The sequence below is a fragment of the Pseudofrankia saprophytica genome (genome assembly GCF_000235425.2).
Lineage (GTDB): Bacteria > Actinomycetota > Actinomycetes > Frankiales > Frankiaceae > Pseudofrankia > Pseudofrankia saprophytica.
Window position 1 is genome coordinate 4,334,985 of record NZ_KI912266.1, and the last position, 57,671, is coordinate 4,392,655.

45 protein-coding genes, 1 tRNA gene, 1 other RNA gene and 1 riboswitch (1 of these 48 only partly in view) are annotated in these 57,671 nt (G+C 71.2%); of the genes, 37 read left to right on the plus strand and 10 right to left on the minus strand.

Features of this window, described 5'->3' with window-relative positions; translation table 11 throughout:
- The 3 genes from FRCN3DRAFT_RS0218105 to rnpB form a co-directional block, all read left to right on the plus strand.
- Positions 1 to 691 (plus strand): 2-oxo acid dehydrogenase subunit E2 (locus tag FRCN3DRAFT_RS0218105; RefSeq protein WP_027140704.1); only part of this gene is annotated, 691 nt, incomplete at its 5' end.
- A 514-nt stretch (positions 692 to 1,205) separates the two neighbouring features.
- Positions 1,206 to 2,114 carry a hypothetical protein gene (locus FRCN3DRAFT_RS0218110; protein WP_007516517.1) on the plus strand — a complete coding sequence of 303 codons (909 nt, stop codon included), beginning with the start codon at positions 1,206 to 1,208 and terminating at the stop codon, positions 2,112 to 2,114.
- 76 nt (positions 2,115 to 2,190) lie between these two features.
- Positions 2,191 to 2,607, plus strand: an RNA gene (gene rnpB, locus FRCN3DRAFT_RS50170) — RNase P RNA component class A.
- A gap of 74 nt (positions 2,608 to 2,681) precedes the next feature.
- Here the strand turns inward: rnpB and FRCN3DRAFT_RS0218115 are convergent.
- Both FRCN3DRAFT_RS0218115 and FRCN3DRAFT_RS0218125 read right to left on the minus strand, forming a co-directional pair.
- Entirely contained in the window at positions 2,682 to 3,152 is a 471-nt protein-coding gene (locus tag FRCN3DRAFT_RS0218115; RefSeq protein ID WP_007516516.1) for a hypothetical protein, read from the minus strand.
- 440 nt (positions 3,153 to 3,592) lie between these two features.
- Complete coding sequence (locus tag FRCN3DRAFT_RS0218125; protein ID WP_007516515.1) at positions 3,593 to 4,081, minus strand: ATP-binding protein; 489 nt, start codon at positions 4,079 to 4,081, stop codon at positions 3,593 to 3,595.
- A 1,381-nt stretch (positions 4,082 to 5,462) separates the two neighbouring features.
- Between FRCN3DRAFT_RS0218125 and FRCN3DRAFT_RS0218130 the strand changes: the two genes are divergently transcribed.
- The 3 genes from FRCN3DRAFT_RS0218130 to FRCN3DRAFT_RS54155 all read left to right on the plus strand — a co-directional run bounded on the left by FRCN3DRAFT_RS0218130 (position 5,463) and on the right by FRCN3DRAFT_RS54155 (position 8,034).
- On the plus strand, positions 5,463 to 6,776 hold the full coding sequence (locus FRCN3DRAFT_RS0218130) for an FAD-dependent oxidoreductase (RefSeq protein WP_007516512.1): 1,314 nt from the start codon (positions 5,463 to 5,465) through the stop codon (positions 6,774 to 6,776).
- Entirely contained in the window at positions 6,773 to 7,420 is a 648-nt protein-coding gene (locus tag FRCN3DRAFT_RS0218135) for a HEAT repeat domain-containing protein (protein ID WP_007516511.1), read from the plus strand. Before FRCN3DRAFT_RS0218130 ends, FRCN3DRAFT_RS0218135 begins: the two co-directional genes overlap by 4 nt.
- A gap of 104 nt (positions 7,421 to 7,524) precedes the next feature.
- Positions 7,525 to 8,034, plus strand: coding sequence for a hypothetical protein (locus FRCN3DRAFT_RS54155; RefSeq protein WP_007516510.1), 510 nt, complete (start codon positions 7,525 to 7,527; stop codon positions 8,032 to 8,034).
- Positions 8,035 to 8,671: 637 nt separating this feature from the next.
- Here FRCN3DRAFT_RS54155 and FRCN3DRAFT_RS0218145 read toward each other — a convergent pair.
- On the minus strand, positions 8,672 to 9,154 hold the full coding sequence (locus tag FRCN3DRAFT_RS0218145; RefSeq protein WP_027140705.1) for an RrF2 family transcriptional regulator: 483 nt from the start codon (positions 9,152 to 9,154) through the stop codon (positions 8,672 to 8,674).
- A 97-nt stretch (positions 9,155 to 9,251) separates the two neighbouring features.
- On the opposite strand from FRCN3DRAFT_RS0218145, the gene FRCN3DRAFT_RS0218150 reads away from it, so the two are divergent.
- The 9 genes from FRCN3DRAFT_RS0218150 to fxsT (FRCN3DRAFT_RS45055) all read left to right on the plus strand — a co-directional run bounded on the left by FRCN3DRAFT_RS0218150 (position 9,252) and on the right by fxsT (FRCN3DRAFT_RS45055) (position 22,041).
- Complete coding sequence (locus tag FRCN3DRAFT_RS0218150) at positions 9,252 to 9,986, plus strand: SDR family oxidoreductase (RefSeq protein WP_007516507.1); 735 nt, start codon at positions 9,252 to 9,254, stop codon at positions 9,984 to 9,986.
- 130 nt (positions 9,987 to 10,116) lie between these two features.
- On the plus strand, positions 10,117 to 11,445 hold the full coding sequence (locus tag FRCN3DRAFT_RS0218155) for an NAD(P)/FAD-dependent oxidoreductase (RefSeq protein ID WP_007516506.1): 1,329 nt from the start codon (positions 10,117 to 10,119) through the stop codon (positions 11,443 to 11,445).
- Positions 11,446 to 11,771: 326 nt separating this feature from the next.
- Complete coding sequence (locus tag FRCN3DRAFT_RS57425; protein ID WP_335341693.1) at positions 11,772 to 12,011, plus strand: lipopolysaccharide assembly protein LapA domain-containing protein; 240 nt, start codon at positions 11,772 to 11,774, stop codon at positions 12,009 to 12,011.
- 157 nt (positions 12,012 to 12,168) lie between these two features.
- Complete coding sequence (locus tag FRCN3DRAFT_RS0218165) at positions 12,169 to 12,744, plus strand: PaaI family thioesterase (RefSeq protein ID WP_035928415.1); 576 nt, start codon at positions 12,169 to 12,171, stop codon at positions 12,742 to 12,744.
- A 308-nt stretch (positions 12,745 to 13,052) separates the two neighbouring features.
- Positions 13,053 to 14,039, plus strand: a complete 987-nt coding sequence (locus FRCN3DRAFT_RS0218170; protein WP_007516500.1) for a ParA family protein — start codon at positions 13,053 to 13,055, stop codon at positions 14,037 to 14,039.
- Between the two features lie 132 nt (positions 14,040 to 14,171).
- A complete protein-coding gene (locus FRCN3DRAFT_RS0218175; protein ID WP_007516499.1) occupies positions 14,172 to 14,861 on the plus strand; it encodes a M50 family metallopeptidase in 690 nt (229 codons plus the stop codon).
- Positions 14,862 to 15,188: 327 nt separating this feature from the next.
- On the plus strand, positions 15,189 to 16,655 hold the full coding sequence (locus FRCN3DRAFT_RS0218180; RefSeq protein WP_007516498.1) for a VMAP-C domain-containing protein: 1,467 nt from the start codon (positions 15,189 to 15,191) through the stop codon (positions 16,653 to 16,655).
- 92 nt (positions 16,656 to 16,747) lie between these two features.
- Positions 16,748 to 17,851, plus strand: coding sequence for an AAA family ATPase (locus FRCN3DRAFT_RS0218185; RefSeq protein ID WP_035924895.1), 1,104 nt, complete (start codon positions 16,748 to 16,750; stop codon positions 17,849 to 17,851).
- Positions 17,848 to 22,041 (plus strand): FxSxx-COOH system tetratricopeptide repeat protein, encoded by a 4,194-nt coding sequence (fxsT, locus tag FRCN3DRAFT_RS45055; protein WP_007516496.1) that lies wholly within the window; start codon positions 17,848 to 17,850, stop codon positions 22,039 to 22,041. The genes FRCN3DRAFT_RS0218185 and fxsT (FRCN3DRAFT_RS45055) overlap by 4 nt, the downstream gene beginning before the upstream one ends.
- Before the next feature lie 30 nt (positions 22,042 to 22,071).
- Here fxsT (FRCN3DRAFT_RS45055) and FRCN3DRAFT_RS51620 read toward each other — a convergent pair whose 3' ends face one another.
- Both FRCN3DRAFT_RS51620 and FRCN3DRAFT_RS55150 read right to left on the minus strand, forming a co-directional pair.
- Positions 22,072 to 23,976, minus strand: a complete 1,905-nt coding sequence (locus FRCN3DRAFT_RS51620; protein WP_084174260.1) for an HEXXH motif domain-containing protein — start codon at positions 23,974 to 23,976, stop codon at positions 22,072 to 22,074.
- Entirely contained in the window at positions 23,969 to 24,142 is a 174-nt protein-coding gene (locus FRCN3DRAFT_RS55150) for a hypothetical protein (RefSeq protein WP_007516494.1), read from the minus strand. The genes FRCN3DRAFT_RS51620 and FRCN3DRAFT_RS55150 overlap by 8 nt, the downstream gene beginning before the upstream one ends.
- Before the next feature lie 457 nt (positions 24,143 to 24,599).
- Here FRCN3DRAFT_RS55150 and FRCN3DRAFT_RS0218205 point away from each other — a divergent pair, with 457 nt between their 5' ends.
- The 3 genes from FRCN3DRAFT_RS0218205 (at position 24,600) to fxsT (FRCN3DRAFT_RS0218215) (ending at position 31,973) form a co-directional block, all read left to right on the plus strand.
- Entirely contained in the window at positions 24,600 to 26,243 is a 1,644-nt protein-coding gene (locus tag FRCN3DRAFT_RS0218205) for a VMAP-C domain-containing protein (protein WP_131803462.1), read from the plus strand.
- Between the two features lie 181 nt (positions 26,244 to 26,424).
- Positions 26,425 to 27,420, plus strand: a complete 996-nt coding sequence (locus FRCN3DRAFT_RS0218210) for an AAA family ATPase (protein ID WP_232794073.1) — start codon at positions 26,425 to 26,427, stop codon at positions 27,418 to 27,420.
- Positions 27,417 to 31,973, plus strand: coding sequence for an FxSxx-COOH system tetratricopeptide repeat protein (fxsT, locus tag FRCN3DRAFT_RS0218215; RefSeq protein ID WP_007516491.1), 4,557 nt, complete (start codon positions 27,417 to 27,419; stop codon positions 31,971 to 31,973). The genes FRCN3DRAFT_RS0218210 and fxsT (FRCN3DRAFT_RS0218215) overlap by 4 nt, the downstream gene beginning before the upstream one ends.
- A gap of 76 nt (positions 31,974 to 32,049) precedes the next feature.
- Here the strand turns inward: fxsT (FRCN3DRAFT_RS0218215) and FRCN3DRAFT_RS45065 are convergent, their stop codons facing one another.
- Complete coding sequence (locus FRCN3DRAFT_RS45065; protein ID WP_007516490.1) at positions 32,050 to 33,897, minus strand: HEXXH motif domain-containing protein; 1,848 nt, start codon at positions 33,895 to 33,897, stop codon at positions 32,050 to 32,052.
- 74 nt (positions 33,898 to 33,971) lie between these two features.
- The gene (locus tag FRCN3DRAFT_RS55155; protein WP_007516489.1) at positions 33,972 to 34,145 is read right to left on the minus strand and encodes a hypothetical protein; all 174 of its coding nucleotides are present in this window, start codon (positions 34,143 to 34,145) and stop codon (positions 33,972 to 33,974) included.
- 421 nt (positions 34,146 to 34,566) lie between these two features.
- On the opposite strand from FRCN3DRAFT_RS55155, the gene FRCN3DRAFT_RS45070 reads away from it, so the two are divergent.
- The 7 genes from FRCN3DRAFT_RS45070 to der all read left to right on the plus strand — a co-directional run bounded on the left by FRCN3DRAFT_RS45070 (position 34,567) and on the right by der (position 41,849).
- Complete coding sequence (locus tag FRCN3DRAFT_RS45070; protein WP_007516488.1) at positions 34,567 to 35,541, plus strand: segregation and condensation protein A; 975 nt, start codon at positions 34,567 to 34,569, stop codon at positions 35,539 to 35,541.
- Positions 35,538 to 36,374: an SMC-Scp complex subunit ScpB gene (scpB, locus tag FRCN3DRAFT_RS53155; protein WP_007516487.1), complete on the plus strand. Its 837-nt coding sequence runs from the start codon at positions 35,538 to 35,540 to the stop codon at positions 36,372 to 36,374. Before FRCN3DRAFT_RS45070 ends, scpB begins: the two co-directional genes overlap by 4 nt.
- A gap of 109 nt (positions 36,375 to 36,483) precedes the next feature.
- Positions 36,484 to 37,257 (plus strand): pseudouridine synthase, encoded by a 774-nt coding sequence (locus FRCN3DRAFT_RS0218240; protein WP_007516486.1) that lies wholly within the window; start codon positions 36,484 to 36,486, stop codon positions 37,255 to 37,257.
- A gap of 38 nt (positions 37,258 to 37,295) precedes the next feature.
- Positions 37,296 to 38,447 (plus strand): prephenate dehydrogenase, encoded by a 1,152-nt coding sequence (locus tag FRCN3DRAFT_RS0218245; protein WP_007516485.1) that lies wholly within the window; start codon positions 37,296 to 37,298, stop codon positions 38,445 to 38,447.
- Between the two features lie 235 nt (positions 38,448 to 38,682).
- Positions 38,683 to 39,465 carry a (d)CMP kinase gene (cmk, locus tag FRCN3DRAFT_RS0218250; RefSeq protein ID WP_007516484.1) on the plus strand — a complete coding sequence of 261 codons (783 nt, stop codon included), beginning with the start codon at positions 38,683 to 38,685 and terminating at the stop codon, positions 39,463 to 39,465.
- The gene (locus FRCN3DRAFT_RS45075; protein ID WP_007516482.1) at positions 39,462 to 40,415 is read left to right on the plus strand and encodes a lysophospholipid acyltransferase family protein; all 954 of its coding nucleotides are present in this window, start codon (positions 39,462 to 39,464) and stop codon (positions 40,413 to 40,415) included. The genes cmk and FRCN3DRAFT_RS45075 overlap by 4 nt, the downstream gene beginning before the upstream one ends.
- A 51-nt stretch (positions 40,416 to 40,466) precedes the next feature.
- Entirely contained in the window at positions 40,467 to 41,849 is a 1,383-nt protein-coding gene (der, locus tag FRCN3DRAFT_RS0218260; protein ID WP_007516480.1) for a ribosome biogenesis GTPase Der, read from the plus strand.
- A gap of 388 nt (positions 41,850 to 42,237) precedes the next feature.
- Here der and FRCN3DRAFT_RS0218265 read toward each other — a convergent pair.
- A tRNA-Pro gene (locus tag FRCN3DRAFT_RS0218265) sits at positions 42,238 to 42,311 on the minus strand.
- Positions 42,312 to 42,640: 329 nt separating this feature from the next.
- On the minus strand, positions 42,641 to 43,123 hold the full coding sequence (locus FRCN3DRAFT_RS0218270; RefSeq protein WP_007516478.1) for a hypothetical protein: 483 nt from the start codon (positions 43,121 to 43,123) through the stop codon (positions 42,641 to 42,643).
- Between the two features lie 413 nt (positions 43,124 to 43,536).
- Here FRCN3DRAFT_RS0218270 and FRCN3DRAFT_RS49635 point away from each other — a divergent pair, with 413 nt between their 5' ends.
- The 12 genes from FRCN3DRAFT_RS49635 (at position 43,537) to FRCN3DRAFT_RS0218335 (ending at position 57,093) form a co-directional block, all read left to right on the plus strand.
- Positions 43,537 to 44,898, plus strand: a complete 1,362-nt coding sequence (locus FRCN3DRAFT_RS49635) for a class F sortase (RefSeq protein ID WP_007516476.1) — start codon at positions 43,537 to 43,539, stop codon at positions 44,896 to 44,898.
- Positions 44,899 to 45,520: 622 nt separating this feature from the next.
- A riboswitch (cyclic di-AMP (ydaO/yuaA leader) is annotated at positions 45,521 to 45,716 on the plus strand.
- A gap of 18 nt (positions 45,717 to 45,734) precedes the next feature.
- Positions 45,735 to 46,802: a C40 family peptidase gene (locus tag FRCN3DRAFT_RS0218280; protein WP_007516474.1), complete on the plus strand. Its 1,068-nt coding sequence runs from the start codon at positions 45,735 to 45,737 to the stop codon at positions 46,800 to 46,802.
- Between the two features lie 299 nt (positions 46,803 to 47,101).
- The gene (clsA, locus tag FRCN3DRAFT_RS0218290; RefSeq protein WP_007516472.1) at positions 47,102 to 47,725 is read left to right on the plus strand and encodes a cardiolipin synthase ClsA; all 624 of its coding nucleotides are present in this window, start codon (positions 47,102 to 47,104) and stop codon (positions 47,723 to 47,725) included.
- A gap of 11 nt (positions 47,726 to 47,736) precedes the next feature.
- Complete coding sequence (locus FRCN3DRAFT_RS0218295) at positions 47,737 to 50,241, plus strand: mannose-1-phosphate guanyltransferase (RefSeq protein ID WP_007516470.1); 2,505 nt, start codon at positions 47,737 to 47,739, stop codon at positions 50,239 to 50,241.
- Between the two features lie 251 nt (positions 50,242 to 50,492).
- Positions 50,493 to 51,455 carry a DUF881 domain-containing protein gene (locus FRCN3DRAFT_RS57145; RefSeq protein ID WP_269799830.1) on the plus strand — a complete coding sequence of 321 codons (963 nt, stop codon included), beginning with the start codon at positions 50,493 to 50,495 and terminating at the stop codon, positions 51,453 to 51,455.
- Positions 51,456 to 51,462: 7 nt separating this feature from the next.
- Positions 51,463 to 51,999, plus strand: coding sequence for a small basic family protein (locus FRCN3DRAFT_RS58190; protein ID WP_007520267.1), 537 nt, complete (start codon positions 51,463 to 51,465; stop codon positions 51,997 to 51,999).
- A gap of 2 nt (positions 52,000 to 52,001) precedes the next feature.
- Positions 52,002 to 52,703, plus strand: a complete 702-nt coding sequence (locus FRCN3DRAFT_RS45090; protein ID WP_232794075.1) for a DUF881 domain-containing protein — start codon at positions 52,002 to 52,004, stop codon at positions 52,701 to 52,703.
- 54 nt (positions 52,704 to 52,757) lie between these two features.
- Complete coding sequence (gcvH, locus tag FRCN3DRAFT_RS0218315) at positions 52,758 to 53,153, plus strand: glycine cleavage system protein GcvH (protein ID WP_007520271.1); 396 nt, start codon at positions 52,758 to 52,760, stop codon at positions 53,151 to 53,153.
- A gap of 596 nt (positions 53,154 to 53,749) precedes the next feature.
- A complete protein-coding gene (locus FRCN3DRAFT_RS0218320) occupies positions 53,750 to 54,298 on the plus strand; it encodes an FHA domain-containing protein (protein ID WP_007520273.1) in 549 nt (182 codons plus the stop codon).
- Positions 54,299 to 54,314: 16 nt separating this feature from the next.
- Positions 54,315 to 55,166, plus strand: coding sequence for a transcriptional regulator FtsR (ftsR, locus tag FRCN3DRAFT_RS0218325; protein WP_007520275.1), 852 nt, complete (start codon positions 54,315 to 54,317; stop codon positions 55,164 to 55,166).
- A 237-nt stretch (positions 55,167 to 55,403) separates the two neighbouring features.
- On the plus strand, positions 55,404 to 55,889 hold the full coding sequence (locus tag FRCN3DRAFT_RS0218330) for a bifunctional nuclease family protein (RefSeq protein ID WP_007520277.1): 486 nt from the start codon (positions 55,404 to 55,406) through the stop codon (positions 55,887 to 55,889).
- A 664-nt stretch (positions 55,890 to 56,553) separates the two neighbouring features.
- Entirely contained in the window at positions 56,554 to 57,093 is a 540-nt protein-coding gene (locus FRCN3DRAFT_RS0218335) for a MerR family transcriptional regulator (RefSeq protein ID WP_051466298.1), read from the plus strand.
- 91 nt (positions 57,094 to 57,184) lie between these two features.
- Here the strand turns inward: FRCN3DRAFT_RS0218335 and FRCN3DRAFT_RS0218340 are convergent, their stop codons facing one another.
- Positions 57,185 to 57,671: the 3' portion of a phosphatase domain-containing protein gene (locus tag FRCN3DRAFT_RS0218340; protein WP_007520281.1), read on the minus strand. It continues 26 nt past the right edge of the window; only the last 487 of its 513 coding nucleotides appear in the window; its start codon lies beyond the right edge, outside the window; the stop codon is at positions 57,185 to 57,187.

The following is a 57,671-nucleotide window of genomic DNA, read 5'->3' on the forward strand; positions in this document are numbered from 1 at the left end:
GATGGCGCTCGCCATGGAACGCAGCGCCTTCACGGTCCCGCAGGCGACGGTGCACCGCGCCGTCGACGTCACCGCGATGCTGGCGCTGGTCGCCCGCTGGCGCGCCCAGAACGAGGCGGCGGCGCGTCCCGGCGCCGCGGCGCCGCCGCGGGTGACGTCGTTGGCGTTCATCGCGCGTGCCGTCGTCGCGGCGCTCGCGGCGCACCCGCTGGCGAACGCGCGCTGGCTGACGTCCGTTGACGGGTCCAGCGAGATCGAGGTGTTCGCGGGCGTCAACCTGGGGGTGGCCGTCGCCGCCGACCGCGGGCTGATCGTGCCGGTCGTCCCGGACGCCGACCGGCTGTCGCTGCCCGCGCTGGCGGGCGAGCTCACCGAGCTCGTCACCCAGGCCCGCGCCGGCCGGACCCCGCCAGCCCGGATGCTCGGCGCCACGATCACCGTGTCCAACGTCGGCGTCTTCGGGGTCGACGCGGCCGCCGGGCTGGTCCGCGAGGGCGAGGCGGCGCTCGTCGTGCTCGGCGCCATCCGGGAGACCCCGGCCGTATGGGAAGGCCAGATCCAGATCCGCCGGGTGATGACCATCTCGGTGTCGTTCGACCACCGGATCCTGGACGGCGAGGCGGCCTCCCGCTACCTCGGAGAGATCGCCGCCGTCCTGGCCGACCCAACGCGCCTCCTGCTGCTCGGCTGACCCTTCGCCGGGCCGACCTGGCCGAGTGACGGAAATCTCGACCCGGCTGGCCCTGCTCGCCCGGCGGGCCAGCCGGGAGACCGGCGGCCGCGGCGATCCCGGCGCGCGAGCCTTCCCGGCGCGGGGCTCGCTGGCCCTTCCGAGGCGGCGCTTCCGCCTGGTGGCTAGGACGTCTGGGCATTTCGCGGGAGCGACGACCACGCAACTCCCGCCCTGGTCGGTGCGTCCGACGTGGCATTGGTAGGCGCCCCGCGCCCCGCGGCCTGGCGGCAGTGACCCAGGCGGCACGCCCCGGAGCGGACCGTGGTCGGGTGGGCTCGTGGTGGGCTGCGATGGTGAACCCCGTGGATCTGCCCAGGTTGGTCCCGCCTAGGATCGCCCCGGGCGAGTCGACCGGAGTCGTCCCCGGCGGCGGGCTGTCCCCGCCCGGCACCGGCCTCGCGGCCGACGCGGGCGCACCGACCGACCGGGCACCGCGCGCGGACACGAGATCTGACAGACGGAGGAACACCAGGTGGACGTGTTGCCGGACATCCTGCTCACGGTCGCGATCTCGCTTGCGGCGGGCGCGCTCGGGGCGCTGGCCATCCGGCTGTGGGAACGGCCCGGCGGCGCGCCCATGTCGAGGCCCCGCCAGTCGACGCTGTTCGGGCTCGCGGCCGACGACGAGATCCTCGTCGCGGTCGCCTCGCTCGCGCCGAACGGGATGATCGCCCGTGACGACGTGCTCGCGGTCTCGGAGATCTCCTCGGTCATCTACGGAGCGGACGCGCGGCCCAGGGTCACCCCAGGCGGAGCGGTGCAGGACAGCATCGGCCGGCGCACCGAGTTCTGCATCGGCGACCCGCGCTCGAACCCGCGGATGGCGGCCCACCTGTCCCGCTACCTGCCCGGGGTGACCTTCTCCCCGCCCACGCCGCCCGCTCCGCCGTCGGCGGCCCCGGCGCTGGCCACCGTCGGCGCCTCCGCCGAGGGCGCCCCCAACGGGGCGGCGCAGGACACGACCAACCTGTCGGGCCCGATGATCGTGCCCGCTCGCCCACCGCGGGAGAGCCGGGTCATCGCGGTCACCGTCCCGAGCGGGCGGGAGGGCCGGCGGCTGCGCGGCGAGAAGGGCGACGGCGCGGACAAGGCGGCCAGGGAGTTCGCCGGCCGGCCGGGCGAGCACGAGTTCGCGCTGCTGGCCCGGGTGGCCGCCGGCCCGGCCCGCCGGCCGCTGTTCATCCTCGCCGGGCAGACCGCGACGGCGAACCTCGCCGCCGCGTACTACCTGCGCAGCCGTGCCGACGAACTCACCGCCGAGTTCTCCAACAGGCCGTCGTTCTGCCTGATCCTGCGGGTCGACGCGGCGACCGTCTACGGCCACGAGCTGGTCGAGCGCGAAGCCGACATCAGCGCCGCCATCGTCCCGCCGACTGTCTGAATCCACCTCGGCCGTCCGCCCCGGGCCGACCGCCCGTTTGAGCAAGATCCGTCCGCCGGGTAGAGTTCAGTACGGACGAGTCGGCCGGGCGGTCGCGTCGGGGCCGGCGTGAGCCGGCACCCGCCGAGGAAAGTCCGGACTCCACAGGGCAGGGTGGTGGGTAACGCCCACCCGGGGTGACCCGCGGGACAGTGCCACAGAAAACAGACCGCCGGTACCGGCGCCGCGAGGCGTCGGGCACCGGTAAGGGTGAAACGGTGCGGTAAGAGCGCACCAGCGCCCGGGGTGACCCGGGCGGCTTGGTAAACCCCACCCGGAGCAAGGTCAAAAGGTGGGTGGCCGCAAGGGCATCCACTGCGCGGACGTTCGAGGGCGGCCCGCCCGAGTCCGCGGGTAGACCGCACGAGGCCGTCGGCAACGGCGGCCCTAGAGAGATGATCGCCGACCGGCCACGCGCCGGTCACAGAATCCGGCTTACAGGCCGACTCGTCCCCAAGACCCCTACAGCGCCCGACCTCATGGGAGGAAGTTGGCAATGTTGGCGTGCGTGGGCCGGGGTGTCCACCATCACTCCGGCAGCAGCTCACCGAGGTGTTCTGCGGCCGACCTGCCGAGCAGCCGTGCGTCGTCCGCGGGCGAGACGTCCGTCTCCAGCTCGGCCAGTAGGCCCGAAACCGCTCTGCGCACCGTTGCCGGATGCGACCAGCTCTCGGCTGTCAGCATCTGCTGACCGAAGCACAGCGCCAGGCGGTCGACGATGTCGCGCAGGCGCGCGGCCGTCTCGGTCGTCTCCTCCTCCGGAAACTCCACCAACTGGTAGGCGGCGTCCTTGCAGACGTCCCACAGCGTATGACGGCCTCCGGTGGCCGAGGCGCGGTCCGCGTCGCGTGCCTGCGCCCACACCTGCGTGAAGTCGCCCGACGCGACGAGGTCGCCAACCGGCCAGCGGCACAGGCACGGCCCCGGGCGCTCCCCCCAGATGCGGGCGCAGTCCTGGAAGGGCCGTCCGCCCCGTGCGGAAAGCCGGGGTGCGACCACGCGAGCACGTCTGGCCAGGTGCGTACCAGCGCGCCCGGCGTCAGCACCGCTGACAGCACGGTCCGCGCGAACTTGCGTCGCACCGCCGGGTCGTCGACGAGACGGCGGGCGGCCGCGCAGGCCACCGGATCGGCCAGGCAGCCCTCGTCGCAGTCACCGGACGCGAGCATCGGCCCCACCCCCTGGACGCGGGCGTGCTCACGTACCTCGGCGTCGGTGGGCCAACTGCCGGAACCGCCCTTGACCTGCGGGATTTGGACCAGTAACGGCGCGTCCTCGCCGTCCGCGAACACCGCGGCTCGACCTGCCGGCAGGCTCGCCATGGCCACGTCCTGACGGGTGGTCATCACCATGGTGTCACCGAGCACGTCACGGTCGTCCCCGGCCACGATGCGGTGGGCCACCTTCAGGTTGGTGTTCTTCAGCACGTCCCGCGCGACCTAGGTGGGTATCTGGTCCACCACGACCACGCCCTGCCCATAGGCGCGGATCTCCGAAAGCAGGCCGGTGAACGTCTCCACGGCCTTGCCCATGGCGTCGGCCTCCGCCTCCGAGCGGTCCTTGCCGGCGCCGGTGTCGGCGAGCAGTCTGTGGGCCTCCTCCACGATAAGGAGATGCCGCAGCTTCTCGATGTCGCCCTCGGTTCGGCGCTGCTCGACCAGCCGGATCATCAGCAGGCCCATCATGAATGCCTTGTCGTCGTCATCGCCCATGCCTTCAAGTTCGAGCACGGTCGGCTGCCCGAGCAGCGTGGACATCGGCAGTGAGCCGCGCGTGTCGAGCATGCGTCCCTTGCCTCCCGTGCGCAGGCCGTCAAGCCGGGTGCGCAGGGCCACGCGCAGGTCGCCGGTCACCTTCTCCTCGTACCCGAGCCCAGGCACGATCTCCTCGAGCAGGGTCCGTTCCCCGGCGCTGTCGTAGCGCTCCACGCGGAAGCTCCAGATCGTTCTCGTACTGGTTCTCGCCGTGGAACTCCGAGCGCACCTGCGCCCCGCGCACTTGACCGTCGACGGCGGTCGTACTGCCCACTGCTGGGGTCACGCCGGCGACGCGCCGGAAGTCAGGGCGATCGAGGCCCGTTGCCGTCGGGGCGCTGAAGGTGCCGCCGCTCCGAGCCTCCGGGCCCCGTGTCTCCGAGGTCGGCCCGCCCTGCCGGTTGCCACGTGGCCGCCAACCGCCGTCGCCTGGGCGAGCACTCCGATCCGAGGGCGGACCCGGCGGCAGGATGTCGTCCCCAGATGCTCCCGAGGGCCAGGACTGCCTTTCGGGGGAGTCTAGAGGCCCCGACCGGACGGACGGTGGCGTCACCGGCGGGGGTGGGGCCGCAGAGAACGGCTGGCCGCAGTGGCCGCACACCCGGTCACCCGCTGCCGGCGCCGCCCCACAACGGACGCATGCTCGGACACCGACCATGTGCCAATTTTATGGCTGCCCCCATTTTTACGCAGGTCGGCGAATCCGGGGCCGAGTATCGCGTCGCCGATGCGTCCGATGATTGCCGGTCAGCGCCGTTCCGTACGCGATGCGACGTGATGACCATTTTCGCAGGTCCTGCCTGACCGCATTTTGACGATCTCGCCTGGTCGGCGTCTGATGAAGCCGAAATTTGTGGAGCGAGTTCGGCGAAGATGTCTCGGTCTCCGACGGATCGAGATTTCGGGTGTCCGTGGGGTGGAGCTGTGGAGGGGAAGTAATGGGTGAGATGCCGAGTGATCGGCGATCGCAGTCCGAGGAGAGGCGATCGGACTCGCCGCGCGCCGGAGCCAGCGATCGAGGTGAGTCCGCTGGCGGACGCGACCGCTCCCACTTCAGCGATCGAGAACGGAAGGAGTACGAGTCCGCAGACAGGACCATCCATGCTCGCACCAACTTCACGAAAAATGACGGTCATGGCGAGAGGTCGGGGAGCGCTGACTCGTACGCGAGCAAGGATCCGGACGGGAGGTCGAGGATCGAGACCGAGGTCAGAAACAAGGAAGGCAACGTCGAAAAGAGATCCGACTCGGTGACCGAACACAAGAACGGAAAGGACTACACGCATACGGATAAATATGGCGGGGCTGGTAGGAAGGCGGTAGCTCCGATTCCGTGACGTCCACTTCGAAGGATGGCAAGACCTCCAAGTCCCACACCGACAAATATGACGGCGACGGAAAGAAGACGGGCAGTTCGGACACCACGACCGCAACCGGGAAGGATGGAAGAAGCAACACTCACATCAACGGCAACGAGGTGGCATAGGAGCCAGCCCGGTATGGGTACCTGACGGACTACTACGAAGGCGCCAACTGGAGAGGAGAAGCCTGTCAAATGATAGATCTCGACGTGCTTGTTATCGGAGGCGGCGCGCAGGGCCTCTGGCTCCTGAACGATCTGAGCAAGCGTCAGTACAGGACGGTGCTCCTCGAGCGTGGCGAACTGGGCGGCGGCCAGACATGTCACTCGCATGGCCTCATACATCGGGGTCATTACTACGACGACACGGACATGATGATAATTCTTAATGCGGCCGCGCAGTTCTGGGAGGCATTTGTAGATGAGAAGGGCATTGCCAAGCTAAACAAGTCCCGGGCGCTTGCCGGTTTCGGGCCGGGAACGGCGGTTCAGCGACACACATATTTTTGGAGCACGGCCGGTCTAAATTTTGACGAATGTCCGGAGTGGCCCGAGGCTCTGCTGGGGGGCAAGGTAAAGCATCTCTTCGAGACGGATGAGTTTTCGCTTGACGCGAGTGAGGTGGTGAAGGGCCTTTCTCGCGATGTCGACCATGCGACATACAAGCTGGATGAGGGCGACGATGCTATCCGATTTATTCACGACGGGAAGTCCATCAGCAGTGTGGAGGCTTCGCTCTCGGGTACGCAGGTCGAGCTCAGGCCGAAGTTCGTGGTCATCGCCGCCGGGATCGGGAACTGCGGCCTGCTGGGAAGAATCGGAGCCAATCGGAACCCGAGCGCAGGAGAAACATTCGTTCAGGCGCAGCGTAAGAACCAGATGATGGTCCTGCGCGGTGACCATCTGCCGCTCATGACCGCGGTTTTTCCAATCCGCGGTGGGCTCCAGGGCGTCTTCCTCTGCTCCCGTGAGGACCCGGAGACCGGGAGGCCTGTCTGGCTCGTTTCCGATCACAACAGTGTGCCGTTTCCCATGGGATCCGACGGGACGCCCCAGACGAGCGCCTTCCCGTCTCAGGAGTGGGTGAAGCGCATGCTGATATCGCTGTCATCGGTCGCTCCGGGACTGTTCGTGGACGACGACTCCAGCAAATTGGAGGTTTCCGTCTACACAGGCCTTACCTCCGAGCGCAGCTTCGGAGTCGGACAGCACATGACTGACATGTACATCGATCCGCTCGGGTTCGACAACGTCCTGACTGTCTGGCCCACCAAACTCACCATGACTCCGTTCGCCAGCAATGTCGTCATGAGGTTCATCCGCCCGAAGGTGCCGGAGCCGGCCGGCGGTTGGCCCAGGGTCGAGCGCGAGATCACCGCGCGGGCGCCCCTTGTCGCGAATGAGATGTGGCAGCGGACACGAGTGAGCACGCCCTACGAGGTGAAGACCCCGTGGCTCCCCTTCCGTCATTTCCTCGAAGAGTGGCGCGCGGAAAAGGAGATCGGATGACGGACGAACTCGGCAGGCTGGCGAGCGAGCTCCGGGAGCAGACGGACAATACGCAGAGGCGCGTTGCGGCCAAGCGCCTGCGAGAGTTGGCGTTCGCGAGGAGAAGAAGCCTCGAAAAAAGGGGGTCACTAGATCACCCGGCTAACGGAGAAATGACCCTGGGTGACCTGGACTCCCTTCGTTCGGCAATTTACGCCACTGACCGCTCGGTTCGGCTTGACGCAATAGTTGCCGCTGGTGACCTCGGCGATGAGACCTTCGTCGCGGACCTTGCCGCCCAATGCGAGAGCGCCGACCAAGAAATACGCCTGGCAGCAATAGACTCACTCGGCGACATCGGCGGTCCTGAAAGCGTCTCCGTTCTCATTCCACTCGCGACCAATCCGGAGGAGGGGGCGGATATCCGTCTGGCGGCGATGACCGAGTTCGAGGAGCTTGCGGCAAAGAACATCACATCGGGCCCCGATCGCCGGATCGGTACAAACCTTCAGGGGACCACCGAGGCTTGGCCGGTGTTCTCGCGTCTCGTCAGGTCGAAGCTCGTCGGCGCGATGCGCGCTACCGAGGCCGACCCCTCGGCGGACGAATTTCTGCGGTTGAAGGCCGCCGATATTCTTATGTATCTTCGCGAGCGTGTCGTCTGACATGAGAATTTACGCAGGACCTCACGTTGTTCCCGCTGACCCGCGAGCATCGTGCAACGTGACCTCGCCATCGGTTTGACTTCTTTTCATGGAGGTCTGACGACATGGGAAAATCACCTGAAGGTGGCTCCGGCGCCGGGCGCGGTCTTAGATTCTGGAGCCTCACACTGGCCACAGGTGCAGTAGTAGCCCTGCTGGGAACCTGGATAGTGGCAGCGATGACCGTCCGGCCGACAATAACCCTGAGCGCGGCGAGCACACTCCTTGAGAACTTTCACCGCGACGCCGCTGATCCGGCGAAGGTGAGAGATGCCTGGAACACGATGACGACGACGAACTACCGTCGATATGTGGGGATTACGTATCCGAAGTTCAGAGAATTTTGGCAGAACGAGACGCCGCCTGATATCGTCCATGTGTCGAAGGACGGAGATCAGACGTTTTCCGTCCTGCTTGTGTATCACCCGAAGGGCGGCGGCAATCTTCAGAATCAATTCGCCGCAGTCCTTGTCTGTGATGACTGGCGAGCGCGATGGACCTTCGGTGACTGTGGTGCCGAGTCGTTGCGACTCGATGACATAAAACACTACGACTATCGAGTCGTGCAGGGATAGGGTGCGCACCCGGTCAACCCCGGCGTAAGTTCCCGGCCTTGTATCTGGGAGATGGCGAGGTGTGTTTGGTATGCCTGCTGCTGCCAGGTCCAATATACGCCGAGCCGGTCGCAGGTGTTCCAGCCTGGGCATTCTGGGTCGTGGGTGCCGATGCCGAAGATATTGACGCGATATGTCCTCGGCCGGGGTCGGCGGCAGGTCGGTCCCGATGTCGCGGTTCGCGTCATATCGCGGCGTCCGGCAGATGGCCGGTCATTCGGTTGCGTACTTACCTGAGGATTGGGAACTGTAATCGGCACCTCTGTTGTCGATGGAGTGGGGATACCGATGCCTTCTCGTTCGATCTCCGGGATCGGCTGGTTCTGTCTGGCTGTATTCCTCCTGCTGGCCGCGGCTGTGGTGCTGGCTCTTGACTCCGTGGAGTTTCCACCCGAAGGCGGGAGGCAGAGTCAGATCGTTGCCAGCTGCTACCAGCTCCCAGACGGGAATGTGGTGTGTGACAGGTAGGGCCCATGATGCGTGACATCCAGGGCGGTCGGGGGCAGGGGCGCCATTGCCGGCGTTGCGCGCCTGCCCACCGCGCCCGCGAGCGACCCTCTGATCCGCCGCTCCACACCGCCGGTCGCCGTCGCGCTGGTCAGTGCTCCGCCGGGGTCAGCCAGGCGCCGATCTGGCCGAGGACGTCGGACTCGTAGTCGTGGGCCACCGAACGGCTCAGGTCGGCGATCGATACCTCGCGCAGGGCCGCGCGCCAGGCGTGGTCGGCGGCGAGCATCGTGCGGGTGATGGCGCAGGGCGCGGTGCACGCCTCCGGCGGGGCGGCCAGTGGGCCCCGCTGCCGGATCTCCGCGCACACGAACGTCGGCTGCGGTCCCTCGACGGCCTCGACCACGTCGAGCGCCGTGATCTCCTCCGGTGGGCGGGTCAGCACGTATCCGCCGGACTTGCCCTGCACCGACCGCACCAGCTCCGCGCGGGACAGCGCCTGCAGGTGCTTGGCCAGGTACGTCGCCGAGACCCCGTGCAGCTGCGCCAAACGGGCCGCGGGGACCGGTTCGCTCGCCGCGGTCAGCACCACGCAGCAGTGCAACGCCGCCTCGACCCCACCGGACAACCGCACGGGTTCAGCGTATAGACGGCGACTTGACTCGGACAACATGTGTCTGGGTAAGGTGTAACTCGGACATGATGAATCCGAGTTATGAAAGGCTGACACCATGAAGATCGCGGTCATCGGCACGGGCCTCATCGGATCCCAGGTCGCGCGCAAGCTCGCGGCGGCCGGCCACGAGGTCGGCGCGCACTCGCGCGCCACCGGCGTCGACCTGCTCACCGGCGCGGGGCTCGACGAGGCGGTACGCGGCGCCCAGGTCGTCGTGGACCTGACCAACTCCCCGACCTTCGACGAGGCGTCGGTGGACTTCTTCCGGACGTCGGTCACCAACCTCCTGGCCGCCGCCTCCGGGGCTGGCGCCAGCCATGTCGTCGCGCTGTCGATCGTCGGCGTAGACCAGGTGCCCGACCTGGTCTACTACCGGGCCAAGACGCTGCAGGAGGACCTGGTCAAGGCCGGTCCCCTCCCGTACTCGATCGTTCGCGCGACCCAGTTCATGGAGTTCGTCCCGGCGGTGCTGGCCTGGACCACCGACGGCGACGTCGTACGCCTGCCGGCCACGCCGATCCAGCCGATCGCCGCCGCGGAGGTCGCCGACGCCGTCGCCGAGGTCGCGGCCGGCGCCCCGCTGGCTGGCACGCGCGAGGTCGGCGGGCCCGAGGTCTTCCCGCTCGACGAGCTGGGCCGCGTCACCCTGGCCGCGACCGGCGACGGGCGCCGGGTCGTCACCGACGAGACGGCGGGCATGTTCGCCGCGGTCAAGGGCGACGTGCTCACCACGTCAGAGGGTGCCCACATCGCGGCCACGCACTACCGCGACTGGCTGCGGTCGCGCTGACCCGGTCGCCCCGCCCCTGTCCCAGATGCCGCCCCTGTCCGCGATACCGCGTACGCCGGGGGTTTTCACATCTGCGAGCGCCGCGCCGTCTAGACAGTGTGGAGACGGAACAGATCGAACAGGGGGCGCCATGCGCAGGATCCTGATCGTCGGCGGCGGCTACGCCGGCTTCTACGCGGCCTGGAAGCTGGAGCGGAAGCTCCGTTCGGGCGAGGCCGAGGTCACCCTCGTCGACCCCCGCCCGTACATGACCTACCAGCCGTTCCTGCCCGAGGTCGTGGCCGGCTCGGTCGAGGCGCGGCACGCCGCGGTGTCGCTGCGCCGTCACCTACGCCGCACCCGGGTCATCGCCGCGACAGTGACCGCGATCGACCATGCCAACCGGGTGGCCACCGTCCAGCCCGCCGACGCGGACACGTTCGAGCTCGGCTACGACCTGATCGTCGTCACCGCCGGCGCGGTCACGCGGAAGATCCCCGTGCCCGGCATCGCCGAGCGGGCGATCGGCCTCAAGCACGTCGAGGAGGCCGTCGCCATCCGGGACCAGCTGCTGACCGCGTTCGACCGGGCCGCCGCGCTCCCGCCCGGTCCGCGGCGGCGCAAGCTGCTCACGGTCACCTTCGTCGGCGGCGGCTTCTCCGGGGTGGAGGGCTTCGGCGAGCTGCTGTCGCTGGCGACCGCGCTGTTCAAGCGCTACCCGGAGCTGCGCCGCGACGAGCTGGGGTTCCACCTGGTCGAGGCCTCGGGCCGCATCCTGCCCGAGGTCACCGACCGGCCGGGACGCTGGGTGGTGCGCTCGCTGGAACGCCGCGGCGCGCACGTCCACCTGAACACCCAGGTGACCTCCGCCGTCGACGGGCACGTGGTGCTCTCCACCGGCGCGGAGTTCGACTCGGAGCTGATCATCTGGACCGTGGGCAACGGCGGGAACCCCGTCATCGGCAGGCACACGGACCTCCCGGTCGACGAACGCGGCCTGGTCGTCGTCCGGCCGGACCTGCGGGTCGGCACCGAGAGCCATCCCGTGCCCGACGCCTGGGCGGCCGGCGACGACGCCGCCGTGCCCGACCTCGCGTCGCCTGTCCCGGGTGCGCGCACCGTGCCCAACGCCCAGCACGCCTATCGGCAGGGAAAGCTGCTGGCCCACAACCTCATCGCCACCCTGCGGGGCCGGGAGCCGAAGAAGTACGTGCACCACAGCCTCGGCGCCGTCGCGACCCTCGGCCTCGGCCACGGCATCTTCCAGTACCGGCGCATCGTCGTCACGGGGCTGCCGGCGTGGCTCATGCACCGTGGCTATCACGTGCTGGCCGTGCCGAGCTGGGAGCGCAAGGCGCGGGTCTTCGTGATCTGGCTGACCGCCGCGCTGTTCGGCCGCGACGCCCTCTCGCTCGCGGCCGTGCAGCACCCTCGGGACGCGTTCGTCAGCGGTGGTGAACCGTCCGCCCTTCCGGAGTAGGCGGAACGATGCCGGATGCCGGAGCCCGCGTCCAGACTTGCTCTGAGCTGCCGGAACGGGGTCGGGTGGATCTACACTTGCGGGAGCTTGGGGTGCCATAGGGGAGAGGGACGCTGATGACCGCGCCAGGGCAGCCGACCGGGAGTTTCAACTACGCGCCACCGGGGTCGACGGGCGGAGCACCGGTTCCACCTCCGTCGGGCCCCGTGGCGCCGACGGCGCCGCGAGGCCCCGTGGCGCCGGGCGCCCCCGTACCACCGACGCAGCCCGGGGGGACCAGACGCCGGCTGCCGGGGAGGCGCCAGCGTGGCGGCGGGGTCAGCTGGGTGGTCTATGCCGTGACCGTCCTCGTGCTCGTCCTCGCGATCATGGTCGTGCTGTTCGTCGCCCAGAACGACCAGAAGGTCACGATCTGGCTGTTCGGCACGCGCAAGTACATGTCGGTGGCCGGAGCGCTGAGCATCGCCGCGGCCGCCGGGCTGGTCGTCGGTCTGTTGATCGGTCTCATCACGCAGATCCCCGTGCGCCGCAAGCTGCGAGCCGCCAAGCGCCGCCTCGAGGGCTGACCGACCCGCTCCGCACGCCTCGCCGGCCAGGCCCGCCCCGCCCGGCGGTCTCGGGCGGCCGCAGGCGGCCTCGGGCGGGCCGGACCGAGGTCGGACCAAATGAGAGCTGGGTCGCGAACGGCCTGATGACGGTGACGGGTTGGATATCGTCCGGCTCGTGACGGCGTCTCGAACCGATCTTCCGGCCGGCGCGGCGGTGCCGGCGCGGCATCCGGACGCGCCGGCGCCGGGAACCGTCCTGCCCGCGCACTACGCGCACTGCTTCGGTTGCGGGCCCGCCGAGGAGCACGGCCTGCACCTGACGATCGTGGCCGGCGAGGGTGTCGAACTGACGGCGACCCTGGAGGTCACCGAGCACCATCAGGGCGCCCCGGGGCTGGCGCACGGCGGCCTGCTGGCGTCGGCTCTCGACGAGATCCTCGGCATGCTCGGCCATCTGACCCGGATGAGCTGTGTCACCGCTCGGCTCGAGACCGACTTCCGGCGGCCGGTGCCGGTCGGCACGACGCTTCACCTGCGGTCTCGGGCCGACGGGGTCGCTGGGCGCAAGCTGTACGCGAGCGCCGAAGGATGCCTCGGCGCCCCCGACGGTCCGGTCGCGGTCCGGGCCCGCGCCCTGTTCGTCCAGGTCGGCCTGGAACACTTCGCCGAGCACGGCCGGGCCGAGGAGCTCGAGGCGATCGTTCGCGACCCGGGCCTGGTCAGCGTCCCGGACTACCCCGTCAACCCGTAGCACGCCCGTGCCCTGGCCTTCGCGGTCACCGTCATCGCGGGCCGATCTGGCGTCGCCCGCCGCCGCCGCGGGCGGCGGCCTGGAAGCGGCGTGGGGACGCCGCGTGCCGAGGCCGGGTCGACGGCCGGCGGGGCAGGTGGTAAGCGGAATTGACGGATGCGTGCGACACGCCGTGACGGGGCCACCCATAGCCGCTTACGGCCCGTCTTGTCGGTACGCTCCAATCGCGGCCAAGGTCTGCTGCTGGACCAGCGGCTGGTGCTGTGCCACCGGCCGTGCCGCCCCTCGCGGAAATGGCAGGTTCATTCGTGGCTGGTTTCTCCGACGCGCCCTCGGCGGGCGGCGCTTCCCGGGTGCCCTTCGGTGAGGTCACCATCGAGAAGCCGCGTATCCCCGAGGAGGGCCGCCTCGAGCTGGCCCCCGCCGACGACAAGGTCGGCCAGACGGGTCCGACGGGACGGCCGATGCCGCTGTTCCCGGTGCCCGAGCCCCTGACGTCGCACGGTCCCGCCTGGGTGCTCGCCATGTGCAACCAGAAGGGCGGCGTCGGCAAGACCACCAGCACCATCAACCTGGGCGCCGCGCTCGCCGAGTACGGCCGCCGCGTGCTGCTCGTCGACTTCGACCCGCAGGGCGCGCTCTCCGTCGGCCTGGGCATCAACCCCAACCAGTTCGAACTGACCGTGCACGACCTGCTGCTGGGCGGCGGTGACACGGACATCGACGATGTGATCATCGAAACCCAGGTCGAGAACCTGGACCTGCTGCCCAGCAACATCGACCTGTCCGCCGGCGAGGTGCTGCTCGTCAGCGAGGTCGGCCGCGAGCACAGCCTGACGCGCACCCTGAAGCCGGTCCTCGACGACTACGACGTCATCCTGGTCGACTGCCAGCCGTCGCTCGGCCTGCTCACGGTGAACGCGCTGACGGCGGCCGACGCCGTGATCATCCCGCTGGAGTGCGAGTACTTCGCGCTGCGGGGTGTCGCGCTGCTGCTGCAGACGATCGACAAGGTCCGGGACCGGCTCAACTCCCGCCTCGACCTGGCCGGGATCCTCGCGACCATGTACGACGCCCGCACCCTGCACGCCCGCGAGGTGCTCGCCCGGGTCGTCGAGCGTTTCCCCGACGAGGTGTTCCACACGGTGATCAACCGGACGGTCCGTTTCCCCGAGACGACCGTCGCCGGCGAGCCGATCACCACCTACGCCCCGACCTCCGTCGGCGCGGCCGGTTACCGCCGCCTCGCCCGCGAGCTCATCACCCGCCGGGGAACGCCGCCGGCCGTCGGGTAGCGCTCCCCGCACGCCTCGCGGGCCCGGGCCGCCCCTGCCGACGGAAGTTCGATTCGACAGTGGGAGAATCGGCGCCTACTGCGGCGTTGTAGGGACGACGGAGACGGACGAACTGGAGGCGGACGACCTCTCGTGCTGTTCCACCTGGCCGAGCCCGCGGCGCTGCTCGGGATCTTCCTTGCCCTGGTCATCGGGGTCTACGCCCATGACACTGCCCAGATCTTCGCCGCGCGGCTGGCGCGTGACCCGACACCGCTGCGGTCGGGGCGGCTGAAGGCTCGACCGCTACCGACCCGGGTCAGCCCCTTCAGCGCGGTCGCGATGCTGATCGCCGGCAACGGCTGGACCGAACCGATCGGGATGAACGAGGTCTGGCGCAAGCGCCGGTTCCACGTCAGCGCGGCCATCCTCGCCGGACCACTCGCCTACCTGTTGCTCGCCTTCGGGGCGGTGGCGGGAGTCGCGGGCCTGTCCGACCCGGCCACGCTGGTCATCGGCGACCGGACCATCGAGTACGACAGCATCGACAGCTTCCCGGCGGAGCTGCTGCTCGCGATGGCCGTCACCTTCGCCGCGATGTTCATCCTGAGCCTGATCCCCATCCCGCCGACCGATGGCGGCCGGGTGCTCTTCCTGCTCGGGCCACAGTCACCCGGCTGGCGCAACGCGAACTACAAGCTCACCGAGACCCACCTCGGCGTCATCCTGCTGCTGGTGATCCTCCTCGTCCCCATCCTGATTCCGAGCCTCCCGTCGATCGTCGGCCAGCTCGCGCCACCGCTCCTGCGGGGACTGGGCAACATCGTCGGGATCAGCCTCTAGCGGTTCGACGGCCATCCGTCCCGGCAGGGCCGCCGCGCTTTCGACGCATCGATCACATGCCTCGTCGCTTCCGGCTGTCTGGCTGAGGGCCAACCGGTACCACCGTGGGTTAGCAGACGAGGCGCGGGCTGGACCGGCTCGGGCTCGTTGCTCCATTCGCCGTTGGCGCACCATCTTTCGCGGCTAGGGTGACTTTGTCACTTTCCGTGCGCTCCGCGAGCGCACAGCGGCGCGCCGGCACGGGGGACCGGATCAGGTGAGCATGGTGGCGACGCGGGGCGGCGCATGACCGTGCCCGCGCGACCTCTCCGGACGGCGGAGGGTGTGGTGCGCCGTAGGCGTGCCTCGGCGGAGATGGCGATCGCCGAGCTGCTGGCCACGGCTCCGGTGCTGCACGGTGAGCAGAGCCGTCGCCTGTTGCTCAGCAGGCTCTCCCAACGGTCCGAAACGCGGCTCGACGTGTCCGACTACCCGACCGGCCGGCAGTGGTTCCTCGGGCTGGTCTCGGTCTGCGACAGCTCCCTCGTCGGGTTGGCCCATCTACCCGCCGCCGCGGGCGACCTCGGCCTCGCCGACGCGACCCTCGCCGAACTGTCCCGCCTGGCCGACCGCTGGGAGGCCAGCGAGGCACTGGCCGACGCGTCCGACGACCTCCTGGCCCGGCTCGAGACCGCGCTGACCACGACGGCGCCCGCCACCGTCGCGCACGCCTACCGCCTGGCTCTCGGCGGGTTGGCGGTCAGCCCGCCGACGCACTGCGACACGGCCTGGGCGGTGCTGCTCCACCTGGCCGGTCGCAATGCCCCACTCGGCGCGCTGCCCCCGTATCTGGCGTTCCTCGACCAGGTGGGTGTTCTGCTCACTCCAGCGATCACGAACCAGGTCGGCCGGTTCCTCCGCAGGCAGGTGAATGGTGCCGGCCTGGCCGACCAGCTCGCGGACGCTCATGGCCGACGCACCGCCCAGGTCGGCCTCGTCCACCTCATCCTGCAGTTCGAGCGCAGCGAACTCGTCGATGGCCAGGTCGAGATGACCTGCTGGCGTCAATGGCCGGGAATCGAGGGATTCGAGCCATGTGGGACGCGGCTCGGCTCCAACGACGACCTGGAGGCGATGGCCGAGGACGCGATCGGGGAGCTGGAGGAGCTGCTCGCCGAGGGCGAGCAGCTGGTGGCGTTGGAGTTCATCCTGCCGCGCCCGCTGCTGGACCTGCCGGTCGAGCACTGGCGTACCGAGAACGACACCACGCTGCCCCGCCCCATCGGGCTGCGCTACCCCGTCGTGCTGCGCAGCCTCGAGCGCCAGCGACGCCGACGCGGGCAGCGGGAGTGGCGGCTGCGCTGGCGGGCGCTGACGAAGGGGGCGACGGGGTTTGCGCACTGTGACGCGTTCGGGGTGGGCGGCGGCGAACATGACCACGACCGTCTACAGACGAGGTTTCTTCGGGAGGACGCCATGGTCGCGCTCGTGCTGAGCGGCCCGCCGAGGGAGGACCTGGCCGCCTCCGAGCTGGACATCGCGCTGAACTGCGGGGTTCCGGTCGTGGTGTGGCATCGAGGTAGCCGAACCGAGGACGCGATCGCCGCCGCCATCCAGGCGTTCCTGGGGTCCGCGACCGGCGGTGCCGGCCTGACGGACCTGCGGGAACGGGCTCGGCGCCTGCGGGTGGACGCCCACCTCGCCAGACCTGATTGGCCGGACCTGGGCCGGCATCTCGCGCTGATGTGGGAGGACCCCGACCGTCAGCCGGAGCAGGGGCCCGAGATCGCCGCGCCGATGGCCAGGAGGCGATGACGGTGACCGAACCTCATGCGCCTGGGCCCGAGCAATCTGGCCCCGAGCACCCCGGCCTCCAGCAACCCGGCGCCGATCTGGCGGACGGGGGTATGCCTGTCCGCGACATGTCCCGACCGGTCTGGTGGCTGTTCCGTGGGACGGGGGAGCCTCTGCTGGTCGAGGAGCGCGACCGCCGCTGGCCGCCGGTGCCGCCCTGGCGGGACTTCGACGGTGGGCCTGACCTGCCGCCCCCGCCGGACGACGAGCACGAAGCCCGTCGCCGGCTCGGTCGCCGGCTCGTCGGGGGCGCCACCCGTCAGCTGAGCCACCGGCAGCTGTCGGTGATCAACACGGCGATCTACCTGCGCCGTCCGCTGCTCGTGACCGGAGGGCCCGGCTCCGGGAAGTCGAGCCTCGCCTACCTGATCGCCCGAGAGCTGGGCCTCGGCCGGGTACTTCGCTGGCCGATCACCAGCCGCACCACCGTGCGTGCCGGTCTGTACGAGTACGACGCGATCGGCCGGGCCCAGGCGGTCGTCGAGTCCGGCGCGGATGGTTCCGCAGGCATCCATCGGCAGGCGAGGCACGGCAGGGTCAGAACGGCCGGGCGGAGCTCGCGCGCCGCGCCCATCGGCGACTTCGTGCACCTGGGGCCACTGGGTACGGCGATGTTGCCGTACGCCTTCCCACGGGTGCTGCTCATCGACGAGCTCGACAAGAGTGACTACGACCTGCCCAACGACCTGTTAACGATCTTCGAAGACGGCGAGTTCGACCTGCCCGAGCTTGTTCGGGTGCGCAACCTGCAGCCCGAGGTCACGGTCTACACCGCGGACCGCGGCGCCACCGCCGTGATCCGGGGAGGGGTGGTCCGGGTGCATGCCTTTCCCATCATCGTCGTGACCAGCAACGGTGAGCGCGAGTTCCCCGCGGCCTTCCTCCGCCGCTGCGTCCGTCTCGACGTACCCGACCCCGACTCTGACGCGCTCACGAACATGGTCGCCGCGCACTTCCCGGAGGCCAGCGAAGCCGGCTACCAGAGCGTCGTCGAGGAGTTCGTGGCCCGCCGCCGCCACGGCATGCTCGCCGCCGACCAGCTGCTCAACGCCGCGCACCTGGTCATGTCCGGCGTTCTCGACGGCGACGAGCGGGACCGAGGCGAGCTGCTGGCCACAGTGTGGCGCCGTCTCGACCCAGGGGGTGACGGGGGATGACGGCCGGGGTCGGACCCGACGGTCACACCAGCTGGTCGACGGATCCCATGGACCTCGCGGACACCGTCTGGCTGGCGCTGTTCGCCGACGACCTGCCAGACCGGGCCGCCGGGCTGCCCCGGGCGGACAGCGACCCTCTGGACGAGGAATCCCTGGCCGACCTGGCGGCGCCTCGTCAGCCGCCCAACCCGCGCGAAGAGTCCGGCGAACCGGCTGGGGTCGACGGTGGCGGTCCGCGCTCGTCGCATCTGCCGCCGTCCTCCGGCGAGCCACTGGATACCGGCGATTCGGTAACGGGGGAGGCCGCCGTAGGCGGGTCGGGCGTCACTGGCTGGGACCGGCCGGTCGCCAGCAGCCGGCCCCGGCGCCGCGGCCGGTCCTGGCTGGCCCCTCGGCCCGCGACCCTGACCGCCCTGCTCGAACAGCCACGCGGGCTACGCCAGGCTCTGGAGCCCATTCGCCAGCTGGTCCCCTCTGCGGGCGAGACCGTGCTGGACGACGAGGCGACGGCCGAGCACCTGGCGGACGGGCGCTGGCGGCCCGAGTACCAGCCGGTTCTGGAGCGCCGCTATGCCCTGACCCTGGTCGTCGACGACAACTGGACGATGACGATCTGGTCGGCGCTGGTGCCGCGGCTCGTCGGCGCGCTCGAACGGCTCGGAGTGTTCCGCGACGTCCGGGTGTGCTACCTCGACACCGACGTGGCGGCGACCCGGGCGCTGAGGCTGCGTGGCAGTCGCCGCCGCGCCGCCGGGTTCTCGCCGGCCCAGCTCCTGGAGTCGCCCGGCCGCCGGATCATCTGGGTGCTGACCGACGGCATGGGCGCGGCCTGGCGACGAGGGCTGATGGAACCCGTGCTGTGGTCGTGGGCGCGGTCGCTGCAGGTCGCGCTGCTGTCCACGGTGCCGCGATCCACGTTGCGCCATACCGGAATCGACCAGTACCAGGACAACCCTGCGGAGACGGAGGCCGTGGCGGTACCGGTGCTGTTGGCGCATCCGGTCTCGATCGGCCGCTGGGCCGACCATCTCGCTGGCCAGGACGTCGGGGAGCCCTGGCTGCCCGTGCTACCGGCTCTGCACGTCGGGCCACGACGGCAGGCACCCGCCGATGCACCCGACATGGCGCCCGAAGCCGACCGCGACGCGGAAGGCGCGGACGTTCTCGACCGGCCTGAGCCGCCGCGCACCCTGGTTGCCCGCCTGCGCTCGGCTACGAGCCCCGCCGCGTTCCGGCTGGCGACCCGGCTGGCCGCCGCGCCGATCACCCGTTCCACGATGCAGCGGCTCATGGCCACCATCGAAGGGCCGGTGGGGACGTCCTCGGCCGCGCTCGCGGAGCTGTTCGCGCATGGCGTGCTTCATCCAGTCGCCGACTGGCCGACGGACGACGGAGCCATCGCCTATGACTTCGCGCCAGGGCTGCGCGAGCACCTTCTCTCGTATGGCAGCAGGGCGGAGACCCTGCGAGTGCTACGGATTGTGGACGCCGAGCTGGGCGGCCGAATCGAGGCGGTGCGTCACCTGAGCCGGGCACTGACCGACCCAGACGACACGCCCCTACCGGCCGTCACGGCCGCGAGCGTCGACTACCTCACCGTCGAGGCGACGGCCCTCGCCGCCCTGTCCGGCCGCTACCTCGCCCGTGCCCGTCGCCTCCAGGCAGCTCTTCGGCGGGGTCCGGCCTCGGGGCACGGAACCACCCGCCCCTACATCCTTGGCAATGTCCCGCCGAGGAACCCCAGATTCGTCGACCGGGAGGCGCTGCTGGATACCCTCCGCAACCGGCTGGCGGAGGGCGGCTCCGCGATGCTGCCCGAGGCGCTGCATGGCATGGGCGGGGTCGGGAAGTCGCAGGTGGCCGTCGAGTATGTGCACCGGTACGGACGCGAGTTCGATCTGGTCTGGTGGGTGCCCGCCGAGCACTCGGCGCAGATCAGCAGCTCGCTGGTCGAGCTGGCGCAGCGCCTGGACCTGCCGGTCAGTACGGAGGTGAACTCCGCGGTTCCGGCGGTGCTGGAGGCGCTGCGCCTCGGGCAGCCGTACGCGAAATGGCTACTCGTGTTCGACAACGCCGATGATCCGCAGGTGGTGCGCGACTACATCGTGCCCAGTGACTTGGGGCGTGTGCTCGTCACGACACGTAACTCTGACTGGGCAGCGGTGGCGCGGTCACTCGAGATCGGCGTGTTCACGCGGGCGGCGAGCATCGAGCTGCTACGACGACGCAGGCCCGAGCTGACGGCACGGGACGGCGACAGCCTGGCCGAGGTGCTTGGGAACCTGCCGCTCGCGGTCGAACATGCGGCGGCCTGGCTCGTCGCCACGGGAATGGCGGTCGAGAGCTACCTGCGACTGCTCCGGGAGAAGAAGGAGGAGCTGCTCGATGCCGGATCGCCGGCCGAGGATGAGCTGCCCATCCTGGCGGCGTGGAACGTCTCTCTCGACCGGCTCGGGAGTACCCATCCGGGCGCGCTGCGCCTACTGCAGCTGTTTGCGTTTCTGGCCGCGACGCCGATTCCCATGAGGATTCTTCGAGGCGGCCGGGCCACTGGGACGACGCCGGAGCTCGACGCCGTACTGCGTGACCCGACCGAGCTCGACATGGCGCTGCGCCAGATCTCCCAGTACGCGCTCGCCCGGATCGACCGCTCCGCCGACACGATCGTGGTGCACAGCCTCGCGCAAGACGTTGTCCGCACCCGGATGACGCCGGACGAGGACGCGGCCATCCACGGCGAGGTGCTCAACCTGCTGGCGGCGCACGATCCCGGAGTGCCCGACGACCCGGCGACCTGGCCCGCGTACGCCCAGCTCTATCCGCACGTGATCTCCAGCAGCGCGGTGGACAGTGACGCGGCCGGGGTTCGGGCGCTGGTCGTCGACGAGATCATCTACCTGTACAGGTTCGGTGACCACCGAAGCGGCCTCGAGCTCGCGGAACGCGCCCACCAGACATGGACGGTCGCCTCGGGCGAGGCGGCTCCGTCCACTCTCCAGGTCGCCGGCTGGCTCGGCTGGCTCTATTTCATCGTCGGCCGGTACGCCGATGCGGCGCGTACCAATGCCCGCGTACTGGAGCTGTCCACCCAGGTGAACGGCGCCGATCACGCCGAGACCCTGCTCACGATGGGGAACTGCATCACCGACCGGATCGTCGCCGGGGATTTCGAGGCCGCCCTGGAGATCGCGCGGGAGCGTCTCCGCCGGGCCGAGCGCGCCCATGGGCCCGATGACGGCGACACGATGCTGGCCGCGCATGACGTGGCGGTGGGCCTGCGGCTCGTCGGTAGATTTGCCGATGCCCGAGCGCTCGACGAGGTGACCTGGCGCCGCAAGGCCGAACTTTTCGGCGAGGGAAACCTGGAGACGCTGCGTACCTTGCTCAGTCTCGCGCTGGACCAAGAGGCGTTGGGTGACTACCACGGTGCTCTCACCCGGTGCGAAGAGCTGGTCCGACTTCTTGAGCGAGCCGTCGACAGGCGACCTGACCATTTCCAGCTGTTGCAGACGCGGGGGCTGCGAGCTGTGGTTCTACGGAAATCCGGAAGATATGCGGACGCGCTTGCGTCTAGTAGGCAGGTCACCGTAGCTTCGGAGCGACGCTACGGTGAAAATCATCCGCGTGCGATTGCCGCAGCGGTTGCCTTCGCCATCGACCTGCGGGATGCCGGAATGTTGGACGAAGCGCGAGAAATATCCGAAGCGGCGTGGCGGCGTTACGTACGTGTTTTCGGTGGGGACCAGCCGTACACGTTGGCGGCGAGTGTGCAGCTGGCCATTGTCACCCGACGGTCCGGCGATCCGGAGAGTGCGCTCGACTGGGACACGGCCGCGCATACAGGCCTTCGGCGGCGGCTCGGCGAAAATCATCCTTGGGTGTTGGCGGCGGCGACCAACCTGGCCAGCGATCGCCATGCGCTCGGGCGGATTGTCCTCGCTCACGAACTGGACGCCGATACATATGACCGGTCGCGCCGTGCCCTGGGGGACAATCATCCGTCGACCCTGTTGGCGGGTGCAAACCTCGCGATGGACGTCCGTGAGCTCGGTCGGCTGGAGGAGAGCGAGCGGATGCTGGAGAGGACGATGCAGAGCCTATATCGCGTATTAGGTGCCCATCATCCGCTGGCCAGGAGTGTTGGCGAGCGCCGGCGGGTCGACATCGACATCAACCCGCAACCTCTCTAAAGTTCTCAGCGCCCGAATGCGGTGCAACCACTAGCCGGCATCGGCGCTGAGCCCATGACCGATCCAGGTGGCGAGTTCGACCGGTGTGGGGCGGTGGTCGCTCCTTGCCGCGACGGTGGTGGCGATCGCCCGTACGAGTTCGGGCCGGGTGAGGAGGGCCTGGGCCGCCACCGGTTCTCCGGTTGCCGCCAGCGCTCGTCCGAGGCCGGTCCAGGCGCCGGCTCGGCCTGGTTCAGTCGCAAGCTCATCAAGGTAGACTGCGCGTGCCTCGTCGTATCGACGGGCGACAAGCAACAGGTCGGCCTTCTCGGCCCCCGGTATCGAATGTGGTATCAGTGCGTCTGCCATCTCGGTCGCGCTCACACGGCGACCGAGCCACCCACGTGTGGCAAAGGCGATCGCGTCCAGATGTCTGGCCGACGGGTCCGGCTTGACGACTGTCTCCGTGAGGTCGAGAACGGGCGGTGGCGCCTCAGGCCGCCATGCCTTGGCCAAGGCGGCGACAACCGTCGTCGGCGGGTGCAGATGGTGCAGCCGCCATCGGCCGTAGTGGTCAGCGGCCGCCAGGCGCGCCAGCTCCTCGACCGCGTCCGGCACCGGCTCATGCATCCACTCGTCGATGACAGCGGAGACGCCGACGAAGAAACGTGCTCCGACCGCCGTCAATTCGGGCCTACCACGCACTCGCCGCAGCGCACTGTGTACTCGCCGCCGCCACAGGGCGAATTCGAAGAAGGAAGAAGCTCCCGCCTCGGCCCCTGCCAGTCTGGCTCGGCTCCTCCAGAAGCCGGCCACTCCGAAGAACGCGAAGGTACCCTGCATCAGTCCGCGTAGGGGACGAGGATCATCTCGCCAGGGTGAGTAGAAGCATCGCTCGTCCCCGGCTTCGCTGGCGAGGACGATGTCGGTAAGGTGCATGAGCACCCCGAGCTGGGCATGGTAAAATTCGTGTACAAGGGTCGCAGCGAGTTGCTCGCCATCGCGAGGCTCGGAGATTAGGACCTTGCCGAACGCATCCCCCGCAGAGGCGCTAAAGATTCTGGTTGATTCGTCGGCGGGTAGCGGAACGACGGTCGAGGTTGCCAGCGCGAGCGCGTCGGCCTGGTTGGCATCTGTCTCACGCAAGATGCCCCAAGCCTCGTCCAGGGCATTTTCCCAACGCCGCGTGGCGCTGTTGCTCAGTCTGCCCGGTGAAGCGGTTCCGAGTAGCATGCGGTAGGGGTTGGTGTCATCTAGGTCGACGATGAGCTGCGCCTTTGGTGGGCCGACTCGAACCCAGGTATGCTTACGCCAGGTCGCGGTCGTGTCCGCGGAGAGCCCACCCGGATCGCGATCCGGCCCAGTGAGCCAACCATTCGCCCTGACACTGACGGTTCCATCGCCGGTCGCCACGACCGCCGGCTCCCAGGGTTCGGAGTACGGCCCCCGCGCCCAGCCGACAGTCGGTAGCGTAACCTCGCCGCATCGTGCGGGAACTCGCAGCCGCGCTCGAACATTCGCCCGTGCTGCCACTGAGGCGGCAATCGCGTGTAGGTAGCCGACATCGACCCACAGCGGCTCGCGCCAGGTTTGTGGGTCATCGGGACGACCTGAGCGCAGTCGTCGCAGGACGTGCGCGGCCCATGCTCCGGTCTCTGGCAGGGTAAGGACCACGCTGGTCTGGCGAGCGTTTACTCGCTGCGCGTCGACCAAAAGATCCCACGCGACGTCGACATCCTCCAGGGGGCCTGTGGCCTGAGCGCCCGCCGCGCGCGCGACATCAAGGACGGCCCGCAGCAAGACGGCACGGTGACTCCGCTCGGCGTCGAGGAGAGCGGCCCCCGTTGCGGCATCGGCCTTACCTGCAGCGATCTGGTCGACAGTCGACCAGGACAGCGCGAGACGTTCCAGCTGCCGACTGCCGGATGGCGACGCCGGCTGATCGGCATCAGTCAAGGCGTCGACTTGCGGAACCTAGCCGGTCGTCACGATCGATAGCCCGCGCGAGTATGCGCTCGATGCCCGCCCGCAGCGCATCGTCGTCGTTGGTCCTGAGCTCCGCCAGCGGAATGTCAGCGATGTCGGGGAGATCGGACTGGATAACGGCGTCCAGCGCGGGCACGCCTGGCTCCTTCCTGGGGACCTGTCGAGCGCGAGCGCATGGTGCGCTCCGACGAGGTGGCAGCCTCGGTCCCGGCTAGGCGGTGAGACTACCGCTCGACTGTGTCGCCTCCAGCGGCACGTGATGTGGCCACGCCCACTCGGCCGGTCGGAGGCGACGTCTGGTCCTCACAGGCGGCCATGGTGTCCCAAAAGTACTGTTTGGTCGCGGTCGGGTGGCGAGGGCAGGCTCGATGGCTGAGCACCGATCGGCGCCCCTGATCCGGTTGGTAGTCAGGACTGCGGGCATTGGCGCAGATAAGGTGATCGAGGGTTGATAGTGTGACCCTGAGGGTCACTGCGGGCCGGGACGGGGACCGGAGGCAGGTGAGCGTGGTGTCCTGCTTGCCCATGGCTGTGGGTGGACCTGGCGTGTTCACCGAATGTAACGGGCCTGCGCGCTCGCTCTGGATCGTGTGTTGAACGAACAGGACAGACGTACGACGCGGCGGCGTGCGGAGGTCGAGCGTGAAATCGCCGACGTTCTCCGTGACTGCCCGTCGCTGCAAGGCGAGGTCGCCCATCACGTGCTGGTCGGTCGACTACTGCGGCGTGGGGGTGTCTCGTTGTCGGTACCGGCAGCGGCGACGGACGCCATCTGGTTCCTGGGGCTCATCGGAGTGTGTCAGCGTGCGCTGGGCGGCTTCGCGGAGCTGGCATGTGCTGTCGAGGACCTGCGTGTGGAACAACCGACCGTGGACGCTCTCGCGCGTCTCGCTGATCGTTGGGAGGCCTACGGCGAGCTGGGCGACGTTCCGGACGGGGTGTTGCATCAACTGGAGGTTGAGCTGCGGCTTCTCACACCAGTCGACGTCAGCGGCGCCTACCGCCACACCGCCGGCGATAGTGCCCGCACAGTGCCGGCCTATTGCGACACGGCTTGGGCCGCGCTGCTCTGGCTTTTCTGCCAGAACGCCTCGCCGCCCGACCCCGCGTCGGACTCGGTCGCGGGACCGGGCATGCCCACCTTGCCGGCCCCGTCGCTGCCGCCGTCAATGACCTTCCTCGAGGCCGTAAAGGACGCACTGAGCCCCGCGACGGCGGGCCAGGTCGACGCGTGGAACCGTCGACGTGCCCGGGACGCCGGCCTGGTCCGACAACTGGACGAAATCCGCCTACGCCGCGACCCACAGACACGTGAACCTGGCGTAGTCCACCTGATCTTTCAGTTCGAGCTGCGCCGGGCGGCCGACCATGCTGCCGGGCAGCCGATGACCCGATCGCAAGAGATCGAGGTGGCTTGCTGGCGGCAGTGGCCCAGGTCGGAACGCTTCGAGCGGGTCGCGGCGACGGTGTGCACGGCAGGCGAACTGCCGCGGCTGACCAGCGAGGCGGTCGTGGGACTGGAGGAAGAGCTCCGGGACGCCGAGGACTTGATCATGATCGAGTTCATCCTGTCTCACGAGCTACTCCATCTGCCGGTGGAACACTGGCAGATGGAGTACGACGACCGACTGCCCAGCGCGATCGGGCTCGGCTACCCACTTGCGTTGCGCTCGCTGGAGAGACAGCGCAGAACGAGTTGGCACCGCCGGTGGCGCCGTCGCTGGCGGCGGCTGGCCGAGGGGGACGGACACGGCGTGCACTGGGACGCCGACAACGCTGGTGGAGATCTGTCTAAGTTGTACGCGTCTACCATCGAGGACGAGAACACCGTCGCGGTGGCTCTTTCCGGTCCGCCGAGAAGACGTGGCGGCCGGACCGGACGGGAGCTGAACATCGCCTTGCAGTGCGGTGTGCCGATCATCATGTGGCACCGCGGCGAGCCGACCCACGCTGCCTCCACAGCACTACGTGCCTTCCTCGACGGCATCGAGGGCGAACCGATCGTCCACGTGGGCCACGGCGGTGTCGCCGTTGCGCCGGCTGACCTGGATGAACGGCCCGACATCGCCGGCGTCGTAGGGGTCCGGCCGGCCGTCAGTCAGCTCACTGACCTGCGCGACCGGGCTCAGCGGCTGCGGGCGCGGGCCTATCGGATCTCCGCCGCGAGTCAGGATCTGGGCTGGCACCTCGCGCTGATATGGGATGATCCCGACCGGCAGCCAGAGCGGGTGTGGTGACGGCCATTCTTGTGGAGCGGAGGCGGGTAGGTAGTTGACCGAGCGACCGACGTCCGTTTCCGGGCAGAACCCACCTCGGTGGTGGTTGTTCCAGGGCACCGGCGAGCCCCTTTCCGCGGCCGAGCGCACACGGCGGTGGCCGAAGCCGCCACCGTGGCGGGCGTTCGGCGGCGGTCCGGATGTGAAGACTCCCCCGGCCGACCCGGTGGAGAGCAGGCGCCGTCTCGGCACGGTCGCCGCTCGTCAGCTAACGGCCGCCCAGCTGTCCGTCATTAATGCGGCGATCTACCTGCGCCGGCCCCTTCTGGTCACCGGCAGGCCGGGTGCGGGGAAGTCCAGTCTGGCCTATCTGATCGCGCTGGAGTTGGGGCTTGGGCCGGTGCTGCGCTGGCCGGTGACCAGCCGCACCACGGTGCGCGCCGGTCTGTACGACTATGACGCCATCGGACGGGCGGAGGCGATCGCGCAGGCCGGCCACGAGCTGGTCTCGCCCAGCGCGGGGCCTCGGGACGGTACCCATCTGGCCAAGGATGCCGTCCCGGCGGTACGCCGCAAACTGCGCCCGTCCGCGGCTGGTCCGGTCGTGCCGCCGCCGGTGGGTCGATTCGTCACCCTGGGGCCAGTCGGGACCTCGCTGCTGCCGAACACGACGCCCCGGGTGTTGCTGGTCGACGAGTTCGACAAGAGCGACTACGATCTTCCGAACGATCTCCTCACCATCTTCGAAGACGGCGAGTTCGACATCCCGGAGCTTGTCCGGGTGCGTGACGCCGAGCCGGAGGCGCAGGTCTACACCGCCGACCGGGGCGAGACCGCCCCCGTTCACGGCGGCATCGTGCGCGCGCGCGAGTTCCCGGTCGTGGTCATCACCAGCAACGACGAGCGGGAGTTTCCGGAGGCGTTCCTGCGGCGCTGCCTGCGGTTGGAATTCGACATTCCGGATACTGAGGCGCTCGCGGATCTGGTCGCGGCTCATTTCCCACGCGGGTCGGAGGCCTACCAGCAGATCATCGACGAGTTCGTCGCCCGTCGCCGGCAGGGCCTGCTCGCGTCGGATCAGTTGCTCAATGCGGCGCACCTGCTCGACGCCGGCGCTCTCGACGGTGACGAGAACCTGCGCAAGGAACTGTTGGCCGCAATCTGGCGGCGCCTCGATCCCGTGGCCGACGCGGAATGACCGGGTTTGATCCGGCCGGCGACCAGCCGCGGCGCTCGGTGGATCCGCGGGAGCTGGCGGATGCCGTGTGGCTCGCGTCCTATCTGGATCCGGTGCCGTCCCGTCGCGCGGCCGCCCGGCCGGTTTCCGACCGGACCCGGCCGGCCAGACCGGGCCCGGTCGGCCGGACGCCCGCCGTGCCGAAGCCGGGCGCGGACCACGTCGCCGATCTTGCCGTCGTGGGAGACGTCCCCGGCGGTTCGGTCGCCCCCGATGGTTCCGGCGGTCCGGGCAGCCGGCGCTCTCCGGACGCCACGGGCGGGTTGGGCGGACTTGCCTGGGCAGTCACGGAACGAGGCCCGGACCCCGGGGAGGTCGGCGCGGACACCGCTGGCACAGCCGCTGACACTCCGGATGCGTCGAGTGGAGCCAGAGGCCGTGCCCACCGTGGTTCCCGTGGCGCCGATGACGATCTGCTCGACGCATGGTCGGCTGGCCGAATCGGCCCGGCGGCCGACCGGGTCAGCCGATCACCGACCGGTGGTCCCGTGCGGAGAGAAACCGTATGGTCGCCTGCGGTTTATCCGGCTCTGACCGAGCTCACCGGGCAGTGGCGCGGTCTGCGCCGGGCACTCGGCGGTCTGCGCCGGATGGTGGCATCGGCGCACGACGCCGAGGTGGACGACGAGGCCACCGCAGAGTGGCTGGCCAGGGGCAGACCCCGGCCGGTGTACCGACCGGTGCCGGAACTGCGCTACGAGCTTGCCCTGGTGGTCGACGACAACTGGACGATGGCGATCTGGCGCGACCAGATCCGCCGTCAGCTGGCGATGCTGGAGCGGCTGGCGGTCTTCCGCGACGTCGGCGTCTACTACCTCGACACGGACGTCGCCGAGGGATCAGCTCTGCGGTTGCGCGGCACCGCCGGGAGCGCAGGCGAGCCTGGTTTCTCCCCGGCTCGTCTGCACGACCCGTCCGGTCGTCGGATCATCTGGTTGCTCACCGACGGCCTGGGAACAGCCTGGCGGCGCGGTGTCGTGGACCCGGTCCTGTGGGCCTGGGCGCGTCGGCAGCCGACGGCCGTGTTGTCGGTGCTCCCTCGCTCGACGTTGCGTCATGGCTGGCTGGAGGTGTGCCAGCTCGAGGAGTATCAGGATCTTCCCCGGTCTACCGCCGAGGCGGTGCCGCTGCTGGACGCCGATCCCGGATCGATCCGGCGCTGGGCCACCCGGCTGACGGATACGTACCGGGGCGATCCGGAACGGGACGACCTGCCTGTCGTAGTCGTCGGTCCGGTGGCTGAGGATCGTGACGACCGCGGCTTCGACGGCTGGGACGGCGAGAACGAGACTCCGGCCACCCGGAACGGGTCACTCGCGCGCCGCCGGGTGGAGCGGTTTCGCGCGACGGCCAGCCCGGCGGCCTTCGACCTCGCCACGCACTTGGCCGCCACGCCCATCACCCGGTCGATGCTCGGACTGCTGCTGCGCCGAGCGGGACAGTCCCATCGCTCGGCGCTGGCGACGCTGGCCGAGCTGTTCGCGCACGGGCTACTTCGGCCCGTCGAGGGTCTCGGCGGCGACGAGTGGGTCGTCGCCTATGATTTCCTTCCCGGCCTGCGGGAGAGCCTGCTGTCGTTCCTGCGCCGGTCGGACACGATGCTGGTGATGCGTGCCGTCGGGGAACATCTGGGCGCACGGGTGCCGGCGGTGCGTCACCTGGACGCGGCTCTGGACAATCCCGAGGATGCGCCGTTGCCGGATGTGGTCGCCGAGACGGAGCATTTCCTTGCCGTCGAGGCGGCCGCGCTCGGCGCCCTGTCGGGGACCTATCTGCCGCGCCACCGTCGTCTGCGGCTGGCGCTGCTGCGGTATGCCCACGCCGACGGTGCGGGCATCAAGACATCAGGCTCCAGACCACATACCCTGTCCCAGGTGAGCCCCGATGAGGCGTCCGCGCCGCCGCGTCCGCGTACAGGTGCCGCCGAGGACACCCCGGTCTCTGTCACGAGACCTGCCCCCACCATAGGAGAATCCTTGACCTCGACCACCCACGCGCCCTCGCAGGTTGAACGGCGGACGCCTCGTAGGCCCATTATCTGGGGAAATGTCCCGCCGCGCAACCTGCATTTTACGGGTCGGGTCGAGCTGCTGGAGAACCTGCGGGCGCGGATGGCGGAGGGCACGACGGCGGTGCTTCCGGAGGCCCTGCACGGAATGGGCGGGGTCGGCAAGTCCCACCTGGCTCTCGAATACGTACACAAGCACGGCCGAGAGTACGACCTGGTCTGGTGGATAGCCGCGGAGCACGCCGCCCAGATCGGTGCGTCGTTCGTGGATCTCGCCCAGCGGCTGAACCTGCCGGTGAGCAACGAACAGAACACCGCGGTGCCCGCCGTGCTCGACGCGTTGCGGCTTGGGAAGCCGCACGAACGGTGGCTGCTTATTTTCGACAACGCGGAGGACCCGCGCGTCGTGCAGTCCTTCTTCCCGGAGAGCGAGACCGGACGGATCCTGGTCACCTCCCGCAACCCGAACTGGGACGAGGCGGCACGCCCGCTGCGGGTCGACGTGTTCGACCGCGCCGAGAGCGTCGAGCTGTTGCGCAAGCGCATTCGCGAGCTGACCGACGAGGACGCGGACAAGCTGGCCGCCGCGCTCGGCGACCTGCCGCTGGCCGTCGCGCAGGCCGCGTCCTGGCTGGCCGAGACCGGGATGCCCGCGCAGGAGTACCTCCGGCTGTTCGAGGAAAAGCGCGCCGAGCTGCTCAGCACCTCGCCGCCGGCCGGGTACGACCTGCCGGTCCAGGTGGCCTGGGACGTGTCCCTCGACCGGCTCGCCGAGACCAATCCTTCGGCGATGAGGCTGCTGCAGGTGTGGTCCTTCTTCGCCCCGGAGCAGATACCCCGGCAGATCTTCCGGGGCGGCCGTGCCGTGACGACCGTGCCCGACCTGGACGCCGCGCTGCGCGATCCCATCAGGCTGAACGAAGCCATCCGCCAGATCAACAAGTACGCGCTTGCGCTGCTTGATCCGCAGCGGAACACCATCCAGATGCATCGCCTGGTTCAGCGCGTCGTGCAGAGCAGGATGACGTCCGACGAGCAGGCGATGATGCGTCGCGCGGCGCACCTGCTGTTGGCCGTGAACGACCCCGGCGAGCCGGGCGACCCGCGGAGTTGGCGGGACTACGCCGAGTTGTATCCGCACCTCATTGCCAGCAACGCGGCCGAAAGCACCGATCCATGGACGCACGACCTGCTCATCAACGAGGTCATTTACCTCTACAAGTGGGGTGACCACGAGCGCAGCCTGGAACTCGCCCAGAAGGTTCATGACACCTGGGTGACCACGCTGGGCGAGAAGGCGCCGGAGACCTTGCGCCTCGCCGGCTGGCTCGGCTGGATGTACTTCGTTCTCGGGCACTACGAGGACGCCGCACGCACCAACACACGCCAACTGGCGCTCTGCACCGAGGTGCACGGCAACGACCATGTCGAGACTCTGCTCGTGATGGGAAACGGCGTCGTCGACCGGTTGGTGTCCGGTGACTTCGGCGACGCGCTTCGGCTGGCTGAGGACCGGATGGCCCGCGCGATGCGGGCATACGGTGAAGACAATGAGGAAACCCTGAAAGCGGCGCACGACAGGGGCGTCGCACTGCGGTACGTCGGGAGGCCGGAGGAGGCGCGGCGACTCGACCAGGTCACCTGGGATCGCCGCGTCCGGCTGCTCGGCGAATATCATCTCGACACGCTGCTTACGCTGTCGTCCCTCGCGGTAAACGAGCGTGAGCTGGGGAACTACCTCGGGGCGTTGCACCGTCACGAGGAGCACGTAGATCTGCTCATCCAGGCCGTCGAGGGCCGACAGGATCACTACCAGGTGCTGCTGGCACAGGCCCTGCTGGCGGTGGCGCGCCGCAAGGCCGGCCGTCATAGTGAAGCGCTCGAGCTCGCCGAAGATGTCCAGTTCCGTCTGAACCGTCGCTATGGCAAGGACCATCCGCGCACGATCGCCGCCTCGCTCGCCCTGTCGGTGGACCTTCGCCATGCAGGCGAACTGGCCGCGGCGCAGGAAATGTGCGAGGCCGCGCACCGCCGCTACGAGCGTGCTTTCGGTGAGGCTCACCCGTTCACGAGCGCGGCGACGCTCGGCCTCGCGATCATCTTCCGGCTTTCGGGCCGGCCCGAAAAGGCCCATGAGCTCGACGTCGCCGCACTCGCCGCGCTCGAGGCCCGGCTGGGACCCGACCATCCCTACACGCTGACAGCGGCCACCAACCTGGCCAGCGACCTGTTCGCGCTGGGCGATTTCACGCAGGCGCAGGTGAAGGACGTCGACACGTTCGAGCGCTCGCGCCGGGTGCTGGGTGACGAGCATCCGGCGACGCTGGTGCTCGGGGCGAACCTGGCCATGGACCTGCGCGCGGTGGGCCGATCCGAGGAGGGCGAGGACCTGGCCGGGCGCACGGTTCTCGCGCTGGGCCGGGCGCTGGGCACCGATCATCCCGCGACCCGGGGCGCCGCGAGCGCAATACGTAGCGACTGCGACATCGAGCCGCTGCCTTTGTAGGGCCAGAGGCGCGACTCGATTCCACGAGAGTCGCGCCTGGTCTCCGTGCGCGGTCGGCGCACGAAGCTCGACTTGATCAGGACAACTGTCGGCCGATCCACGCTGCGAGAGCCACCGGCGGGGGGGCCGGGGCGCCATCGGTGGCGATGACTCTTGCCACCGCGGCCACCACCTCCGGCCGCTCCCGCAGTGCTTGCGCGCCGGCAGCCGCGTCCTCATCGCCTCGCACAGAGCCCAGCACCCGCGCCAAACCGGTCCAGGCGCCGGCCCGGGGGCGCCGGTGGGCGAGCTCGGCCAGGTAGGCGGCGTGGGCCTGGCCGCGCCAGCCGGCGAGCAGCGCGAGGTCGGCCGCGGCGGCGCCGGGCACGCCTGGGGGTTTCCGCGCGGCCAACGAGCGCAACCGCTCGCGGTCGGTCAGCCAGATCCGCGTGGCCGCGGCGAGGCCATCGAGATCACGCGCCGTCGGATCGGGCGTAGTCGCCTGCGGCGCGTACCACGTGCCGCGGCTCGCCGCGTATGGTCGCAGCGGTGCTGGAACTCCCGCCCTCCAGGCGTCGGCCAGCTCCGCGACGAGCTCGCCCGGCGGAAGCAGGTGGTGGATCCGCCAGCGGTCGTGGTGGTCGCGCGCGGCTGCGACGGCAAGCTTTTCCAGGTCGTGGGGAACGGGCTCATGCAGCCAGCCGGCCACCGTTGCCGCCACGCCGTCGAAGAATCGCGCGCCAAACGACGCGATCCGGCCGTCCGCGCGCAGCCGGCGAAGCGCCGAGTGGACCCGGCGCCGGCACAGCGCGAATTCGAAGTACGCCCTGGCTGCCTGCACCCCCGTTTCCTGGTGGGCCCGCCGGCGCCAGAATCCAGCGACACCGTAGAAGGCGAAGGTGCCCTGGGCGAGGCTGACCAGTGGCCGCGGATCGTCCCGCCAGGGCGCGTAGAACACCTGGTCGTCGAGGGAGTCCGCGTCCGCGTCGACCAGGTCCGCCAGGTGCATGAGGACGCCGAGCTGGGCGTGGTGGAACTCGTGCACCAGCGTGGCGGCGAGCGCCTCGGCATCGTCCGGCTCGGATACCACCACGGCACCGAACGCGTCGCCCGAGGACGCGCTGAACGACCGGAACTGTCCCTCCCCGGGGAGCGGAACGATCGTCATGGTCGCTGCCGCCAACGCGCTCGCCTGAGCTGGGTCGGTCGCGCGCAGCAGCTCCCACGCCTCGTCGAGCAGCGACTCCCAGCGTCCCAGCGTCCTGCGCGGCGTGGGCGCCGGGCGGGCACGAACGCCGGCCAACATGCGATGCGGACTGGAGTCGTCGAGATCGATCAACAGTCTGTCCGTCGGCGGACCGAGCCGCAGCCACGACGTCGACCGCCAGGTCGCTCCGCCCGAGTCGTTCGGCGGTGCCTTCCGACCAGTGGTGGGGCCGGCGCGCCACCGCGGTGCGGCGACCCAGAACGCCCCGTTCTCGGTTCCGACCACCACCGGTTCCCACACATCGCGATAGGGACCGCGGGCGCAGCCGAGCGTCGGCAGCGGCACGTGCCCCAACCAGGCGGGAACCGCCAGCCGCGCGTGAATACCCGCCCGCACGGCCGCCGCGGCGGCGATCGCGTGGAGATACCCAACGTCGGCCCACAACGGGGCATCGGCGGGGAACCCGAGTCGCAACCGGCGCAGCACATACGCGGCCCAGGCGCCGACCTGAGGGCGCTCGATGACGAAGGCGACCTGGTCCGAATCCGCCTGTTCCGCCGCTGTCAGGACATCCCAGGCCTCATCGACGCCGAGCAGTGGGCCGGCCGCCGTCTCGCCGTTGGCCCGCGCCTCGTCCAGCGCGGCGCGCAGCAGGACGGCCCGGTGGTTGCGCTCGGCAGCCCGCAGCAGCGCGCCGGATACCGCGTCCGGCCGGCCCGCCGCAATCTGGTCGACCATCGCCCAGGGCACCTGAAGCCCTACGACGGCACGCCCCTGAGAGAGTGGCGGGGCTGGCGACGGTTCGACCATCGTCAGTCGAGCCGCCGGCTTGCCGTGCTCAGCCGGTCGTCCGTTGTCCTGATCCGTCTCGTGATGCGGGTGAGCCCGGCACGCAAGGCCTCGTCGTCGTACTCGCGAAGCTCGGTCAACGACAGCTGCGTGAGGTCAGGGATGTCTGACGTGACGACGTCGTCCACCACAGCCACAGCCGGCTCCTTTCGCAGGCCTTGGCCCGAGATGTGGGCGCCGCCGCTCTCTCGACGTGAGCCTGATGACAGGCAGTACTGATGGAACGGGCGGCTGTGTCACGAAGTGTCGCACATCGTGTCGCTAGGTGAGATGAAATGTCGCGGCAGAGTCGCGGTTAAACGCGCATGGATGGGACTCGGGAGATCTACGGTCATGTGCGTTGAACCGGTGCGTCGACGCATTGCGATGGATCGCCCACAGCGTTGTCGGAACGTCCCACCAGGTCCGCCGAGGTCCTTGGCCGGTCGGGCGTGTCGACGGATGGCGGGTGATCGGCGGTAGCGTGGCGCTGTGACGTCCGGCCGCGCACCCATCTCCGCGGGTGCCGTGCTGCGTGCTGTACCTGACGACGCTGGCCGAGGCGATGAGGCCGGCGAGATGGCCAGCACCGTGCCACCCGGCGACGGAATCTCAGAGCAGGACGCGCCGGCCACCGCTGGCGGGGCGTCTGGTCGTGCCCCGGACGGGCTGCTCACCGGTCGCAGTGGCCGCTCCGACGCGTTCGTCGTCGAGCTGGAGAACTTCAGCGGCCCGTTCGACCTGCTGCTCTCGCTCATCGCCAAGCACAAGATGGACGTCACCGAGGTGGCGCTGGCTCAGGTCACCGACGAGTTCGTGGCGCACATCCGCCGGCTCGGCGACCGGTTCGACCTCGGGCAGGCCACCGAGTTCCTGGTGATCGCCGCGACCCTGCTGGACCTGAAGGCGTCCCGGCTGCTGCCTTCGTCGGGCAGTGAGACAGACGACGAGGATCTGGCCCTGCTCGAGGCACGTGACCTGCTGTTCGCCCGCCTGCTCCAGTACAAGGCCTACAAGGAGGCCGCGGCGATCTTCCAGACGTTGATGACGCTGGAGGCGCGGTACACCCCGCGGGCGGTGCAGCTGGAGCAGCGCTACGCCGCGGCGCTGCCCGAGGTACAGATCACCATCGGCCCGTCGGAGCTGGCGGCGCTGGCGGCGAAGCTGCGGGAGCCGGTGCTGCCGCCGCTGGTCGCCACCGACCACGTGCACGCCCCACGGGTGAGCGTCCGCGAGCACATGCTGGTCGTCATCCAGCGGCTGCGGGAGCTGGGCGTCGCGTCGTTCCGGACGCTGTGTGTCGGCTGCCAGGAGACGATCGAGGTCGTCGCCCGGTTCCTGGCGCTGCTGGAGCTGTTCCGGGAGGGTCGGATCTCCTTCGAGCAGGACACGCCGCTCGGAGAACTGCTGGTGCGCTGGTCCGAGCAGCAGCCGGAAAATCCAGATGTGGGCGGCGGTCTGGCCCCGGTCGCGGAGCTGGTCGCCCGTAGCAGCTTCGACGAGGACGAGGACAACGCGGACGAGGATCGCGTGGACGACGAGGAGGGACGTTGACCGAGGGCACCGGCGAGACCGAGGACGGCATCCCTCGGCCGCGGATCACTTCTGAGGAGCTCCCCGAGCCGTCAGCCGACGTAGCAGGCACCGGCAGCGGCGTCGGCACTGCCGAGCCCGCCGGCACCGCCGATGCGCCGGACGGTGTCGAGGAGGTGACGGCCGACACGCCGGCCGCGGTCGACCCGCCGGTCTCCGGCTCGGTGGAGGCGGCAGGCGAGGCTCCGGCTACGGACGTCACGGACGTCACGGACGCGGCGGGCATCGCGGACGACCTCGACGCGGCTGGCCGACCGCCGCTGCGGATGCTCGTCGAGGCGGTCCTGATGGTCGCTGAGAAGCCGGTCGGTGTAGCCGAGCTCGCGACCGGCCTGGCGGCGCCTGCGCTGGACGTCGAGCAGGTGCTCGCCGAGCTCGCCGGCGAGTACCGCCGCGACGGGAGGGGCTTCGACCTGCGCCACGTCGGCGGCGGCTGGCGCTTCTACACGGCGGAGGACTGCGCGCCGTGGGTGGAGAAGTTCGTGCTCGCGGGGCAGATGTCACGGCTGTCGCAGGCCGCGCTCGAGACCCTCGCGGTCGTCGCCTACCAGCAGCCCGTCAGTCGCGGCCGGATCTCGGCGGTGCGCGGCGTCTCCGCCGACGGCGTGATCCGGACGCTCACCGCTCGGGGGCTGGTCGAGGAGGCCACCACCGACCCGGAGACCGGCGCGATCCTCTACCGGACGACCGACTACTTCCTGGAGCGGATGGGCCTGCGCTCGCTGGACGAGCTCCCGCCGCTGGCCCCGCTGCTGCCCGGCATCGACGACCTCGAGGACATCATCGCCCCCTGACATCCATCACCCCATCGGTGGGCGGGGCGCCAGCTATGGGGAACGCCGTGATGAACTGGAAGGGGTGACCCGCGGGCGACGAGGCCGGCGGGCGCGGTGAAGGACTGTGGTGGAAGTGGAAGCGGTGGCGACGGTGGTCGAGACGGACAAGCCCGAGGGGATCCGGCTGCAGAAGGTGCTGGCGGCGGCCGGGGTCGGCTCGCGCCGGCACAACGAGGAGCTGATCGACGCCGGCCGGGTCCGCGTCGACGGGAAGGTCGTCCGTGAGCAGGGCCGCCGCGTCGACCCGGAGACGGCGGTCATCGAGGTCGACGGCCAGCGGGTCGTCACCAGGACCGGGCTGATCCATCTGGCGTTGAACAAGCCGCGCGGCGTGCTGTCGACCATGTCCGACGACCAGGGGCGCCCGACGGTCGCCGACCTGCTGACCGAGTTCGGGTCACAGGCCGGCCTGTTCCACGTGGGCCGGCTCGACGCCGAGAGTGAGGGCCTGCTGCTGGTCACCAACAACGGCGACCTGGCGCACCGGCTCACCCATCCGTCCTACGGCGTGCCCAAGACCTACCAGGTCGAGGTGAACGGCCCCCTCCGCAAGGAGACGCTGCGCTGGCTGCGGATGGGCGTGCAGCTCTCCGACGGGCCGGTGCGGGCGGACAACGTGCGCGTCATCGACCAGGCCGGTTCCCGGGTGCTCATCGAGCTGGTGCTGCACGAGGGCCGCAACCGGGTCGTGCGCAGGTTGATGGACGAGGTCGGCCATCCGGTGCAACGCCTGCTGCGTACCGAGTTCGGCGTGGTCCATCTCGGCAACCTGCGCTCGGGCCGTGCCCGTCACCTCACCCGCTTCGAGGTCGGCGCCCTGCACAGCGCCGTCGGCCTGTAGCGGTGACCGGTGGTCCCGCTGTGCCCGCCGAGCCAGCTGTGCCCGGCGAGCCGGTCGCCGGCCGGGCGACGGCGGCGAAGCCACGCGCGACCGGCGTCGCCGCGGCGGAGCTGCCGCGCCGCGTCGGCATCGTCGGGTCCGGCCTGATCGGCGCCAGCATCGGGCTCGCGCTGCGCCGTGTCGGCGTGGAGGTGCTGCTGCGGGACACCGACCCCGAACAGGTCAAGCTCGCGGACGCGATGGGCGCGGGCACTCTCTGGCAGGGCGAGCACGTCGACCACGCCGTCATCGCGGTGCCGCCGCACGCGATAGCTCCCGAGCTGCGCGCCGTCCAGCAGGCCGGCCTCGCCGTCACCCTCAGCGACGTCGCGAGTGTCAAGAGCCGGCCGATCGCGGAGGCGGTCGTCGCCGGCGTGGACCTGACGACGTGGTGCCCGGCGCACCCGATCGCCGGCCGGGAGCGAGGCGGCGCCGCCTCCGCGCAGGCGGACCTGTTCGCCGAGCGGACCTGGGTGCTCTGCCCGATCCCGCACACCTCGGCGGCGGCCGTCGCCGCGACGGAGGCGCTCGCCCGGGCCTGCGGCGCGCTGCCGGTGCGTGCCACCCCGGACCGGCACGACGAGGCGATGGCCACGCTGTCCCACCTGCCGCAGGTGGTCGCGAGCCTGCTCGCCGCCGCCACCCCGCGGCTGGCGCCCGGCGAGATGGCGCTGGCCGGTCAGGGGTTCCGGGACACGACCCGGCTCGCCGAGTCGGACCCGGCGCTGTGGTCGTCGATCCTGGAGGGCAACCGCGGGCCGGTCTCGGCGCACGCCCGCCGGCTCGCCGCCGAGCTCGGCGCGCTGGCCGACGCCCTCGACCACGCCTCCGAGGCCAGTGTGACCAAGGTCGTGACCGACATCATGGAACGCGGCCGGACCGGGCGGGCGCAGCTGCCGAGCAAGGCGGGCGGGCGCGCGGGGCGGCCGTGGGGCTGGGTCGGCGTCGTGCTCGACGACCGGCCGGGGCAGCTGGCCGCGTTGCTCACCGCGGTCGGCGGCTGGGGGGTCAACCTCGAGGACGTCGCCCCGTTCGAGCACAGCCTCGAGGCGCCCGCCGGCGTCGTCGAGCTCGCGGTCGCGCCCGACGAGGCTGGCGAGCTGGTCGACCGCCTCACCGCGGCCGGCTGGGCGGCCTATCGCCGCTCCTGAGCCAGCCCGGCCCGGTGAACCCCCGACCCGCGAACCCCCGGCTCCTGGGCCTTCTCCGGGAGGCGTGGCGGCGGCGTGGGTCTTGTCACCGGCACGCCGCCTCGGGACGTGCCGCCGGTCATGATCCGGCCAGGCCGAGTAGCCTGATCCCGGCCACGGCGAGTATCGGCGGGTAAGGCGGTACCGGCGGGCGTGGGCGCAGATGCGCGAGGGACGTCCGGACGGAGGGCACGGGGTGGAGCACGACCACGAATCCGGTTCGCCAGCAGGCGGCAAGGCGGCGGCGGCCGGGCGTGGCCCAGGGTTGGTGATCGCGGTCGACGGCCCCGGCGGCTCGGGGAAGTCCACCGTGGCCAAGGCGGTCGCCCGTCGGCTCGGCCTGCGCTACCTCGACACCGGCGCGATGTACCGGGCGGTGACCCAGCTCGCGCTCGAGCAGCGCGCCGACCTTGAGGACACCGAGGCCGTCGGCCAGCTCGCCGAGCGGGCTACGATCACCCCGGGTACCGACCCCGACGGCCCGACGATCGCGGTCAACCAGGTCCCGGTCGACGCGGAGATCCGCACCCGGGCGGTGACCAACGCCGTCAGCGCCGTCAGCGCGGTCGCGGCGGTGCGCCGCAAGCTCGTCGCCCAGCAGCGGCAGATCATCGCCGACGCGGTCGAGGCCGCCGGCGGCATCGTCGTCGAGGGCCGGGACATCGGCACGGTCGTGGCCACGGACGCGCCGGTGAAGGTGTACCTGACGGCGTCCACCGAGGTGCGGGCGCTGCGCCGTTCGCGTGAGCTGGGGGAGAAGGGCGTCGACGACGTCGCCCGCACGCTCGCCGAACTCGGTCGGCGCGACGCGCTGGACAGCACCCGCACGGTCGACCCCTTGCTGGTCGCCCCGGACGCCATCGTGCTCGACTCGACCGGCATGTCCATCGACCAGGTCGTCGTCGAGGTGCTGCACCGCTGCGACGAGGCGGGCTTCGTCGTGCCCACGGTCGCCGGCACGCCCGGAGCGGCGTCATGAGCACCGACGACGACGGCGTGCCCGCCGATCCGGCGCCCACCTTCGTCACCGAGACCGCGGAGCAGACGGCGCTCCCGGCGGCCGGCACCGAGCCGTCACGCGCCGGCGCCATAGCGCCGGCGAACGTCCCGGCCAGCCAGGTGGCGGTCGCGGTGGAGCCGGTGCCGGCGGTCCTGCCGCCGTCGGCCGGCGAGAGCCGGCTGACGACCGGGAAGGCGCCCGCTCTCGCCACGGCGAAGCCAGCGCATCGGGGCGCCGAGTCGCCGCGGTACAACGACATCCTCCACCGGCTGCTCAAGCCGCCGGTACGCTGGGTACTCAACCACGTGGTGATGCGGATCCGCCTGGAGGGCGTGGCCAACGTCCCGAAGGGTGAGCCGCTGATCCTCGCGGGGAACCACTCGAGCTGGCTCGACGGGCCGCTGGTCGTCATCGAGTCGCCGCGCACGGTCCGGTGCCTGACGAAGGTCGAGATGTACAAGGGCATCGTCGGCTGGCTGCTGCGCCTCGTCGGGCAGATCCCGATCGACCGTGGCAAGGCGGACCGGGTCGCGCTGCACACGGCGCTCGACGAGCTTGCCCGCGGCAACGTCATTGGGGTCTTCCCCGAGGGCACCCGCGGCAGCGGCGAGATGGCTGCCGTGCAGCACGGCATCGCCTACCTGGCGGTGCACGGCCGCTGCCGGGTGCTGCCGGTGGCCTGCCTCGGCACCAGCGACGCGCTGCCGAAGGGCGCGCGCTGGCCGAAGCGGTCGGCGCGGGTGCGGGTGGTCTTCGGTGAGCCGTTCGCCGTGGAGATCCCGGCGAACCCGCGGTCGCGCAAGGCGCTGGCCGCCGTCGCGGAGGACATCCGGGTGCGGCTGGCCGACCATCTGGCTGCCGCCCGCGCCGGCGCCGGGGAGCAGGAGATCGCCGCCGGGAACACGGAGGCCGGGCAGCCGGCTGAGTAGACGAGGCGGCACGGGACGGACGACGCGGGAACTACAGGAAGCAGTACGACGGTGACGACACAGGACGACCCGAGCCAGGACAGCCCCGCCCCGGGCACCGCTTCCGGGGGGCAGCCGGTGCTCGCCGTCGTCGGCCGGCCCAACGTCGGCAAGTCGACGCTGGTGAACCGCATTCTCGGCCGGCGGGCGGCCGTCGTCGAGGACGTCCCCGGCGTCACCCGCGACCGGGTCGCCTACGACGCGACCTGGTCGGGCCGCCGGTTCACGATCGTCGACACCGGCGGCTGGGAGCCGGACGCGAAGGGTCTGGCGGCCCGGGTCTCGGCCCAGGCGCAGTCCGCGCTCGCGACCGCGGACGCGGTGCTGTTCGTGGTCGACGCCGTCGTGGGCGCGACCGACGCGGACGAGGCCGTCGCCCGCGTGCTGCAGCGTTCCGGGCATCCGGTGGTGCTCGCCGCGAACAAGGTCGACGACCAGCGGCTGGAGTCCGACACCGCTGCCCTGTGGAGCCTGGGGCTGGGGGAGCCGTATCCCGTGTCGGCGCTGCACGGCCGGGGCAGCGGCGACCTGCTCGACGCTGTGCTCGTCGCCCTGCCCGAGGCGCCGCCGGAGCGGTTCGAGGAGGAGGACGGCCCGCGCCGGGTGGCGCTCGTCGGCCGGCCCAACGTCGGCAAGTCCAGCCTGCTCAACAGGCTCGCCGGCGAGGAGCGCTCGCTGGTGCACGATGTCGCCGGCACCACCCGGGATCCGGTGGACGAGGTCGTGAGCGTCGCCGGGCAGCCGTGGCTGTTCATCGACACGGCCGGCCTGCGCCGCCGGGTCGGCCACGCCAGTGGCGCCGAGTACTACTCGTCGCTGCGCACCGCCGCCGCGATCGAGGCCGCCGAGGTCGCGATCGTCCTGCTCGCCGCGGACGAGCCGCTGACCGAGCAGGACCAGCGGGTCGTCCAGATGGTCGTCGACGCCGGCCGGGCCGTCGTGCTCGCCTTCAACAAGTGGGACCTGATCGACGAGGACCGCCGGCTCACCCTCGAGAAGGAGATCACCCGCGACCTGGCCCGGGTTTCCTGGGCGCCCCGGGTGAACATCTCCGCGCGCACCGGCCGGGCGACTGACAGGCTCGCTCCCGCGCTGCGCACCTCGCTGGAGAGCTGGGGCACCCGCATCCCGACTGGCCGGCTCAACGCGTGGCTCGGTGAGGTCGTCGCCGCCACCCCGCCGCCCCCCCGCGGCGGCCGGATCCCCAAGATTCTCTTCGCCACCCAGGCCGGCGTGCGCCCCCCGCGCTTCGTCGTCTTCTCCACCGCCTTCCTGGAGCCCGGCTACCGCCGCTTCCTGGAGCGCCGCCTCCGCGAGGACTTCGGTTTCGTCGGCTCCCCGGTAGAGGTCTCCGTCCGAGTCCGCGAACGCGGCGACCGCAACCGCGACCGCTGACCCCAGCCGGAGCTCCGCCCCCAGTCACCACGCCGTGGGAAGCCACTGATTTCCAACAGAAACGGCAAGGGCCGCTGGTCGGCCGACCAGCGGCCCTACCCATGTTGTCGGCTCATGGGCGGGAGTCCCGGCCCGACGCTGGGGCTCAGCGGCTCGCCCCGGATCACCATCGCGCCTTCCGGGAAGCGAGCCCGAAGGGCAGCGACCGCCCCAACCACGCAAAACAGTGAGGGCCGCTGGTCCACAGACCAACGGCCCTGCACATCTCATCCGACCCCAAAGGTGGGGGCGCAAGCCCCGACATCGGGGCCCGGGGGTCACCCCCCGGAGCAACATCGCGGCCTACGGGAAGCTGCTCGAAGAGCAGCGAACAGCGTTCCCCAGCCCGTCGGGACGACAGGATTTGAACCTGCGACCCCTAGACCCCCAGTCTAGTGCGCTACCAAACTGCGCCACGTCCCGAGTGCACCGCCGCCGGCCCGGAAACCGTTCCGGCGACGAGGAACACCTTACCTGATCTGCGGGCTCTGTGGTTCACGGGGGCCCGTGGAGCCCGGCGGTTCGGGTCCGTGGCGGTGGGCGCCCCGACAAGGTCGGGGCGCCCACCGACGGTGGTCACCGTGGGCCGCGCGGTACCGGTCCGGCCAGGCGGAGTGGGCGTTCGCCAGGCCGGAACCGGCGCGCGCGGCGGTCTGTCCCGCGGCGGTCCGGACCACTAGGGCCGGATCGGCCGGGACAGCCGACGTCTACCGTCGGGCGGCGCCTCAGCGGGGCCGCTGTGGACGGCTGGGTCAGATGGTGCCCTGGTTGCGGCGACGGTTCGCGACGCCGACGGTCAGCAGGATGGCGCCAAGGCCGGCGCCGGCCAGCGGGAGGACGGGGGTGGAGTTGGCGGCCATGCCGCCGCCACCCGCGGCGACGCCGCCGGCGCCAGCGCCGCCGCCGCCCCCGACTCCCACCCCGACGACCCCGACGCCGACCGCGCAGCGGTCCCTGTCCTTGTCGTCAAGGATGCCGTCCTTGAACCAGTCGTCATCCTTGTCCCTGTCGCCAAGGATGCCGCCGTCCTTCCCGTCCTTGCCGTCTTTCCCGTCCCTCCCGATGCAGTCCCTGTTGTCCTTGTCCTTGTCGTTCAGGATTCCGTTGTCCTTCTTATCGCCGTTGCCGTCGTCCAAGGCCTGCGCGATCCCGAGGCCGGGCCCACCGATAGTGAGGATGAGGCTCGCGGCGCCGGACAATCCCAGCAAGGCCGCACTACGTCCCAGGCCCTTCATCAGGTCCCCTCTCTCGCAGATTGTGACCGTCACATGACTGCGAGCGCCACCATAGCTACTCCGTGGCCGAATCCTGAGCAGCCCGCATGGGCGTGGTGGGTCTCAGGTGACTGGTCCCCAGAATGAACGCGAGGTTCGGGCCGCTGGCGGTAGTTGCCTGCGGCGCCGGGGTCCGTCACGTTCCCGCCGGTTTACTCCGAAGCATTTCTCGCGATCCCGGCCGGCTTCTCCGGAATTCGGGACCACGGCGTTGGCCCAGATTGTCGCCCCCGGGCCGGCTGTCCCATTTTCCGGTAGCGTCCGGCGCGCCGTTGATTCACATCCGGATACGGCGTCAGTAGCACGGAGAACCGGCTTCGGCGCCTTAGCATCCCGGCCGTCGGGTTCCGGTCGTGCGGGAGGGTGCGGGCGTCGTGGGCGGTGCGTCAAAGCGCGGCGGACGGTCAGCTGGTTCGCGGACGGTCGCGGCGGGCGGTACGCCCGGACGGGCAGGTCTCCAGCCAGCTGGCCGCGGCGCGAGGCGCGAGCCGGCGGCCGGCTCCGGGCTTCCGCCGAACCAGCGGAACCAGCCGAACCAGCGCGTCTCCGCGGGCGAGGGCGGGCGGGCGGGGGCACCCGGCACCGCGCGCGGCCGGCAGGAACCCGCCGTCGGCCGCGCGGACGGGCTGGAGTCGCTCGAGGGCCCGGCCGAGCCCGCCCGCCTGGGCCCGGCCGGGCCCAGGCCAACCGTTCGTGCCGGCCGCCGTGGCGGCTCCTCGCCCGCCGCGCCGTTCGCGGGGCCCACCGCCGCGCCGGCCACCGGGCCGCCGGCGGGGCCTTCGGGCCGTTCCGGGCGCAGGGCCAGGCTGACCTGGCCGCTGGTGATGGCCGGGCTGGCGCTGGTGGTTCTCAGCGGGTACCGGCTGGCCGCGCCCGAGTTGTCGGCTGTCGAGGCGCCGGCGGCGGGCCGGGTGCTGCCGGCCCCGGTCGTCGCGACGAGCGGCGCGACGGTCTCCGGGCCGCCGCCGGCCACGGCGAGTCCGGTGCCGATGGTTGCGCCGCCGGTGGTGGCCGACCCGGTGCGGCTGCGGATCCCGGCGATCGCGGTGGACGCGCCCGTCGTCGGCCTCGGGCTGACCCCGCAGGGTGCCATCGACGTGCCGACCCAGTGGGGCGATGTGGGCTGGTACGACCCGGGAGTCGCCCCGGGCGCGGTGGGCCCGGCGGTGCTCGTCGGCCACTACGACTCGAAGAAGGGGCCGGCCGTCTTCTACCGGCTGCGCAGTCTGCTGCCGGGGGACCAGATGACCGTCGTCGGCGGTTCCGGGGCGAGCGTCACGTTCGTCGTCGACCGGGCGGAGACCGTGTCCAAGGCGACGTTCCCGACGCAGCGGGTCTACGGCCCGGTCACCCGCCCGGAGATCCGGATCATCACCTGCGACGGCGGCTTCGACGAGCACACGCACCACTATCTGGACAACCTCGTCGTGTACGGCCACGCCATCCCCACGCCGGTCGCCCCACCCGCGCCGGTCGCCCCACCCGCCCAGGGTTCCCCGGCCGCGCCGCTCGGTGTCGCTCCCGCGGCCGTGCCGCCGCCCACGGGCGTCCCGTCGGCCGCGTCGCCCCCTGGGGGCCCGCCCACGCCGCCAGCGACCACCTCCGCGGCCGTGGCGCCCACCGCGTCCACGAGCGCGGCGGGCGGATCCCCGCCGGCCGGGACGGCGCTGCCCCCGCCGGCCTCGTCCGCGTCCGTCGGGCCGTCCGCCGCCGTCACGCCGCGCCCATCCGGCTGACGGCGCCGCCCCCGCCGCGCCTCCTTCGTTCTTCGCCGGCCTGTCCGCCGTCCGCGTCGGTCGTCCGCTGCCTGTCCGCCGGTGTCGGGCTGATCGTGATGCCGCGGTCGCGGCGGCCGGTCGCACCGGTAGACAAGATAGTCAACGCTGTTGACGCGCCGACCCCGGCTTGGTGATCTTCGTCGGGCGGCGGCTCTTTGGTGTAGGGCGTGTGGGGAAGAGCCTGCCCCCACGGGGTGATCGCGGGGTGTGGCGATGTCGCGGCGGCGCACGTCTGTTTCGCCCCGCTCGCCCGCTAGGGACTTTGGTCTCTAGCGCGCATCGGGACTAAAGTCCCGGCGGCCCTGGGCTGGGCGTCGCCTGATGGTCGATTTCTCTCAGTCGACGCAACGAGACATCAACCACTGCGCCCGCGCTGGCGTGGAGTCGCCGGTCTTCGCGCCGTGCCGACGCCGGTTACTCCTGGCCAGGGCGCATGTGCAGAACAGACCGGAACGAGGTGGACATCTCATCGAAACGCGCGGCCGGGTGTCCAATTGTTGTGTTTATGGTGGTTGGAGGCCCCGCTGGGGGATCGACTATGGTCAGCGGTGCAACATTCTTCACCTAAGGCAACAAACCGCCAGGCCAAACGCCGAGTCCTGCCCCTGGTCTGACGTCCCCTCCGACACGCCGGGGCAGGAGCGGGGGACCCAACGTCCACCGGGCAACGCCGACATTCGGCCGCGCCCTCGGGGTGAAGCGGCCGCAAGGCGGCCGGGCAGCGTGAACCCTGCCCGAACCCGACAGCTGACCTCGCAGGCGTCAGGGAAGGACGCGCGTTGTCCCGTCGTGGCATGGCCTGGCTCCCGGACGACTGGGACGAGCTGGTGCGCGGTCGGCATCGCACGGACGGCGCTCCCAGCGGGGCCCGCCGGCGCAACGGCAACCAGCCCCGCCGGGTCAGCACGATCGCCGCGTTCACGACCGGCACGCTCGCCGTGTCCACCGCCGCGTTCGCCGCGACGGTCCCGTCCCAGGATTCGCCCTCGACGGTCGACACGAACCCGCAGAGCAACAGCACCACCTACGAGGCGAGTGCCCTGGGCGCGGCGCTCGGGGGCGGGGACGGCGAGGGCGGCTCCGGCGGCCTGGGCAGCGCCCTGGCCGGAGGTTCCGGCTCCGGCGGTCTCGCCGGGGCGCTGGCCGACTCCGGCCCGGTCTTCACGAACCTGGCGCTCACCGCGGACCACACCACCGTCCAGCCCAACGCCCCGGTCGTACTGACCGTCAAGGCGACGGAGGCGCTCGACGGCTCGCCGCTGGCCCGCCAGAAGGTGAAGATCGTCGTGGTGGACGGGCCGAAGTGGCAGGCCACCACCACTCTCACCACCGACGACCAGGGCCAGGCGAGCATCACCGCCCGGCTGCTGTCGACCACCACGCTCACCGCCGTGTTCGACGGCGGCAGCTCGCTGCGGCCCTCGGTGGCCGGCGCGACCACGATCACGATCCAGCAGCGCAGGGCCTCGGACTACCTCGACACGGGCGTCCCGTCCGTCATCCCGGGCAGCTCCATCGGCGAGAAGGCCGTCTACCTCGCCTCGCTGCAGAAGGGCAAGCCGTACGTCTACGGCTCCGAGGGCCCGTACTCGTTCGACTGCTCCGGCCTCGTCCAGTACGTCTTCAAGCAGCTGGGCCGCAACCTGCCGCGGACCGCCGAGGCGCAGTACTGGGCCACGTCGCACGTCGCCCAGTCGGGCAAGCAGCCCGGCGACCTGATCTTCTACGGCAGCCCGGGCAACATCTACCACGTCGGCATCTACGCCGGTAACGGCTACATGTGGGCCGCTCCGCAGACCGGTGGTGTGGTTTCCCTGCGCCCGATCTACAGCTCGACGTACCTCGTCGGCCGGGTCATGTGACGAAGGTGCGGCAGGCGCTCCGGGCCTGGCCGCGCCGCCGTCCGCCGGACGACTCGACCCCGGTCCGCCTGGACCGGGGTTCTTCATGTTCCGTTTCCGTCGGCGGCCAGGCCCGCCCCTCGTCCGCCCTCGCCGCGCTCAGGCGCATGGTCATCGACTAGCGTCTTGCTTTCAGGGGATGCGCCGGTCCTGAAGGCCGCGCCGCGGTACGCGCGTGCCCGACCCGGGCAGGACGTTTCCGCGTCGCCAAGTGCCCGTAATCTTGCTGGCAGGCCGCCGCTGAGGGGAGGAAATGCCGCATGACGAGCGCCGCCGCCCCCAGCGACCGGATCTGGACGATCCCGAACCTGCTGTCAGCGCTGCGCCTGCTCGGCGTACCCGTCTTCCTGTGGCTCGTGCTCGGCCCGCACGCCGACTGGGTGGCGCTGGGCATCCTGGTCTTCGCCGGCATCAGCGACTATCTCGACGGCCGGCTCGCGCGGGCCCTGGGTCAGACCAGCCGCCTCGGCATCCTGCTCGACCCACTCGCCGACCGGCTCTACATCCTCGCCACCATCGTCGCCCTCGCCGTCCGGGGGATCATTCCCTGGTGGCTGTTCGCGGCGATCGTCGGCCGCGACGTGTTCATCACCCTGCTGCTCATCCCGATGCGCCGGCTGGGCCTGGGTACCGCGCTGCCGGTGCACTACCTGGGCAAGGCGGCCACCTTCAACCTGCTCTACGCGTTCCCGCTGCTGCTGCTCTCCGACGGCCACGGGGCGGTGTCGACCGTGGTCCGCCCGCTCGGCTGGGCGTTCGCGATCTGGGGGGTGGCGCTGTACTGGTGGGCCGGGCTGCTCTACGCCTTCCAGGTCGCCGGTATCGCGCGGGCCCGCCGGCAGGCCGCCCGGGGGCGGCCGGCCCCGGCGGGGGGCTCGCCGTGAGAGCCGTGGTGATGGCTGGCGGGGAGGGCACCCGGCTGCGGCCGCTGACCGCGAACGCGCCCAAGCCGCTGCTCCCGGTCGTCAACCGGCCGATCATGGAGCACGTCCTTCGGCTGCTCAAGCGGCACGGCTTCGACGAGACGGTGGTGACCGTCCAGTTCCTCGCCGCCATGGTGCGCACCTACTTCGGCGACGGCGACGAGCTCGGCATGCACCTGTCGTACGCCACCGAGTCGACGCCGCTGGGGACGGCGGGCAGCGTCAAGAACGCCGAGGCGGCGCTGCGCGACGAGCAGTTCCTGGTGATCAGTGGCGACGCGCTGACCGACATCGACCTGACCGAGCTCGTCGCCGAGCACCGCAAGAACGGCGCCCTGGTCACCGTCGCCCTCAAGTCGGTGCCCAACCCACTGGAGTTCGGCATCGTCATCGCCGGTGAGGACGGCCGGATCTCCCGTTTCCTGGAGAAGCCGACCTGGGGCCAGGTGTTCTCCGACACCGTCAACACCGGCATCTACGTCATGGAGCCAGAGGTGTTCGACCACGTCCCGGCCGGCGAGCCGGTCGACTGGTCCGCCGACGTCTTCCCCCGCCTGGTCGCCGCCGGCGCTCCCGTGTTCGGGCACGTCGTGTCCGGCTACTGGGAGGACGTCGGCACGATCGCGAGCTTCCAGCGTGTCCAGGCCGACGTGCTCAACCAGCAGGTCGACGTCGAGATCGGCGGGTTCGAGGTGTCACCCGGGGTGTGGGTCGGCGAGGACGCCGACGTCCATCCGGACGCGGTGCTCAAGGGACCGCTCGTCGTCGGCGACTACTCCAAGGTCGAGGCCGGCGCGGAGCTGCGCGAGTTCACCGTCGTCGGCAGCAACGTCGTCATCAAGCAGGGTGCCTTCCTGCATCGCGCGATCGTCGGCGACAACGCGCTCATCGGCCCCCGGACCAACCTGCGCGGCTGCGTCATCGGGAAGGGCACCGACGTGCGCCGTGCCGCCCGGGTCGAGGAGGGCGCCGTCGTCGCCGAGGCCTGCGTCGTGGAGGAGGAGGCGTTCATCTCCCACGACGTACGGGTGTACCCGTACAAGACGATCGAGGCCGGCGCCGTCGTCAACACCTCGGTCATCTGGGAGTCACGCGGTCAGCGGTCGCTGTTCGGCCCCCGCGGCGTCTCCGGCCTGATCAACGCCGAGATCACCCCGGAGCTGGCCGTCCGGCTCGCCGCCGCATACGCGACCACGCTGCGCAAGGGCGCGACCGTCACCACCGCCCGCGACGGCTCCCGGGCCGCCCGGGCGCTCAAGCGTGCGGTGATCAGCGCGCTCACCACCAGCGCGATCAACGTCCGTGACCTGGAGGTCGCGGCGATGCCGGTCGCCCGGTTCGACGTGCGCACCTCCGACGCGGCCGGCGGGATCATGCTGCGCACCACCGAGGGCGACCCCGAGCGCATCGACATCGTCTTCCTCGACGCCGACGGGGACGACCTGTCGCCCGCCATGCAGCGCAAGGTGGACCGGGTGTTCTCCCGCCAGGAGTTCCGCCGCGCCTTCGCCGGCGAGATCGGTGACCTGCGGCTGCCGGCGCGCACCGCCGACCGCTACACCCAGGACCTGCTCGACCAGGTCGACACCTCCGGCGTCACCGAGGCCGACCTGAAGGTCGTCCTGGACCCGTCGGGTGGCGCCGCCTCGCTGGTGCTCCCGACCCTGCTCGGCCGGCTCGGCGTCGACGTGCTGACCGTCAACAACCGCCTCGACGACACCGTCACCACCCACTCCGAGGCGCAGCGCCGCCGGGCCGTCGAGCGGCTCGGCGAGCTGGTGGCGAGCTCGCGGGCGGCCTTCGGGGTCCGCTTCGACCAGGTGGGGGAGCGGATCACCATCGTCGACGAGCGGGGCGACCTGATCGACGACGACCGGGCGCTGCTGGTCTTCCTCGACCTGGTCGCCGCCGAGAACCGGGGCATGGAGGTGGCCGTGCCGGTGACGACGACGCTCGTCGCCGACCAGGTCACCCAGTTCCACGGGCTGACGGTGCGGCGAACCTCGCTGTCGGCCGCCGACCTGCCCCGGGTGGCGCGGGACCCGCGGGTGGTGTTCGCCGCCGACGGGCGGGGCGGGTTCGTCGTGCCCGAGTTCGGCGCGGCGCTCGACGGGCTGGCGGCGTTCGTCCGGCTGCTCTCGCTGGTGGCGCGGACCCGGCTGACCCTGTCCGCGATCGACGCGCGGATCCCGCCGGTCGCGGTCGTGCGCCGCGCGGTGCCGACGCCGTGGGCGGCCAAGGGGACCGTGATGCGTCGGGTGGTCGAGTCGGTCGACGTGGCCGCCGGACACGTCATCGACACGACTGACGGGGTGCGGGTGGTACGCCCGGACGGGGCGTGGGTGCTGGTGCTGCCCGACCCGGCCGAGGCGGTCACGCACCTGTGGGCAGAGGCCGGGGACCGGGACGAGGCCCGCGCCCTGCTGCGCCGCTGGGCCGCCGTCGTCGAGGCCTCCCCGCCGATTCCCTTCGGCTAGTTCCGGAGGCGGAGGTTCGGCCTGGTTCCGGCTCGGGGGAGGAATCGACGCTGACCCCGGCAGTCGGGCTGGCGTGGCGCGCGGGGTCTTGGTTGGTGGTGGCTGATGGTCGGGGGAGGAATCGCCGGGCCTCGGCGGTCGGGCTGGCGTTGGTGTGGCGAGGGCCCCGGCGGTGAGAGCGCCGACACGGCGGGGCGCCGGGGCGGGTGCGCTGCGCGCCAGGGGCTTCGGTGTCAGTGAGAATGCCCGGTGTGCGCGCGCCCGGATCCACTCTGACCCCCGGACCGGGCGGCCGGGCCCGCGAGAACCTCCCAGCGTCTCCGGGCCTTCGGGGGTTGTCCCCGCTCGCCGCCGTGGCGGCGGGCGCGCTGGACCCGGCATACCGCGCCGCGGCCGCCGCGCGCCGGGCCGAGGCCGCCGCCCCAGCCGGGGCCGGCCGCGCTTCCGGCGCTTTCCGCGCTTCTGGCCTGGCCCGCGCCGCCGCGGTCCGCCGCCGGCCGGCGCGGCTGGCCACCGTCGCGCTGGCCGCCACCGTCGGGCTGCTGCTGGCCGGCGCGGCCGGCACGTGGCGCGCCGGGGACGCCTCCAGGGAGCACGTCGACGCGGCACTGGCCGTCGAGCGGGACCTGCGTGCGGCTGACGTCGTCACGCTGACCGGCCGGGCGCGGACGCTGAGCGCCGACGTCGACGCGGCCAGGGCCGCGCTCGCCCTGGCCGAGGGGGAGCAGCGCGCCGTCGCCTCGGCGCTCGGAGTGCTCGAGCCCGCGGCGGCCGCCCGCCCCGCCAACGGCCCCGGCCTGCGCGTCGAGATCGTCGACGCCACGCCGGGCCAGCCCGGTACCGGGCCGGCGGGCGAGGGCGGCGCCGGGCGGCTCACCGACCGCGACCTGGCCGAGCTCGTCAACGCCCTGTGGAGCGGCCACGCCAGCGCGATCGCCGTCGGCGGGGTGCGACTGGCGCCGACCAGCGCGATCCGCACCGCGGGACAGGCGATCCTCGTCGGCTTCCAGCCGGTCGCTTCGCCGTACCGCATCGATGCCGTCGGCGACCCGGCACGGCTGCTCGCGGCCCTCCTCGGCTCGGACACCGGGCGCCGGCTCGCCGCAGGCCACCTGACCGGCGCCCGGCTGCGCGCCACGACCACGATGCGCGACCTCACCGTGCCCGCCGCGCTGGTGACGCCGCCCAGACTCGCGAGGAGGCAGAGCCAGTGATGGCGCCGTGACCCGCCCCGACGCACCGGACCTGCCGGATACCCCCGAGGACGAGACCCCCAAGCACGGCGCTCCCGAGGATGACGTTCCTGACGGAGCGCTGCCGCCGGGCGCCGGGCGAGCCGGCGGGGCAGGCGGCGACGTCGGCGACGCCGGTGGGGAGGTGGCCGACGGCCCGCCTCCGGACCGCCGGTGGGCGGTGGCGGGCGGGGCGGCGCCGGCGCTGGCGCTCGTCGCGGGGCTGGTCGCCGGGTTCCTGCTGCTGCCGTCGGCGCCGGGCTGGCTCGCGCCCTACCTGCCGGTCGCCGTGGTGGCCGCGCTGGACGCCCTGGTGGGCGGGCTGCGCGCCGCCCTGGAACGGGTCTTCGACGATGTGGTCTTCGTCGCGTCGTTCCTGACGAACACGACGGTCGCCGTGCTGCTCGTGCTGGTCGGTGACCGGCTCGGCGTCGGCGGCGCGCTCACCACCGCCGTCGTCATCGTGTTCGGAATCCGGATCTTCACCAACGCCACGGCGCTGCGCCGCCACCTGTTCGGGGTGTAGCCGTGCCCGACGAAGCGCCCGTCCCGCCCGCCGAGCCGTCCGTGCCCGCGCCGCGCCCGCCCTCGCGCCCGCGGGCCGCGAGGGCCGCCGTGGCGGCGCTGCTGGCCGTGGCCGGGTTCGCGATTCCGGTGACGGTCTCGGCGGCCCGGGACACGGCGCCCGCCGGCACGGGCACGGCTCGCCTCGTCGACCAGGTCGGCGCGCTCGGCGCCGACGGCAGGCGGCTGGCCACCGAGATCGACCGGCTCGAGCGGGAACGGACCGCGCTGGCCTCCGCCACCCCGGACAGGGTGACCCTCGCCGCCGCCAGCGCCCGCGCCGACGCCCTTGCGGTGCTCGCCGGCACGGTGCCGGTCGCCGGGCCAGGCGTCGAGCTGACCGTCACCGACCCTCGCGGCAACATCGGCGCCGACGTCTTCGTCGACCTTCTCCAGGAGCTGCGCGACGCGGGGGCCGAGGCGATCGAGCTGTCCGGGGTGCGCCTGGCCGCTGAGAGCTACATCGTCAACCGGCGAGGCGGCGGGCTGACCGTCGACGGAACGGCCGTGGCCGCGCCCTACACGGTGCGGGCGATCGGTGATCCGCACACCTTGGCGGAGGCGATGCGGTTCCCCGGCGGGGTGCTCGATACGGTGGCAACCCGTGAGGGCGCCACGGCGCGGGTCACCGAGCCCGGCCGGGTCGAGATCCGCGCGGTGAGGTGAGACGACGCGGCGCGACCGGGCCGCGTCGCTGGACTGGCGGGAGGGGTTGGGCTCATGGAAGGCGACTCGGTGTATCCGGAGGACCTGAAGTACTCGCGTGAGCACGAGTGGGTCCGGGTGGCCGGCGCGACGATGCGTGTCGGGATCACCTCGTACGCCCAGGAGGCGCTCGGCGACATCGTGTACGTGTCGCTGCCGGAGGTCGGGGGCCAGGTCTCGGCCGGCGAGCCGTTCGGCGAGGTGGAGTCGACCAAGAGCGTGTCGGACGTGTACGCGCCGGCGTCCGGCGAGGTGGTCGCCCGCAACGACGCGCTCGACGGCTCGCCCGAGCTGCTCAACTCCGACCCGTACGGTGACGGCTGGCTCATCGAGGTCGCGGTCGCGGACCTGTCGGCCCTCGACGAGCTGCTGGACGCCGCCGCCTACCAGGAGCACGTGAAGAGCCACTGACGCTCCCCGCCGATTCCGGTTCGGCCGGTTCCGGAGGTTCGGTCTCTTTCCGGGTCGGGGGCGGAATCGGCGGGGACCCCGGCGACCGGGCTGGCCTGGTGTGGGCGGGGTCTGGGTAGTGGTCGCGCGCCGGAGAGACCGTCGGCGCGCTGGGCCGGGTGACGGACTGTCGGATGGGCGACAGTCCGACCACACGGCGGCGCGGTGCATGCGTCCGGAGGGCCTCGGTGCGGCTGGTGGTGGCCCGGCAGCTCGTTGTGGATGATGCCGTGGCGGTCCGTAGAGGTGGCGGTACGATACTCTCGCCGCCGAGGCCCTCGACGGGCCATTTTCGGGGCGCCACGCCGGTAGCTGTTGTCGCACCCTTTTCACGAGCCTGCCCCTGATGCACTAGCCTCGGTTGCATCAGTTGGCGGTGGTGGCGCCACCCGCGGTTGGCGCGGGCGGTGACCAGGCCCGGGGTGACGTGTGTGGGGGTGGGCGGCTTGGTTCGGCGACCCCCGCGGATTGGGAAGACGACGTTCTCGCCACCAGGTCGGTGGCCCGAGCGGCCGGTGGCCCGTGCCCGCGGGCGTCGGCAGGAGGCGGACGCGACGGTGTTCTGCACGAAGTGCGGACAGCACAACCCGCCCGACGCGCTTTATTGCGCGCGGTGCGGGTCACCCCTGGTACGCCCGGGCGAGCCGGTGGCGCCTGAGCGACCGGGGGACCAGACGTCCAGCCTGAACCTGGCGACCGCCGCCCTGCACCGCGTCGACGGCGACCACTCCGACGAGGCCAACGAACGGGACGCGGTGGCCGCGGTGGACGCGCTACCGCCCGGCTCTGCGCTCCTCGTCGTCAAACGGGGCCCGAACGCGGGCAGCCGCTTCCTGCTGGACGCGGACCTGACCACGGCCGGCCGGCACCCGGAGAGCGACATCTTCCTCGACGACGTGACCGTCTCCCGCCGGCACGCGGAGTTCCTGCGCTCGCCGTACACCAAGGGCTTCACGGTCCGTGACGTCGGCAGTCTCAACGGCACCTACCTGAACCGGGAGCGGATCGACTCCGCCGACCTCACCAGCGGGGACGAGGTGCAGATCGGCAAGTTCCGGCTGGTGTTCCTGACCGGGTCCCCCTACTCGGGGGGTGGTCCGTTGTGAGGGCGGGGGGACCGCGGTGAGCGCGCGACTGTCGGCGGCGGCCGCGATCGCGGCGCCGGCTCCGGGCAGCCTCGGCCCAGGCCAGTCCCGCGTTGGCCGGCCCGGGCGCCATTCTGGCCGCCCGGTGCCCGACGCCGAGGCGGATGCCCGGCACAGCGCCAAGGTCCTCAACATCGGCGAGGTGCTTGACCGGCTGCGGGTCGACTATCCGGACATCACCCTGTCCAAGATCCGCTATCTCGAGGCCGAGGGCCTGGTCGAGCCGGCCAGGACCAGCTCGAACTACCGCAAGTACTCGGCCGCCGACGTCGCCCGGCTCGGGTACGTCCTGCACGCCCAGCGTGAGCGCTACCTGCCGCTCCGGGTGATCAAGGACGAGCTGGCGGCGATGGACCGCGGCGAGGTGCCGACCGCGCCGCCGCCAGGCCCGCGCGCGGTTCCCGCGACGCCGCCGGCGACCGGCCTGGACGTGCTGCTCGGCGCCGAGCGGGTCCGGATGTCGCGCCGCGAGCTGCTCGCCGCCAGCGGTCTCGACGAGGAGGCACTGGCCGAGCTCGAGCGGCACGGCCTGCTGCGGGCCGTCTCCGGCGGCGGTTACTACGACGCGGACGCGCTGGTCGTCGCCCGCACCGTCGGCCTGCTCGCCGCGCACGGCGTGCAGGCCCGCCATCTGCGGGCCGCCCGCGCCGCCGCCGACCGGGAGGCCGGCCTCATCGAGGCCGCCGTCGCGCCCCTGCGCGCTCCGCGTAGCGCCGGAGCCGCTCCGGACGCCGACGACCTGCCCCGCGACTCTGTCGACGAGCTCGCCCTGCTCCTGGTCCGGCTGCACGCCGCCCTCCTGCGCGCCCGCCTCGGCTCCCGCAGCTGACAGAGGCGCGACCGGCGGGGGTGGTCGCGGCCCCTTCGGGACCCATGGAACTCACGGGCGCGCTGACGGGTGGGTCGCCGCGGAGATACTGTCTCCAGAGTGGGGTTTCCGGGCCCGGCGCTGTTCAGGCTCACTGCTCTGAGGTGGATGGTCGGGGCCCAGCGGTGGGGTGGCCGTCCGGGCGAGGCGGGGTCGACGGGGTGTCTCCCGGGGTCACCCGCGCGAGGAGGTAGATCGGTGCATCGGCTGGACATCGTCGGCGTGCGAGTCGAGCTTCCTTCGAAGCAGCCGATCGTCCTGCTCAAGGAGGTCGGCGGTGAGCGGTATCTGCCGATCTGGATCGGTGCTGTCGAGGCGACGGCGATCGCCTTCGCCCAGGAGGGGATCACGACCGCGCGCCCGATGACCCACGACCTGATGCGGGACGTGCTGCGGGCGCTGCAGACGGAGCTCTCCCAGGTGACCATCACCGACCTGCAGGACGGCGTGTTCTTCGCCACCCTGCGGTTCGCCAACGGCGTCGAGGTCTCCGCCCGTCCGTCGGACGCGATCGCGCTGGCGATGCGGATGGGCGCGCCGGTCTACGGCGTCGAGGCGGTGCTCGCCGAGGCTGGGATCACCGTGCCCGAAGAGCAGGAACAGGAGCAGGAGAGCGAGCTCGAGAAGTTCCGCGAGTTCCTCGACACGATCTCCCCGGAGGACTTCAACAGCCCTGGTTCCTAGCCCGGCTGCTCCGGTTCGGAGCGGGACGTTCGTCGTCTCCGTCGTCTCCGTCGGCCCCGGCCGCGTCGATCGCGGCCGGGGCCGACGCATGTCCGGGGCCGGTTCCGCCACCGCCGTCCGGTCTGCCGGCCATCGGCGGGTGGGGGTCGACCGCGTTTGGGCGGTGCCGAGCGGATTGCTGGCGTAGTCTGAAAATCCGGTTGGGAGAAGCTTGGGCGAGGCTGAAGGCGTTGTGCGCCGCTTGCGATGGTTTGCGCGGCAGATGGTGGGCGTTTGTGGTTGGCCCGTCCGGTAGGTGAGTTCTGTCGGCTGGACGGGAGACACGCCGAACTGGATCGTTGAAGGGACGGCGCGGCGCTCCTACGGTCGGGAGGTCCGCGCCGAGCTCGGGTGCCGCCTGTCCGATTGGGGGGACCGGTCTGGCGGCCGGGACGAGGTGACCGCGCCGCGGGGGAGGCCGGGTCACTCAGGCGGTGCGCCGGCCAGGCGCGCCGAGAGCGGCCGGCGCCCGCCGAGGGCTGGCGGCCAGAGGAGGCGCGGACATGTACCTGGCCCGCCACCTTCGGCGCCGTCGCGGCGACGTCCGCCGGCCGTGTGGCCGTCCGGTTCCCACTGGAGGCACGAGTGAGAGGTCGGGGGCGTGGCGACCGGGAACGGGACGGCAATGATCGAGCAGGGTGAGCTCTTCCCGGACGAGCTGCCCGGGCCGCCCGGTGACGACGTCGGCTACCGGGGCCCGACCGCCTGCGCCGCTGCCGGCATCACCTACCGGCAGCTGGACTACTGGGCGAGGACCGGGCTGGTGGTGCCGAGCGTGCGCGGCGCGACCGGGTCCGGCAGCCAGCGCCTCTACTCGTTCCGCGACATCCTCGTTCTTCGGGTGGTGCGCAAGCTGCTCGAGGCCGGCGTGTCCCTGCAGAACATCCGCTCCGCCGCCGAGCACGTCCGCACCCGCGGCGTCGACGACCTCGCCGAGCTGACGCTCATCAGCGACGGCTCGACGGTCTACGAGTGCACCTCCGACGATCAGGTCGTCGACCTGGTCCGCGGCGGCCAGGGGGTGTTCGCGATCGCCGTCGGCCGGGCGGTGCAGGACATGCGCGGCCAGCTCGCCTCGCTGCCCTGCGAGCGTCCCGGCCAGCCCCCGGCCAGCCACCCTGGCGACGAGCTCGCCGGCCGCCGGGCCCGCCGCAGCTCCGCCTAGAGAGCCAAAGGGCGTGCGAAAATGATCTTCCTTCGCACGCCCGGAGGCCGTGGTCCCCGGGAGCACCAAAGGGGCGGATGGGTGCGGGCGCCTAGGTGCGGCCCTCGACCTCCTGGGCGTTCTTGAGGGTGTCCTCGTAGGGCAGCCAGTCGGCGTGGACGACGGGCCAGCCGTCGTCCAGCAGGAGGGTGACCACGGCCGGGTCGTCGTCGACGACCACGGCGACGCGGCGGGTCCGCGCGAGGCGGCGCAGCTCGGCGCGCTTGAAGACCCGGGCCGAGCGGCGGTCGTTGTCGGGGCGCATCCGCAACGTCGCGATCGGCAGTCCGTGGGCGGCGAGCCAGCTTTCGGTGTCGGCGCGCGACCGCTCCGGCCGGCCGGTGAGCCACACCACGTCGTGGTCGGCGGCGAGACCCAGGACCAGTTCGACGCCCTGCGGCAGTGGGGGGTCGGCCGTCGCGGCGGCGAAGAACGCGTTCCAGTCGCCCGGGCGTTGGCGCAGGAAGCCGAGCCGGTGCCGGACGTCGGCGACCACACCGTCCACGTCGATCACCGCGACCGGCCGCTCCGCGCCCGCG

Bases quoted from the DNA above. Each gene is read 5' to 3' on its own strand.
- FRCN3DRAFT_RS0218150 (WP_007516507.1), top strand. From the start codon at position 9,252: ATGAAGATCGCGGTCATCGGCACGGGCCTCATCGGATCCCAGGTCGCG.
- FRCN3DRAFT_RS0218280 (WP_007516474.1), top strand. From the start codon at position 45,735: ATGGCCTGGCTCCCGGACGACTGGGACGAGCTGGTGCGCGGTCGGCAT.
- FRCN3DRAFT_RS0218295 (WP_007516470.1), top strand. From the start codon at position 47,737: ATGGCTGGCGGGGAGGGCACCCGGCTGCGGCCGCTGACCGCGAACGCG.
- FRCN3DRAFT_RS45070 (WP_007516488.1), top strand. From the start codon at position 34,567: ATGGCCAGCACCGTGCCACCCGGCGACGGAATCTCAGAGCAGGACGCG.
- gcvH (WP_007520271.1), top strand. From the start codon at position 52,758: ATGGAAGGCGACTCGGTGTATCCGGAGGACCTGAAGTACTCGCGTGAG.
- FRCN3DRAFT_RS54155 (WP_007516510.1), top strand. From the start codon at position 7,525: ATGGGAAAATCACCTGAAGGTGGCTCCGGCGCCGGGCGCGGTCTTAGA.
- fxsT (WP_007516496.1), top strand. From the start codon at position 17,848: ATGACGGCCGGGGTCGGACCCGACGGTCACACCAGCTGGTCGACGGAT.
- FRCN3DRAFT_RS0218135 (WP_007516511.1), top strand. From the start codon at position 6,773: ATGACGGACGAACTCGGCAGGCTGGCGAGCGAGCTCCGGGAGCAGACG.
- FRCN3DRAFT_RS0218185 (WP_035924895.1), top strand. From the start codon at position 16,748: ATGCCTGTCCGCGACATGTCCCGACCGGTCTGGTGGCTGTTCCGTGGG.
- FRCN3DRAFT_RS0218130 (WP_007516512.1), top strand. From the start codon at position 5,463: ATGATAGATCTCGACGTGCTTGTTATCGGAGGCGGCGCGCAGGGCCTC.
- FRCN3DRAFT_RS0218335 (WP_051466298.1), top strand. From the start codon at position 56,554: ATGATCGAGCAGGGTGAGCTCTTCCCGGACGAGCTGCCCGGGCCGCCC.
- FRCN3DRAFT_RS45065 (WP_007516490.1), bottom strand. From the start codon at position 33,897: ATGGTCGACCAGATTGCGGCGGGCCGGCCGGACGCGGTATCCGGCGCG.
- FRCN3DRAFT_RS0218155 (WP_007516506.1), top strand. From the start codon at position 10,117: ATGCGCAGGATCCTGATCGTCGGCGGCGGCTACGCCGGCTTCTACGCG.
- fxsT (WP_007516491.1), top strand. From the start codon at position 27,417: ATGACCGGGTTTGATCCGGCCGGCGACCAGCCGCGGCGCTCGGTGGAT.
- clsA (WP_007516472.1), top strand. From the start codon at position 47,102: ATGACGAGCGCCGCCGCCCCCAGCGACCGGATCTGGACGATCCCGAAC.
- FRCN3DRAFT_RS0218270 (WP_007516478.1), bottom strand. From the start codon at position 43,123: ATGAAGGGCCTGGGACGTAGTGCGGCCTTGCTGGGATTGTCCGGCGCC.
- FRCN3DRAFT_RS45075 (WP_007516482.1), top strand. From the start codon at position 39,462: ATGAGCACCGACGACGACGGCGTGCCCGCCGATCCGGCGCCCACCTTC.